This is a genomic window from Acetobacter okinawensis JCM 25146 (assembly GCF_000613865.1).
Lineage (GTDB): Bacteria > Pseudomonadota > Alphaproteobacteria > Acetobacterales > Acetobacteraceae > Acetobacter > Acetobacter okinawensis.
On record NZ_BAJU01000012.1, the window covers coordinates 1 to 57,671 of the forward strand.

General features: G+C 57.6%; 46 protein-coding genes and 14 pseudogenes (1 of these 60 running past the window's edge). 11 read left to right on the forward strand and 49 right to left on the reverse strand.

The window, feature by feature from the left end:
- Positions 1-730 (reverse strand): CCA tRNA nucleotidyltransferase (locus JCM25146_RS21310; RefSeq protein ID WP_148299005.1); only part of this gene is annotated, 730 nt, incomplete at its 3' end.
- A 70-nt stretch (positions 731-800) separates the two neighbouring features.
- Positions 801-1,309: pseudogene (locus tag JCM25146_RS21315) on the reverse strand (DUF1285 domain-containing protein).
- 244 nt (positions 1,310-1,553) lie between these two features.
- On the opposite strand from JCM25146_RS21315, the gene JCM25146_RS07130 reads away from it, so the two are divergent.
- The 6 genes from JCM25146_RS07130 to JCM25146_RS07150 all read left to right on the forward strand — a co-directional run bounded on the left by JCM25146_RS07130 (position 1,554) and on the right by JCM25146_RS07150 (position 9,084).
- Positions 1,554-2,519, forward strand: coding sequence for an AAA family ATPase (locus tag JCM25146_RS07130; protein WP_025826898.1), 966 nt, complete (start codon positions 1,554-1,556; stop codon positions 2,517-2,519).
- Positions 2,520-2,523: 4 nt separating this feature from the next.
- On the forward strand, positions 2,524-3,201 hold the full coding sequence (locus JCM25146_RS23630) for a DUF58 domain-containing protein (RefSeq protein WP_051544110.1): 678 nt from the start codon (positions 2,524-2,526) through the stop codon (positions 3,199-3,201).
- Entirely contained in the window at positions 3,152-3,505 is a 354-nt protein-coding gene (locus JCM25146_RS23635; RefSeq protein WP_051544112.1) for a DUF58 domain-containing protein, read from the forward strand. The genes JCM25146_RS23630 and JCM25146_RS23635 overlap by 50 nt, the downstream gene beginning before the upstream one ends.
- A 10-nt stretch (positions 3,506-3,515) precedes the next feature.
- Complete coding sequence (locus JCM25146_RS07140; RefSeq protein WP_025826899.1) at positions 3,516-6,275, forward strand: DUF4159 domain-containing protein; 2,760 nt, start codon at positions 3,516-3,518, stop codon at positions 6,273-6,275.
- Positions 6,272-8,422, forward strand: a complete 2,151-nt coding sequence (locus tag JCM25146_RS07145; protein WP_025826901.1) for a hypothetical protein — start codon at positions 6,272-6,274, stop codon at positions 8,420-8,422. The genes JCM25146_RS07140 and JCM25146_RS07145 overlap by 4 nt, the downstream gene beginning before the upstream one ends.
- A 68-nt stretch (positions 8,423-8,490) precedes the next feature.
- Positions 8,491-9,084, forward strand: a complete 594-nt coding sequence (locus tag JCM25146_RS07150; protein ID WP_035372173.1) for an ankyrin repeat domain-containing protein — start codon at positions 8,491-8,493, stop codon at positions 9,082-9,084.
- 72 nt (positions 9,085-9,156) lie between these two features.
- Here the strand turns inward: JCM25146_RS07150 and JCM25146_RS07155 are convergent, their stop codons facing one another.
- From JCM25146_RS07155 to JCM25146_RS07165, 3 genes and pseudogenes are all read right to left on the reverse strand, one after another.
- On the reverse strand, positions 9,157-10,260 hold the full coding sequence (locus JCM25146_RS07155; protein ID WP_025826905.1) for a site-specific DNA-methyltransferase: 1,104 nt from the start codon (positions 10,258-10,260) through the stop codon (positions 9,157-9,159).
- Positions 10,257-10,884, reverse strand: a pseudogene (locus JCM25146_RS17940) (ribonuclease HII). Before JCM25146_RS17940 ends, JCM25146_RS07155 begins: the two are co-directional and overlap by 4 nt.
- Positions 10,885-11,009: 125 nt before the next feature.
- Positions 11,010-11,315 (reverse strand): CsbD family protein, encoded by a 306-nt coding sequence (locus JCM25146_RS07165; RefSeq protein ID WP_025826908.1) that lies wholly within the window; start codon positions 11,313-11,315, stop codon positions 11,010-11,012.
- Between the two features lie 112 nt (positions 11,316-11,427).
- Here JCM25146_RS07165 and JCM25146_RS07170 point away from each other — a divergent pair, with 112 nt between their 5' ends.
- The 5 genes and pseudogenes from JCM25146_RS07170 to JCM25146_RS07190 all read left to right on the forward strand — a co-directional run bounded on the left by JCM25146_RS07170 (position 11,428) and on the right by JCM25146_RS07190 (position 22,238).
- Positions 11,428-12,822: an MFS transporter gene (locus JCM25146_RS07170; RefSeq protein WP_025826910.1), complete on the forward strand. Its 1,395-nt coding sequence runs from the start codon at positions 11,428-11,430 to the stop codon at positions 12,820-12,822.
- A gap of 180 nt (positions 12,823-13,002) precedes the next feature.
- Positions 13,003-14,210, forward strand: a pseudogene (locus JCM25146_RS17945) (efflux RND transporter periplasmic adaptor subunit).
- Positions 14,207-17,384 (forward strand): annotated as a pseudogene (locus JCM25146_RS17950) (efflux RND transporter permease subunit). Before JCM25146_RS17945 ends, JCM25146_RS17950 begins: the two co-directional pseudogenes overlap by 4 nt.
- Positions 17,381-20,684 (forward strand): annotated as a pseudogene (locus JCM25146_RS17955) (efflux RND transporter permease subunit). Before JCM25146_RS17950 ends, JCM25146_RS17955 begins: the two co-directional pseudogenes overlap by 4 nt.
- Positions 20,685-22,238 (forward strand): efflux transporter outer membrane subunit, encoded by a 1,554-nt coding sequence (locus JCM25146_RS07190; protein WP_025826912.1) that lies wholly within the window; start codon positions 20,685-20,687, stop codon positions 22,236-22,238.
- A 94-nt stretch (positions 22,239-22,332) separates the two neighbouring features.
- Here the strand turns inward: JCM25146_RS07190 and JCM25146_RS21325 are convergent, their stop codons facing one another.
- The 44 genes and pseudogenes from JCM25146_RS21325 to JCM25146_RS17975 all read right to left on the reverse strand — a co-directional run.
- Positions 22,333-22,509, reverse strand: a complete 177-nt coding sequence (locus JCM25146_RS21325; protein WP_025826914.1) for a DUF1328 domain-containing protein — start codon at positions 22,507-22,509, stop codon at positions 22,333-22,335.
- 55 nt (positions 22,510-22,564) lie between these two features.
- Positions 22,565-22,798, reverse strand: a complete 234-nt coding sequence (locus JCM25146_RS07200; protein ID WP_025826916.1) for a hypothetical protein — start codon at positions 22,796-22,798, stop codon at positions 22,565-22,567.
- An 85-nt stretch (positions 22,799-22,883) separates the two neighbouring features.
- On the reverse strand, positions 22,884-23,702 hold the full coding sequence (locus JCM25146_RS07205; RefSeq protein ID WP_025826918.1) for an ABC transporter ATP-binding protein: 819 nt from the start codon (positions 23,700-23,702) through the stop codon (positions 22,884-22,886).
- Positions 23,690-24,472 (reverse strand): ABC transporter permease, encoded by a 783-nt coding sequence (locus JCM25146_RS07210; RefSeq protein ID WP_408734909.1) that lies wholly within the window; start codon positions 24,470-24,472, stop codon positions 23,690-23,692. The genes JCM25146_RS07205 and JCM25146_RS07210 overlap by 13 nt, the downstream gene beginning before the upstream one ends.
- A pseudogene (locus JCM25146_RS17960) lies at positions 24,451-25,495 on the reverse strand (ABC transporter substrate-binding protein). Before JCM25146_RS17960 ends, JCM25146_RS07210 begins: the two are co-directional and overlap by 22 nt.
- A 185-nt stretch (positions 25,496-25,680) precedes the next feature.
- Complete coding sequence (gene rplQ, locus JCM25146_RS07220) at positions 25,681-26,106, reverse strand: 50S ribosomal protein L17 (RefSeq protein WP_025826922.1); 426 nt, start codon at positions 26,104-26,106, stop codon at positions 25,681-25,683.
- A 31-nt stretch (positions 26,107-26,137) separates the two neighbouring features.
- Positions 26,138-27,157: a DNA-directed RNA polymerase subunit alpha gene (locus JCM25146_RS07225; RefSeq protein WP_025826924.1), complete on the reverse strand. Its 1,020-nt coding sequence runs from the start codon at positions 27,155-27,157 to the stop codon at positions 26,138-26,140.
- 110 nt (positions 27,158-27,267) lie between these two features.
- Positions 27,268-27,660 (reverse strand): 30S ribosomal protein S11, encoded by a 393-nt coding sequence (gene rpsK / locus JCM25146_RS07230; protein ID WP_025826926.1) that lies wholly within the window; start codon positions 27,658-27,660, stop codon positions 27,268-27,270.
- A 63-nt stretch (positions 27,661-27,723) separates the two neighbouring features.
- On the reverse strand, positions 27,724-28,101 hold the full coding sequence (rpsM, locus tag JCM25146_RS07235; protein WP_025826928.1) for a 30S ribosomal protein S13: 378 nt from the start codon (positions 28,099-28,101) through the stop codon (positions 27,724-27,726).
- 121 nt (positions 28,102-28,222) lie between these two features.
- The gene (locus JCM25146_RS07240) at positions 28,223-28,891 is read right to left on the reverse strand and encodes an adenylate kinase (RefSeq protein ID WP_025826930.1); all 669 of its coding nucleotides are present in this window, start codon (positions 28,889-28,891) and stop codon (positions 28,223-28,225) included.
- Entirely contained in the window at positions 28,888-30,240 is a 1,353-nt protein-coding gene (gene secY / locus JCM25146_RS07245) for a preprotein translocase subunit SecY (protein ID WP_025826931.1), read from the reverse strand. The genes JCM25146_RS07240 and secY overlap by 4 nt, the downstream gene beginning before the upstream one ends.
- Positions 30,241-30,379: 139 nt before the next feature.
- Positions 30,380-30,868, reverse strand: a complete 489-nt coding sequence (gene rplO, locus JCM25146_RS07250; RefSeq protein WP_025826933.1) for a 50S ribosomal protein L15 — start codon at positions 30,866-30,868, stop codon at positions 30,380-30,382.
- A gap of 1 nt (position 30,869) precedes the next feature.
- The gene (gene rpmD / locus JCM25146_RS07255; protein WP_025826935.1) at positions 30,870-31,055 is read right to left on the reverse strand and encodes a 50S ribosomal protein L30; all 186 of its coding nucleotides are present in this window, start codon (positions 31,053-31,055) and stop codon (positions 30,870-30,872) included.
- Positions 31,048-31,621, reverse strand: a pseudogene (gene rpsE, locus JCM25146_RS07260) (30S ribosomal protein S5). Before rpsE ends, rpmD begins: the two are co-directional and overlap by 8 nt.
- Positions 31,622-31,636: 15 nt before the next feature.
- Positions 31,637-31,999 (reverse strand): 50S ribosomal protein L18, encoded by a 363-nt coding sequence (gene rplR / locus JCM25146_RS07265; protein WP_025826939.1) that lies wholly within the window; start codon positions 31,997-31,999, stop codon positions 31,637-31,639.
- The gene (rplF, locus tag JCM25146_RS07270) at positions 31,999-32,532 is read right to left on the reverse strand and encodes a 50S ribosomal protein L6 (protein ID WP_025826941.1); all 534 of its coding nucleotides are present in this window, start codon (positions 32,530-32,532) and stop codon (positions 31,999-32,001) included. Before rplF ends, rplR begins: the two co-directional genes overlap by 1 nt.
- A 10-nt stretch (positions 32,533-32,542) precedes the next feature.
- Positions 32,543-32,941, reverse strand: coding sequence for a 30S ribosomal protein S8 (gene rpsH / locus JCM25146_RS07275; protein WP_025826943.1), 399 nt, complete (start codon positions 32,939-32,941; stop codon positions 32,543-32,545).
- Between the two features lie 9 nt (positions 32,942-32,950).
- The gene (gene rpsN, locus JCM25146_RS07280) at positions 32,951-33,256 is read right to left on the reverse strand and encodes a 30S ribosomal protein S14 (protein ID WP_025826945.1); all 306 of its coding nucleotides are present in this window, start codon (positions 33,254-33,256) and stop codon (positions 32,951-32,953) included.
- A 78-nt stretch (positions 33,257-33,334) separates the two neighbouring features.
- A pseudogene (rplE, locus tag JCM25146_RS07285) lies at positions 33,335-33,895 on the reverse strand (50S ribosomal protein L5); the annotation flags it as partial.
- Positions 33,896-33,905: 10 nt separating this feature from the next.
- On the reverse strand, positions 33,906-34,226 hold the full coding sequence (gene rplX, locus JCM25146_RS07290; RefSeq protein WP_025826949.1) for a 50S ribosomal protein L24: 321 nt from the start codon (positions 34,224-34,226) through the stop codon (positions 33,906-33,908).
- Positions 34,226-34,594, reverse strand: a complete 369-nt coding sequence (rplN, locus tag JCM25146_RS07295) for a 50S ribosomal protein L14 (protein ID WP_025826951.1) — start codon at positions 34,592-34,594, stop codon at positions 34,226-34,228. Before rplN ends, rplX begins: the two co-directional genes overlap by 1 nt.
- Positions 34,595-34,611: 17 nt before the next feature.
- Positions 34,612-34,881: a 30S ribosomal protein S17 gene (gene rpsQ, locus JCM25146_RS07300; protein ID WP_025826953.1), complete on the reverse strand. Its 270-nt coding sequence runs from the start codon at positions 34,879-34,881 to the stop codon at positions 34,612-34,614.
- Between the two features lie 13 nt (positions 34,882-34,894).
- Positions 34,895-35,131 (reverse strand): 50S ribosomal protein L29, encoded by a 237-nt coding sequence (gene rpmC, locus JCM25146_RS07305; RefSeq protein WP_025826955.1) that lies wholly within the window; start codon positions 35,129-35,131, stop codon positions 34,895-34,897.
- Position 35,132: 1 nt separating this feature from the next.
- Positions 35,133-35,549, reverse strand: a complete 417-nt coding sequence (gene rplP, locus JCM25146_RS07310) for a 50S ribosomal protein L16 (protein ID WP_025826957.1) — start codon at positions 35,547-35,549, stop codon at positions 35,133-35,135.
- Positions 35,550-35,566: 17 nt separating this feature from the next.
- Positions 35,567-36,244 carry a 30S ribosomal protein S3 gene (gene rpsC / locus JCM25146_RS07315; RefSeq protein ID WP_025826959.1) on the reverse strand — a complete coding sequence of 226 codons (678 nt, stop codon included), beginning with the start codon at positions 36,242-36,244 and terminating at the stop codon, positions 35,567-35,569.
- A 3-nt stretch (positions 36,245-36,247) separates the two neighbouring features.
- Positions 36,248-36,658, reverse strand: a complete 411-nt coding sequence (gene rplV, locus JCM25146_RS07320) for a 50S ribosomal protein L22 (protein ID WP_025826960.1) — start codon at positions 36,656-36,658, stop codon at positions 36,248-36,250.
- An 8-nt stretch (positions 36,659-36,666) separates the two neighbouring features.
- Entirely contained in the window at positions 36,667-36,945 is a 279-nt protein-coding gene (rpsS, locus tag JCM25146_RS07325; RefSeq protein ID WP_012812769.1) for a 30S ribosomal protein S19, read from the reverse strand.
- 13 nt (positions 36,946-36,958) lie between these two features.
- Positions 36,959-37,789, reverse strand: a complete 831-nt coding sequence (rplB, locus tag JCM25146_RS07330) for a 50S ribosomal protein L2 (protein WP_025826966.1) — start codon at positions 37,787-37,789, stop codon at positions 36,959-36,961.
- Between the two features lie 16 nt (positions 37,790-37,805).
- On the reverse strand, positions 37,806-38,141 hold the full coding sequence (locus JCM25146_RS07335; RefSeq protein ID WP_025826968.1) for a 50S ribosomal protein L23: 336 nt from the start codon (positions 38,139-38,141) through the stop codon (positions 37,806-37,808).
- Complete coding sequence (gene rplD / locus JCM25146_RS07340; protein ID WP_025826970.1) at positions 38,138-38,752, reverse strand: 50S ribosomal protein L4; 615 nt, start codon at positions 38,750-38,752, stop codon at positions 38,138-38,140. The genes JCM25146_RS07335 and rplD overlap by 4 nt, the downstream gene beginning before the upstream one ends.
- Before the next feature lie 4 nt (positions 38,753-38,756).
- Positions 38,757-39,440, reverse strand: a complete 684-nt coding sequence (gene rplC / locus JCM25146_RS07345) for a 50S ribosomal protein L3 (protein WP_025826972.1) — start codon at positions 39,438-39,440, stop codon at positions 38,757-38,759.
- Positions 39,441-39,450: 10 nt separating this feature from the next.
- Positions 39,451-39,758 (reverse strand): annotated as a pseudogene (gene rpsJ, locus JCM25146_RS21330) (30S ribosomal protein S10).
- A 105-nt stretch (positions 39,759-39,863) separates the two neighbouring features.
- Entirely contained in the window at positions 39,864-41,054 is a 1,191-nt protein-coding gene (tuf, locus tag JCM25146_RS07350) for an elongation factor Tu (RefSeq protein WP_025826974.1), read from the reverse strand.
- A gap of 90 nt (positions 41,055-41,144) precedes the next feature.
- The gene (rpsG, locus tag JCM25146_RS07355; protein WP_025826976.1) at positions 41,145-41,621 is read right to left on the reverse strand and encodes a 30S ribosomal protein S7; all 477 of its coding nucleotides are present in this window, start codon (positions 41,619-41,621) and stop codon (positions 41,145-41,147) included.
- A 14-nt stretch (positions 41,622-41,635) separates the two neighbouring features.
- Positions 41,636-42,006 (reverse strand): annotated as a pseudogene (rpsL, locus tag JCM25146_RS07360) (30S ribosomal protein S12).
- Between the two features lie 336 nt (positions 42,007-42,342).
- A pseudogene (gene rpoC, locus JCM25146_RS17965) lies at positions 42,343-46,516 on the reverse strand (DNA-directed RNA polymerase subunit beta').
- A gap of 93 nt (positions 46,517-46,609) precedes the next feature.
- Positions 46,610-50,781 (reverse strand): annotated as a pseudogene (rpoB, locus tag JCM25146_RS17970) (DNA-directed RNA polymerase subunit beta).
- 215 nt (positions 50,782-50,996) lie between these two features.
- Positions 50,997-51,371, reverse strand: coding sequence for a 50S ribosomal protein L7/L12 (gene rplL, locus JCM25146_RS07375; RefSeq protein ID WP_025826980.1), 375 nt, complete (start codon positions 51,369-51,371; stop codon positions 50,997-50,999).
- Between the two features lie 99 nt (positions 51,372-51,470).
- Entirely contained in the window at positions 51,471-51,989 is a 519-nt protein-coding gene (rplJ, locus tag JCM25146_RS07380; RefSeq protein WP_025826982.1) for a 50S ribosomal protein L10, read from the reverse strand.
- Positions 51,990-52,273: 284 nt separating this feature from the next.
- Positions 52,274-52,965: pseudogene (gene rplA / locus JCM25146_RS07385) on the reverse strand (50S ribosomal protein L1).
- A 4-nt stretch (positions 52,966-52,969) separates the two neighbouring features.
- Positions 52,970-53,404: a 50S ribosomal protein L11 gene (gene rplK / locus JCM25146_RS07390; RefSeq protein WP_025826986.1), complete on the reverse strand. Its 435-nt coding sequence runs from the start codon at positions 53,402-53,404 to the stop codon at positions 52,970-52,972.
- A gap of 106 nt (positions 53,405-53,510) precedes the next feature.
- Positions 53,511-55,079: an efflux transporter outer membrane subunit gene (locus JCM25146_RS07395; RefSeq protein ID WP_242400988.1), complete on the reverse strand. Its 1,569-nt coding sequence runs from the start codon at positions 55,077-55,079 to the stop codon at positions 53,511-53,513.
- 41 nt (positions 55,080-55,120) lie between these two features.
- Positions 55,121-56,434, reverse strand: coding sequence for an efflux RND transporter periplasmic adaptor subunit (locus JCM25146_RS07400; RefSeq protein WP_025826989.1), 1,314 nt, complete (start codon positions 56,432-56,434; stop codon positions 55,121-55,123).
- Positions 56,431-57,671 (reverse strand): annotated as a pseudogene (locus JCM25146_RS17975) (efflux RND transporter permease subunit) (it continues 1,932 nt past the right edge of the window). The gene JCM25146_RS07400 and the pseudogene JCM25146_RS17975 overlap by 4 nt, the downstream one beginning before the upstream one ends.

Below are 57,671 nucleotides of genomic sequence, written 5' to 3' on the forward strand. Positions count from 1 at the left end.
GGGCGGTGGCAGGGGCATTCCGGCTCAGCCCGGCCAGCCGCAGCAGGGCATTGTCCGGCGCACCTGCGGCCAGCAGTCTTATAAACCTGTCGCAGGTGTAACCTTCGGGCAGAATACGGGCCAGAACACCTGCCTGCTCCATAAGGCGCACAATGGCGGCAACATTCGGCCCTGCCAGAATCCGCCGCAGTTCCATCCACACCCGCTCGACCGACAGGCCATCCAGCAAAGCCACGCCACGGGTTATGGCGTCGAGCGCCTGCGGGTCTGGCTCCCCCTGCCCATAGCGCCCATAAAACCGGAAAAAACGCAGGATACGCAGAGCATCCTCATGAATACGCAGGGCAGGATCGCCCACAAAGCGGACACGCCCTGCCGCCAGATCAGCCTGCCCTGCAAAATAGTCATACAGAACCCCCGCCTGATCGCATGACATGGCGTTGATGGTGAAGTCCCGCCGCATTGCGTCTTCGCGCCAGTCCTGCGTCCAGCGCACAACGGCATGCCTGCCGTCTGTTTTTTCATCACACCGGAGGGTGGTAATCTCGTAGGGCGCGCCATCCAGCACGGCGGTTACGGTGCCATGTTGCAGCCCGGTTGCAACCACATGCACCCCATGCGCGCGCAGGTTCTGCATGACCTGCTCGGGTGGTTCGGGCGTTGCCAGATCAATATCGGCTATCGGGCGCTGCGCCAGCAAGTCACGCACAACGCCGCCCACAAGACGCATGGCAGGCAGTACCGACCACAGCAGCGCAAGCGCAGCCTGCTGGCGCGGTTCAAGCTGGCTGATGAGCGGCTTATCCGCCACAACCGTCCACCACCATACGCGCGATGGGAAAGAAGCTGCCACAGCTCCACACCCCCATGCAGGGCACACCCTGACAGGCCCCCGGCTCTGCCAGAGCTGCCAGCTCGTACCACACAGCGCGCGACAGGCGTGCCTCCAGCGGGTATGCACCCTCCCTGCGCGGATGGTCAGATAAGGGGGGCATCCCTCGGGGCAGGCTTCGGGGGGAATATCCCACACAGTCCGAATCGGATGTTCGGCATCTGCGACCACCAACTCGTCCATATTCGTGCGAAAACTCAGGCGCTGCGTGCGCCCCATGCCGCTCCAGTCCAGCTCCACCGCCAGAAAAGGCACGTCCTCTACCTCAATAAGTCCGCTCTCAAAGGGGGTGCGCAGCAGGTAAGCCCCCTGTGCGTTCCGCGTCAGCAGGGAGCCAAACAGGCAGGACATGGCCTTACGCCTGATCTCTGACCCACGGTAAAGCCATGTGCCATCCCGCCTGATCAAAAAAGGCAGACGCCTGTTTTCCGCTCCCTCAGGGGTATCGGTCCCATGCTTATCGTGGCACGAAAGGCCTTGCACACTGGCTGCCTGTTCACCTTTCACTGACTCACCATCCTGTTAATACGTGTCCTTGTGTTGTGCACAATGATATAGGGAGCTTACCCCGCTTGATGTAAGCCCTGCATGTAATTCAGACTGGATCCATGACCACATCAGACGCACCGTTTCCGGCACAACAGCCCTCCTCCCCCCAGAAGTGCGGGAGGCAGATCGTATCTGTGAACGGCTTGCCGCCGTCCAGCAGGAAATTTCAACCCTCATTTTCGGGCAGGAGCAGATTATCCGCCAGACCCTGACCACCGTTCTGGCTGGTGGCCATGCCCTGCTTGTCGGGGCTCCGGGTCTGGGCAAAACATTGCTGGTCAACACCCTTGGCACCGTACTGGGGCTGAACGCACGGCGCGTTCAGTTCACCCCCGACCTGATGCCCTCCGACATTACTGGCAGCGAGATTCTGGACGAGGATGCCAACGGGCACCGCAGCTTCCGCTTTGTGCACGGCCCCGTGTTCACCCAACTGCTGATGGCGGATGAAATCAACCGGGCCAGCCCACGCACCCAGTCCGCCCTGTTGCAGGCCATGCAGGAACACCACGTAACCGTTGCCGGGGTGGAATATCCGCTGCCCCAACCCTTCCACGTGCTGGCGACCCAGAACCCCATGGAGCAGGAGGGCACCTACCCCCTGCCCGAAGCGCAGCTTGACCGCTTCATGCTCCAGATTGCCCTGACCTTCCCCGATGCCGCGTCCGAACGTGCCATGCTGCTGGCCACAACCGGCGCACAGACGCAGCAGGCCAGGCAGGTCATGGACGCACAGACGCTCATGCTCGCACAGGCGCTGGTCCGCCGCATGCCGGTGGGTGAAAAAGTGGTGGATTCCATTCTCCACCTCGTCCGCTCGGCCCGCCCCCAGAGCACGCCCGACGCCACCTTGCGTGAGCAGATTGCATGGGGCCCCGGCCCACGTGCTGCACAAACGCTCATGCTGGCCAGCCGTGCACGTGCGCTGCTCGATGGCAGGCTCTCCCCCGGACTGGATGACGTCGCCGCACTGGCACGCCCCGTACTGGCCCACCGCATGGCGCTGACCTTTGCCGCACGGGCCGAAGGCGTGACAACGGAAGATATTGTGGCCCGGCTGGTCAAGACGCTGGGCTGACCCCGTGAGCCGCTCCAGACTGTTGCCAAACACCCTGTTGCGCTGGTTTTACGGCGTGGAAAAACCCGCAGCCGGTGGACCACGCACGACAGGGAGCGCCACAACCAGCCCACCAGTGGCCACAGCGGACGTAGCCTGTGCGGCACAGGCTCTGGCCACGCGTATGCCCGACCTGCTGCTCCATGCCAGCCAGATGGCCACAACACTGGCATCCGGCCTGCACCCACAGCGCCGTGCGGGATGGGGGGATACATTCTGGCAGTACCGCCCTGCACAGCCGGGTGAACCCGCCAACCGCATTGACTGGCGGCAGTCCGCCCGCACCACCCGCGCCCATGTGCGCGAAACCGAGGCAGAAGCCGCGCAGACAATCCTGCTCTGGTGTGACCTTTCAGGCTCCATGCAGTGCGCTCTGCCAAGGCCCTGCCCGGCAAGCTTGACCGTGCCATCCTCCTGCTACTGGGCATGGCCGCCCTGCTGCTGCGCAATGGGGAGCGGGTTCAGCTCCTGTCCCCCGCAGATTGTGCCCCTACCCCCGGCACCTTCGGCTCTGGAGCGGCTGGCCCTTGGGCTTTGCGGGCTGGCTACCAGCAGTCCCGCCCAACCTGCTGCCCTGCCCACCCCGGCCCTTCATGCCCCGACACGCCCGCCTGCTGCTTGCCAGCGACCTGCTCTGCCCTGATGCGGCACTGGATGACTGCCTGCGCCAGTTGGCAGCCCATCCCGTCCGCACCCATGTGCTCCACATCAGTGACCCGGCGGAGAACACACTCCCTTATTCCGGCCGCACCGAGTTTTCTGGTCTGGAGGACGAACCCACGCTGGAACTGCCGCATGTGCAGAGCCTGCGGGCCGACTACACAAATCTGGTAACCGCCCGCGCCCGGTGGCTTGAACAGACCATAGGCCGGACTGGCCACACGCTCACCCGCCACCAGACCGATATGGCACCACTCCCCACGCTGCTGGCGCTCCACGCCAGATGAGCCAACGCGTATGATCTTCCAGTTCCCTCTGCTGCTCTCTGCCCTGCTTTGCCTGCCATTGGTGTGGTGGCTGCTCCGCGCAACGCCACCACGCGCGCGCCAGCAGGTTTTTCCCCCCGTTACCGTCCTGTCCCGGCTACACCCGAAGGAGACGGAAGCCGCACGCTCCCCACCATGGCTGCTGTTACTCCGCCTTCTGGTCGCAGGCTTGCTTATTGTGGGGTTTGCACGCCCCTTCATTCCCGGCAGCCATAATGGGGCTGTGGCCAGCGGTTCTGTTCTGCTGGTCATGGATGATGGCATGTGGAGTGCACAAGACTGGACCGAACGCCTGAATGCGGCACAATCCATTGTGGACGATGCCGAGCGTACAAAGTCCAGCCTGCTTGTGCTGACCACCGCCCCTCAGGCGGAAGCTCCGTCCACTGCACCAGAACTTCAGCCCGCCGCTGTTGTGCGGCAGATGCTCAACAGCCTCCACCCCAGCCCCTGGCCTGTAGACCGGGCACGTGCAGCCCGGCAGCTTGAGCACCTGCCCCAAACACCTTTCGCCCGTGTGGTGTATCTGGCAGACGGCATAGCCCAAGGCGATGGGGACAGCTTTGCCAAAGCTCTGCGCGCACATGGCACGGTGCAGGAAATCCGCTTTGCACCACAGAACAGCATGGCGCTGGCCCCCAGCACCCCGGCGGCGGAAGGGGGAGCACTGGCGCGTCTGTTACTTCTGCCCTCCCCCCAGCCACGCCTTGTGCATGTTGCTGCCCGCACAACGGATGGTGGCACACTTGCCGTTGTGCCCGTGCCGCTTGCCGCCAGCGCCACACAGGCGGATGTGCAGATCAACCTGCCCATAGCCGTGCGCAACCGCATAGACACGCTGAATGTTCAGGGCGTGGCAAGTGCCGCCACCACCGTGCTGCTGGACGAAAACACGCGCCTGCGCCCCGTTGGCCTGCTATCCAGCGGCGGGGCAGACACACCGCTGATCGGCTCCATTTTCTACCTCCGCCGCGCACTTGCTCCGCTGTCCGACCTGCATGAGGGAACGCTGGATGCCTTGCTGGCCCGCCCTCTATCCGTACTGATTGCACCAGATGGAACTCTGGCCGGAGCACAAAGCCAGAAAACCGTACAGGACTGGATAAAAAACGGTGGCATGCTCATCCGCTTTGCAGGACCCGCCCTAGCAGGCAGCCAGCGTGATGCGGATACCAGCGCCCCCACGCCACAGGATGCAACGCGGGACCTTTTGCCCGTTCCCCTGCTTGATGGTGCCCGCCAGCTTGGCGGCTCCATGACATGGGGCACCCCACAGCATCTGGCACCGTTTGAGCAGACATCCCCATTCCGCGGCCTGAGCATTCCGGCTGATGTCACAGTCTCCCGTCAGGTGCTGGCCAGTCCTTCGGCAGACCTGGGCGCGCATGTCTGGGCGCGGCTGGCCGATGGCACACCACTTGTCACCCATATGGAACTGGGGCGTGGTGAGGTTGTTCTGTTCCATGTCAGCAGCACGGCAGACTGGTCAAACCTGCCACTGTCGGGCCTGTTTGTTGCCATGCTCCAACGCCTGACCGAACACGCCAACGGGTTGAGCACCCCAGCCGACACAACGCTGCTGGCCCCTGCCATAACGCTGGATGGCGAGGGCATGGCGGGGCCGCCCCCTCCCACCGCGCGTGCCATACAGGGTACGGCACTGGCCGGCACCGTAGTCTCTCCCATCCATCCGCCGGGCCTGTATGGTCCCCCGGACGGGCGCCGGGCCCTTAACGCTGCAGCTGGCATGCAGGGCCTGCAAGCAGCACAGCCAGTGGGTACCCTGACGGATGCATCCGGCCAGAGGCCGGACCTGCCTCTTGGGCGTTACTGCCTGCTGGGGTCTGTTCTTCTTGCTCTGCTGGACGGTGTGCTTGTCGGGCTTATGCGTACGGGCAGGCTTGTTGCTCCACGCAGGGCAGCCACCCTGCTTGCGCTGCTCGGCGCACTGTACGCAACCCCTTCCACCGCCCAAACGCAGGATGCCACGACGCAGGCACATGTGCCCGCAGCCGCATTGGAAACCCGGCTGGGCTATATTGTAAGCGGGCATGAGGATGTAGACGAAGCCTCCCGCGCGGGGTTGCAGGGCCTGTCCGACTTTGTAAACGCCCGCACCTCCGCCGTCATGGGCCACCCCGATGGCGTGCACCCCGGCACGGATGACCTGACTTACTACCCCCTGCTGTACTGGCCTATTACCGCGGACGCCACCACCACACCCGCCATGACAGCAGCGCTCAACACCTTTATGGCCCATGGCGGCATCCTGCTGATAGACACGCAAGGACAGGACGGCACAAACAGCACCGATGCAACCTTTGCCGCCGATGCCCCCGGCACCACAGCAGCCCTGCGCCGGGTTACGGCTGGTCTGGTCATTCCCCCTCTGGTGGTCATGACCGACCACCATCTGCTGGCCCACACTTTTTACCTTCTGCATGACTTTCCCGGCCGATATGCAGGGCAGCCTATATGGGTCGCCAAGGAAGGAGACGCGGAGAATGATGATGTCAGCCCGGTCATTATCGGCTCGGCGGACTGGGCGCATGCATGGGCAGTAGATAACGCAGGCAATACACCTTTTGCCGTTATTCCCGGCGGCAGCGACCAGCGCCTGCAAGCCTACAGGTTTGGGCTGAACACCGTGATCTACGCCCTGACGGGCAGCTACAAGGCAGATCAGGTGCATGTTCCCATGCTGCTCAAACGGCTGGAGGACAAACCATGAGCGCCCTCTTTACCACCATTGGCTTTGCCCCCCTGCTGCCCCTATGGCTGCTGGCCATACTGGGCCTTGGGGCTGTAGCCCTGTGCGGATGGGGGCTGCTTAGCCGGAGCCGTGGCGCTGTCCTGCGCCTGTGTGCAACAGGTGTGGTGCTGCTGTGGCTTGCCGGACCACAGCGTTACCATGAGCAGCGGCGCAGCCTACCGCAGACCGCCCTGCTGGTGGTGGACCAGTCTGCCTCCATGTCTCTTGGCCAGCGCGCAGCAATTGCACGGCAGGCCGCCGATGTACTGGCCCAGAGCAAGGTTGCGGGGCTGGACATACGCACCGTAACCGTGCGCAGCAACGCACATGACGGCACAAACCTGTTTGACGCACTGGAGCAGGCGGCAGCAGACATTCCCCCCGCCCGCTTTGCTGGCGCCATGATGGTAACGGACGGCCAGATTACGGACGTGCCAGCAACAGTGCCCGAGCGCCTGCGCCCCATGCAGGACAATGGCAGCAGAACGCTCCTGCCCCTGCACATCCTGCTGAGTGCACACGGAGAGGAAAAAGACCGCAAGCTGAGCATTCTGCAAGCCCCGCCCTACGCCATAGCAGGCCAGACCGCCAAACTGCGCGTACAGGTTGATGACATGGGGCCGGGCACACAGGCTGGCACCCCCGTGGACCTGAGCATACGGGTGAATGGGGAAGAGACCCGGCACATTTCGCTCCTGAGTGGCACTGCGCAGGACATCACCATCCCCGTCACACAGCCGGGGCCTTTGCTTGTCAGCCTGTCCGCCTCCCCTTTGGAGGGAGAGACATCGCAGTTAAACAACCAGACCGTGGCCCATATTACCGGCATACGGGACAGGTTGAAGGTTCTGCTGATTTCCGGCACCCCCAATCAGGGAGAGCGGGTGTGGCGCAGGCTGCTCAAGGCTGACCCTTCGGTTGACCTGATCCACTTTACCATTCTGCGTCCCCCCGAAAAGGACGACGGCACCCCGCTGTCTGATCTGGCACTCATCGCCTTTCCCGTGCGCGAACTGTTCCAAGAAAAGATCAACCAGTTTGACCTGATTATTCTTGATGGCTTTGAAAACAGGCACATCCTTCCACATAGTTATCTGGAAAACATAGCCAGCTTCGTACGGCAGGGGGGCGGGCTACTGCTGACTGCCGGACCCGAATTTATTGGCCCCGGCTCCTTGCAGGACACGCCCGTGGGTGACGTTCTGCCAGCCCACGTTACTCCGGGGCAGGACAGCGTGCTTGTCAGCCGCTTCCGCCCGACCCTGACCGACACCGGGCGCAGGCACCCGGTTACGGCCTCGCTCCCCGGTGCGCCAAAAGCCGGGGCGGACCTGAACAGCCCTGAGTCCGTTCCCGGCCTGTGGGGGCCATGGTACCGCGCCCTCCATCCTGACAGCACACATGGTGAGGTGCTGATGAACGGCCCCGACAACAGCCCCCTGCTGGTGCTGGACCGGGTGGAAAAAGGGCGGATCGCCCTCCTGCTCTCCGACCAGATATGGCTTTGGTCACGCGGGGAGGATGGAGGCGGCCCTCAGGCCGAGCTGCTCCGCCGTATCTCGCACTGGTTGATGAAGGAACCGGAACTGGAGGAAGAGCAGCTGAGCGCCGGCATAGCCGATGGTACGCTGAGCATAACCCGCCACAGTGTTGGCACGCCTGCCCCGGCCTCTGTCACGCTGACAGCACCATCAGGGCAAAGCAGCACCGTTGCCCTGCATGCTGGCGAGGACGAGGGAACACAGACAGCGCACGTACCCGCAACAGAATCCGGCATCTGGCGCATTAGCGATGGTACCCACACAACCTACGCCGCCCCCGAGCAGGACAACACGCATGAAATGACGGACCTGCGCGCCACGGCAAGCCGAGTGGCCGATATGGCTGACAAAACCGGAGGCGGTGTGTTCTGGCTGGGTGACGCACCATCCAGCATGCATGTCCCTACCCTTCGGCTCGCCAGCTCTGGCGCGCTGCACGGGGCAGACTGGCTGGCTTTTGCCAAGAGGGACGCGCATCTGGTTACCGGCAGAACGCCCATACCACTGCTCCCCGCCCCACTTGCCATGGCGCTTGCACTCATACTGCTGTTTGCCGCCTGGTGGCGTGAAGGCCGAACCCGATAGGCAGGGCCGTCTTTTCCCCTTCCATGGGGTGTGATAGGCTGTAGACTACCTGTATTGATGGACAGACAATGACCCGTTTTCCACGCCTTGTTTCATCCGCTCTGCTCTTCAGCAGCCTTACCCTGCTTGTGGTGGTTCCGGCTTTTGCTGATGAGGCCGAAGATCAGGCCGCCGCATCGGAATCCGCTGAAAAGGCGGAAAGCGCCAAGGCCGCCAAACGCGCAGCCCCACCCACCGCCATTCCCGGTGCGGAAGGTGGGGATGATGAAGCAGGTGAAGGCGGGGGGCACCCCAACAAGGATATTGAGCCCACGGTCGCACTGTTTGAAGCCATAAACCGGGGAAGTGTGTCCTCCGCGCGTGATGCCATCAACCGTGGCGCGGACCTGAACGGGCACAACATTCTGGGCCAAACCCCACTGGACATGTCCATCGACCTGAACCGCAACCCGATTACCTTCCTGCTTTTATCCCTGCGCAATTCCGGCAACACACCGGGTAATGACAGTGTGGGCACAGTCAGCACCTCTGGCCTGCACGTCAGCAGCGGCAGTGCGGATATTGAGGACGACACACAAAGCAAAGCGCATGACCCGCGCTATGACCATACTGGGGGAGCCGCGCAGCCTTCCATCGGCTTTCTGGGTTTTGGCGGCAGCTAAGGCACTTTACGCCAGATACAATAACGGGGGCCACAAGCCCCCGTTCAATCGTCTGCTCTATATTATAATACCTTACTGGCTGGCAGTTGCCGCCAGACTTTCCTGCCGCAGCACATCAAGCGGCAGCAGAACCCCTTCTCGCTCAAAGTGCCAGAACGTCCAGCCATTGCATGAAGGGGCATTGGTCAACATGGCACCCATTTTATGGATTGAACCACGCTTGGCGCCACTGACCAGTGTGCCATCGGCTGCAACAGTTGCCTGAATCCGCTGTTTTTTATCGCTCAGGACCGTACCAGCCACAAGCGCGCCCTGCTCAACCAGACTACCAAAGGGAAGTTTGGGGGCTTCACGCTTGTCCTGCGTTGTCTGTATGGCGTCATCATCAAGCGGCACCTCACGCGCAACGCGGGCCATGGCGGCCTCCACGTAGTCAGGGTGGCGTTCAATGCCCACAAAGTGGCGACGCAAACGGCGGGCCATGGCCGCTGTTGTCCCCGAACCGGAGAACGGGTCCAGCACAACGTCATTCACCGTAGTGGAAGCCAGCAGCACACGGTGGAGCAGGCTCTCTGGCTTTTGGGTGGGGTGGAGCTTCAGCCCATGCTCATTACGCAGCCGCTCATTACCCGTGCACAGCGGCAGGTACCAGTCCGAGCGCATCTGCACATCATCATTCAGCGCCTTCATAGCCTGATAGTTGAAGCGGTAGCGGCTATCCTGACTGCGGGCAGCCCAGATGAGTGTTTCGTGCGCATTGGTAAAACGCCGCCCACGGAAGTTGGGCATCGGGTTGGATTTGCGCCAGACCACATCGTTCAAAATCCAGAACCCCAGATCCTGCAAAATGGCACCAAGACGGAAAATGTTGTGGTACGAGCCAATGACCCAGATTGTGCCGTCCTTGTGCAGCAGGCGGCGGGCCTCGCTCAGCCATTCACGCGTGAAGCGGTCATATTCCTGCAGGTCAGAAAACTTGTCCCAGTCATCATCCACGCCATCGACAACGCTGTCATCCGGGCGACGGAGTTCCCCACGCAGCTGGAGGTTGTATGGCGGGTCAGCAAAAATGCAGTCCACAGAGCCCGAAGGCAGGGTGCGCATGGTCTCCACACATTCGCCACGCAGGATCTGGTCCAGTGGGAGGTCCATGGAAAGTGCTTTTGCGCCGCTCATGCCCGCATCTCCGTTTTCGAATGTTCCATCTGTCGGCGCACTGTGCCGAATGTTTTTCTGTGGTGCGGGGTCACACCAGCGTGCAGCAGGGCCTGACGGTGCACCGCCGTGCCGTAGCCTGCATTTTTTTCCCATCCATAGTCGGGCCAGCGCATATCCAGCCGCGCCATAATGCGGTCACGCACCACCTTGGCCATAATGGAGGCCGCGGCAATGGACAGGCTGATCCCGTCTCCACCAACAATGGCCTGCGCACTGCACCCGAAATCTGGAATTTTGTTACCGTCAACCAGCACATGGTCCGGCCTGACCGGCAGACGCGCCACCGCGCGCTGCATGGCAAGGTGTGACGCATGGTAAATGTTGATACGGTCAATTTCCGCCGTGGAGGCGGCTCCCACGCCAATGGCCACACCGCACATGGGGCAGGCGCTCGGCTATGGACTCACGCACAGCGGGTTTTAATTTTTTGGAATCATCAATAATGGCGGCAAGGTCGGCAGGCACGCCGCAGGCAAACACCACGGCGGCAGCCACAACCGGACCGGCAAGCGGGCCACGGCCCACTTCATCCACTCCGGCGACCAGGCCGCCATGCTGCTGTTCGTGCCTGAAATCCGGCATTGCATCCCTTCCCTGCCGCTTGAAACGACTCGGTTAAAATTACCGAGTCGCAGCAATTGCGACTCCGTAGGGAAGGAGAAGCATTTTTTTACCCGGGTGCGCAAGAGTCCCGGTCAAATGATTTTTCAGGAACGGCTACGACGGGGGAAGAAAAGCCAGCCGAGGAGCACCCCCACAACCGAAACAATTCCCAATGAAAGCAAAGGCTTATCGCGCACAAAGGTGACCGCCTTTTCTACAGCGCTTTCACCTTCCTCATACAGGTCGGCAAAATCTTCCTGCGCATGCCCTGCGAACTGATCGAACTTTCCCTCAAGCTGAAGGCCGATGTCACCCGTCAGACCGCCAGCGGCATCCTTGACATGTCCCTGAACGTCCCTGACTTTGGCTTCAATCTTGTTTTCGATAGTGTCGATTTTATCTTTAGCCATGACGACTTTCTCCTTTTCTGAACCGTTTTGTAACGGTCCGCGCATGAGAGCGACCGGAGATCTGCACGATCGCCTGTTGCATCAGACCGCAAAAACGCGTCTCTGACTAGGCATGCCTTCTCCGACCTCCACACAACTGACCGCACTCATTGTTGGTTCCATGTTTTTTATGGAACAGCTTGATGGCACCATTCTGGCAACCGCCCTGCCAGCCATTGCTCACAGCCTGCACGTGGATACGGTCGCCACATCCGTTGCCTTGACATCCTACATTATCGGACTGGCTATTTTCATTCCCGCATCGGGCGCATTGGCGGACCGCCTGGGCAGCCGTACACTGCTTATGCTGGCAATCTGCATTTTTGTGGGCAGCTCCATTTTCTGCGGCACCGCACACTCCCTGCTCTTCCTTGCCATCATGCGCACAATTCAGGGCATTGGGGGAGCACTCATGGTACCTGTGGGCCGTCTTGCGGTTATCCGCAGCACCCCCACGGACCAGCTTGTCCGCACCATGACGTGGATGATGCTGCCAGCAACCCTTGGCCCGCTGCTGGGGCCTGTGGTGGGGGGGTACATCACCACATGGCTGACATGGCGGTGGAACTTCTACCTCAATATCCCCGTGGGCCTGCTCGGACTGTTCCTGACCTACCGCTTTATCCCCGAAGTGCGCGAGCCAAGCCCTCCGCCATTTGACCTCAAGGGGCTTCTGCTTGCGGGTGGCGGGCTGGCGGTCCTGTCCATTTTTGCCGAACTGTTCAGCCACGGTACGGGCTCGCCCGCACTGGTTGCGGGCTTTCTGGGCGTGGGGCTGGCCCTGCTTGGCGTGTACGCCTACCACGCGGGGCGTACACCCTTCCCCTTGCTGGACCTGCGGCTGATGCGTTTTCAGACCTTCCGCATCTCCGTGTTCGGGGGAGCTGCCTCACGCATTGCTGTGGGCTCCCTGCCTTTTCTGCTCCCCTCCTTTCTCCAGATCGGGGCTGGGCTGAGTGCGGCACAGAGCGGGCTTGTCACATTTGTCGCCCCCCTTGGGGCTATTGCCATGCGCCCCTTTGTACCCGCGCTGCTCAAGCGCTGGGGCTTTCGCACCATTCTTATGGCCAACGGCTCCTCCGCCGCACTGGTTTTTGCCATGATCGCGGCATTCCGCCCCACCTACCCGCTCTGGCTGCTCTCTCTTGTGCTCACACTGGCGGGGGCTGCGCAGTCGCTCCAGTTTTCGGCTTATAACACAGTGGCTTATGCGGATATTCCTGCTGATAGGATGAGTGCGGCCACCAGCCTGTACTCCACCATGCAGCAGATCATGCTCTCCGCCGGTATCTGCATCGCAGCGGGCACACTGACACTTTTAAGCAAGCTGCACCACAACACCCCTGCAAACATGACGGATTTTGCGCTGGGGTTTGTTGTGACCGGGGTTATCTCCCTACTTGCCGTCCCCCTGTGCGCCACACTTTCGCCTTCAGCCGGGGCCAACATGAGCGGGAACCACCGCTAACTGCGCGGATTTAACGCACAGATTACATGAAGAAATGTTATTTTACACACGGCTCCAATGAGGAGGCTTGCACTTGTGCGCAGAGTTCCGCACAGTTGATTCCCACAAAACAGGGTGCCCCTATGCACAGCGTTCCCCTGCATTTTCTGACGCAACTTAGGTTAACGAATAGCGCACCTCATGGACGATAATTCTCCGCCCTCGACCGCCCCTTCCAAACCGCGTTCCTCCAGAAAACGCCTGCTCCTGACAGGGGGCGCACTGGTGGCCGCCTGCATTCTGGGCTTTGCTTTTCTGCGCCCGCATGCAAGCCACAAGACGCGCCATAGCGCAGCTGATGCCAGCCAGAATCAGCCCGTAGCCGTGCAGACAGTCCATGCAGCAACATGCCCGTGGAACTGACTGAACTGGGTACGGTTGTGCCCATAACCAATGTAACCGTGCAAACTCGTGTGGAAGGTTATCTGGCGCAGGTGCTGTTTACGGAAGGGCAGCATGTGCACAAAGGTGACCTGCTCGCCCTGATCGACCCCCGCCCCTATCAGGTACAACTGGAACAGTACGAAGGTCAGCTTGCACAGGCCAAGGCCCAGCTTGAGCAGGCCCGCGTGGACAACGGACGGTACCAGCGCCTGATAAAGCAGGACAGTATTGACGCCAAAACCGCCCGTGACCAGCAGTTTACGGTCCAGCAGCTGGAAGGCACGGTCAAGGCCGATCAGGCACTGGTGGATAACCAGAAGCTGCAACTGATTTATTGCCACATCATTGCCCCTGTGGATGGGCGCATTGGCATCCGCGCCGTCGATCAGGGTAACTATGTAACTGCAGGCCAGTCCGGTGGACTGGCAATATTAACCCAGATGCAGCCGATCTCGGTCATTTTCACACTGCCGCAGGACCAGTTGCCAGAAGTCTTCTCGCAGTTGCAGGCACACAAGGCCCTGTCTGTTTCGGCCTGGAACAGTTCCAACACGCAAAAAATCGCGGACGGCACGGTCAGCGCACTGGATAGCCAGATAGACACAGCCACTGGCACCGTACGCCTGCGCGCCATTTTTCCCAATGAGGACGAACACCTCTTCCCCAACCAGTTTGTCAATGCGCGCCTGCTGGTCAAAACACTGGACCACGTGCTGCTCCTGCCCACAACGGCTGTGCAGACCGGCCCCTCCGGCCTGTTTGTCTATGTTGTAAAGGATGATGACACGGTGAGCGTACAGCCCGTAACCACGGGCATTTCCAACGGTACACTCAGCGTTGTCACCTCCGGGTTAAAGGAAGGGGACCGGGTGGTGACTGACGGCACAGACCATTTGCGGGCTGGCATCAAGGTCAGTATCCCCGCTGCGGCTTCCTCCCACACACCGGACCATGCCGCACCGTGAACCCATCTGCCATTTTCATTCGTAGGCCCGTTGCAACCACGTTGCTGATGCTGGCCATTTTTATGGCCGGGTTGCTGGGCTATCATTTTCTGCCCATTTCCGCCCTGCCGCAGGTTGATTACCCCACCATTACGGTGGAAACATTCTACCCCGGCGCTGGCCCGGATGTTATGGCGACCTCGGTCACGGCACCGCTGGAAACCCAGTTGGGCCAGATGCCCGGTCTGGACCAGATGACATCCCGCTCCTCTGGCGGGGCATCGGTCATTACCTTGCGGTTTGACCTCTCCATGTCCATGGACGTGGCGGAGCAGGAGGTGCAGGCCGCCATCAATCAGGCCAACTCCCTGCTGCCAACCGACCTGCCCGCTCCCCCGGTTTATGCCAAGGTCAACCCGGCGGACACACCCGTGCTGACACTGGGCATTACCTCCGCCACCATCCCCCTGCCGGAGGTGGAAGATTATGTGGATACAAGGCTTGCCCAAAAAATCAGCCAGATCTCGGGCGTAGGGCTTGTCACGCTCTCAGGCGGGAACCGCAAGGCCTACCGGGTGCGGGTCAATGTTCCCAAGCTGACGTCCTACGGTATTGACCTTGATACGCTGCGCACCACAATTGGCAATGTCAACGTCAACTCCCCCACGGGTACGTTTGACGGTGCGCAACGCTCGGCCACACTGCGGGTGGATGGCCAGATTACCAGCCCCGAAATGCTGCTTAATCAGGTTATCGCCTACCAGAGCAGCGGACCCGTGCGCATACGTGACGTGGCCAGCGTGGTGATCGGCCCGGAAAACACCCAGCTTGCCGCATGGTCCAACCAGACCCCGGCCCTGATCATGAACGTGCAGCGCCAGCCCGGTGCCAATGTTATTGCCGTGGTGGACAATGTTAAGGCCACCCTGCCCACCTGCGCCAGACCCTGCCGCCGGGAATTGACATTGTCCCCCTGACTGATCGCACAACAACCATACGCTCCTCCGTGGCGGATGTGCAGTTCGAGCTGTTCCTTGCACTTGTGCTGGTTGTGGCTGTTATTTTTGTATTCCTGCGCAATATCCCTGCCACCATTATTCCCAGCCTGTCCGTGCCACTCTCCATTATCGGCACGCTGGCCATCATGTATCTGCTGGACTTCTCGCTCGACAATCTGTCGCTCATGGCCCTGACCATCGCCACCGGCTTTGTGGTGGACGATGCCATTGTGATGATCGAGAATATTTCGCGCTATGTGGAAGCGGGCGAGGACCGCATGAGCGCCGCACTCAAAGGTGCAGGGGAAATTGGCTTTACCATTATCTCCCTGACCATATCGCTCATTGCGGTGCTGATCCCGCTTTTGTTCATGAGTGATGTGGTGGGCCGCCTGTTCCATGAATTTGCACTGACGCTGGCATCCACCATTATCCTGTCTGCCGTAGTGTCCCTGACACTCGTACCCATGATGTGTGCGCGTATTCTCTCCGAACGCCCGCATGACGCAGGGGCTGCGGCAACACCGTTCCTGCGCTGGTCTGCCCGGATGGAAACCGCAACCGAACGACTGATTGCCGCCTACGACCGCATGCTTGACGTGGTGCTGCAATGGCGCAAGCTTACTCTGGGCGTCGCTGTTGGCACACTGGTGCTCACCGGTGTTCTGGGCTGGTATATTCCCAAGGGGTTTTTCCCCGTGCAGGATACGGGGGTTATTCAGGGTATTTCTGTTGCCGCGCAGTCGATCTCGTTCGAGAGCATGAAGGTGCATCAGCAGGAACTGGCCAGCGTTATTCTCAAGGACCCGGATGTGGCCTCTCTCTCCTCCTTTGTCGGGGTGGACGGGCAGAATGCAACGCTCAACCAGGGCCGCTTCCTTATCAACCTCAAGGAGCATGACAGCCGCTCCTCCTCCGCTACCGAAATTGCCGCACGGCTGGAGCAGGAGACCGCGCAGGTTACTGGCATAAAGCTCTACCTCCAGCCTGTGCAGGACCTCTCGCTCGACACCACGGTCTCTGCAACGCAATACCAGTTTTTGCTGGAAAACCCGGATTATAACGCCTTCAAGGTCTGGGTTCCCAAGCTGATCGAGCGCTTGCAGCGTGAGCCCGCTCTGGCCGATGTGACATCGGACCTTCAGGCCGAGGGGCTGGTCGCACGCGTAACACTCGACCGCGCCACAGGGGCACGCTACTCAGTCACCCCCCAGACGGTAGATAACGTGCTGTATGACAGCTTTGGCCAGCGCCAGATTTCCACCATCTATACGCAGTCCAACCAGTACCGCGTTATTCTGGAGGCTGATCCGCGCTTTCAGTCCAACCTGTCTTCGCTCAACCAGCTTTACCTGCCCGGCATCAGCGGTAATGCGGGGGAGAGCACGTCCGGCCCCACACGTTCGCCCACCTCCGGGCTGGTGCCACTGCCTGCCGTGACCAAAGTCACACAGGAGACAGCCCCCCTGCTGTTGACCCATTTTGGCCAGTTCCCGGCCACGACCATTTCCTTCAACCTTGCGCCCGGCTATGCTTGGGAGATGCCACGGCCGCCATCCGCCGTGCGGAGCAGGACATTCACCTCCCCTCCGCTTTCCAGACCTCGTTTCAGGGCACAGCCGCAGCATTCGAGGGCTCGCTCAGCAATGAGCTGTTTCTGGTCGCAGCGGCCATTATTGCCGTCTATATTGTGCTGGGCATCCTGTATGAGAGCTTCATCCACCCTGTGACCATTCTCTCCACCTTGCCATCAGCCGCCATTGGCGCGCTACTGACCCTGATGGTGGCAGGTGTTAATCTGGACATCATGGGCATTATCGGCATTGTGCTGCTGATTGGCATTGTCAAGAAAAACGCCATCATGATGATCGACTTCGCACTGGAGGCGGAGCGCGAACATGGGATGGACAGCCTGCGCTCCATCCGCACAGCGGCCACATTGCGCTTTCGCCCCATTCTCATGACCACTCTTGCCGCCATGCTGGGGGCTGTACCCATGGTGCTCTCACACGGAACAGGCTCTGAACTGCGCTACCCGCTGGGGCTGGCCATTATTGGCGGGCTTGCCCTCTCCCAGTTGCTGACGCTGTTTACAACCCCGGTCATTTACCTGACGCTGGATACATGGGCGCAAAAATGGAGCAGATTGCGCCATGCCAGCACAGGCTCGCCCCCTAACGGGCAAGCCGTGCCGTGAACATCAGCCGGATTTTTATTGACCGGCCTGTCGCCACCATTCTGCTGAGTGTAGCCCTGTTCCTTGGGGGACTTCTGGGTTACCGCGGCCTGCCGGTAGCCGACCTGCCCAATGTGGATTTTCCGGTCATTCAGGTTCAGGCCCGGCAGGCCGGTGGCTCCCCGGAGGAAATTGCAAGCGCTGTTGCCGCCCCGCTGGAGCGGCATCTGGCCAGATTGCCGATGTTACAGAAATGACATCCCAGTCAACCGAGAACAGCACGCGCATTACGCTCCAGTTTGCCCTCTCGCGCGATATTAACGGCGCTGCGCGCGATGTGGAGGCCGCCCTGCAAGCCGCCCACGCGGACATGCCCTCCTCCTTGCGGCAGAACCCCAGCTACCGCAAAGCCAACCCCAATGGCGCGCCCATCCTTATCCTGACCCTGACGTCAGACACCCACACCCGCCCCCAACTCTATGACTACGCAACCAATGTGCTGGTACAGCACCTGTCCGCCATACAGGGTGTGGGTCAGGTCGAAATCAGCGGGAGTGCGCTGCCTGCCATCCGGGCGGAAATAAACCCGCTCCCCCTTTTCAAATACGGGATCGGGTTTGAGGACGTGCGCGCAGCCCTTGCCTCCGCCAATGCCCACACACCCAAAGGCATTATTGACCAGAATGGCACGCGTTACACATTGGACACGAACGATCAGGTGCGCACCGCGCAGGACTACCGCGACCTGATTATTGCATGGCGCAAAAACCGCCCCGTACGGCTGGCTGATGTGGCGCAGGTACAAGATAGCGTGGAAGACCTGCGCAATGCGGGGTACTACAATGGTCAGGCCTCCGTCATTGCCGTTGTGTTCCCCCAGGCTGGGGCCAACGTGATTCACACGGTAGACCAGATCAATGCCGAAATGCCCATGCTCAAGTCCGCACTCCCCGGCGGGGTGGCACTGCATGTAGGGCTGGACAGGTCACTGACCATCCGCGCAGCCCTGACAGATACGCAGCTGACATTGCTGATCTCGGTCGTGCTGGTGGTGCTGGTGGTGCTGCTCTTCCTGCACTCATGGCGCATGACGCTCATACCCGCCGTGGTAGTGCCCACCTCCATTGTGGCGACTTTTGGCGTCATGCGCCTGCTTGGCTTTTCGCTCGACAACATGTCACTCATGGCGCTTACGGTTTCCACCGGCTTTGTGGTGGATGACGCCATTGTGGTCATGGAAAATATTGCCCGCTACATTGAGCAGGGCCTCACCCCACGGGATGCGGCCATAAAAGGCAGTAGTGAGGTCGCCTTTACGGTTATTTCCATCTCCATTTCCCTGATTGCCGTCTTTTTACCCATTCTGCTTATGGGCGGGCTTGCGGGCCGTCTGTTCCATGAGTTTGCCATGACGGTCTCCATCACCATTCTTATCTCCATGGTGCTCTCCCTGACGCTTACACCCATGATGGCGGCCTACCTGCTGGCCCCCCATGGCACGAGCCAGCACACCGCAAGCTCCAGCGGCTGATGCGCCACGCCATTGCTGCCATAACCCTTTTTCTGGACCGCATGCAGTCAGGCTACGCCCGCTCGCTTGACATTGCCCTGCGTTACCACAAGACCGTGCTGCTCAGCCTGCCCTGCACACTGGCCCTTATAGCCGCCCTGTTCATGCTCATGCCCAAGGGGTTTTTTCCGGTAGAAGACACCGGCATGCTTATGGGGCACCTTCAGGGGGACCAGTCAGTCTCCTTTGGGGCATTGGCCAAAAAACTGACCAATGTGCAGAATATTCTCATGCACGACCGGGACGTGGAGAGTGTGTCTTCCTTTATCGGTGGCCGTGGCTCCTCCAACGAGGCAGGGCTGTTCTTGCAGCTCAAGGACAAATCCCTACGCAATGACACACCAACTGATCTGATCGCCCGCGTTAACCGCAAGCTGCGCAATCTGGTCGGGGCCAGTTTTTTTCTTATGCAGCCCGGTGCCATCCGTGCTGGCGCCCGACAGAGCAATGCCGCCTACCAGTACACGCTGGAGGGAGAAAACTCCTCCGAGCTATACGAATGGACAGACCGCCTGCTTGCAGAGCTGCGCCGCCACCCTGAGCTGACCTCCCTCTCCTCCGATGTTCAGCTTGGTGGTTCTGCCATCAGCACCGAAATCGACCGCGATACCTCCGCCCGTGTCAGCATCACCCCTCAGCTTCTCTCCAACACGCTCTACGATGCATTTGGCCAGCGCGCTGCCTCCGTGATCTATAACCGGCTGAACCAGTACCGCGTGATCATGGAAGCCGACCCCAAAAACTGGTCAGACCCCCAAAGCCTGATGCAGGTATGGGTCAGTGTGGCCGGTGGCTCTGCTGGTGGGGGCACCAAGTCAAACACTGTTCGAGTCCGCGACACGTCCAGCACGGGTGCCACCAGCAGCACGGCAACCACCCAGAGTTCGCTGTCTTTTAAAAACCAGATTGCCAATGCTCTGGCCGGGGGAGCCGGGGCCTCCAACGGTTCGGCTGTCAGCACCGCATCCGAGGCCATGGTCCCGCTGACCCTGATTACCCGTCTGGTGCCTAGCCGCACACCGCTGTCAGTCAACCATCAGGGGCTGGCAGTTGCGGCAACGCTCTCGTTCAATCTGGCCAAGGGTGTATCTCTGGGAACGGCCACGCAGATCATCAATACGGCACAGGTCACCCTGCATATGCCCAACACCATTCACGGCAGCTTTGCGGGTAATGCCGCCCAGTTCCAAAAAGCTGTCAATGATGAACCGCTGCTTATTCTGGCAGCTCTTGTGGCGGTCTATATTACGCTGGGTGTGCTGTACGAAAGCTACGTACACCCGCTGACCATTCTCTCCACCCTGCCCTCGGCCGGGGTGGGCGCACTGCTGGCCCTGCAACTGGCAGGGGAGGAGTTTTCCCTCATTGCCCTGATCGGGGTGATCCTGCTGATTGGCATTGTTAAAAAAAATGCCATCATGCTGGTCGATTTTGCCATTATGGCCGAGCGCGAACAGGGCATGAGCCCCCATGACGCCATTCGCACCGCCTGCCTGCTCCGCTTCCGCCCGATTATGATGACATCGGTCGCAGCCGCCCTTGGTGCCGCCCCCCTTATGGTCGCCAACGGTTATGGTGCGGAGTTACGGCACCCGCTGGGCATTGCCATTGTTGGCGGGCTTATCGTCAGTCAGGCGCTTACGCTTTATACAACTCCTGTTATTTATCTGATGTTCGATAGATGGCAGGCACGTGCTGGTTCCTTTATTCGCTCGTTTCCGTTTTTCCGCAGTTTCAGGCAGGATAGCTGAATGCCTTCTTCCCGCTCTTCCCGTTCCCGTAACCTGTCCTTGCTGCTGGCCCCTGTTATTCTGACAGGCTGTATGGTCGGGCCTAACTACAAGGCACCAACTCCCATTATTTCGCCTGGCTTCAAGGAACTGCGCCCGGCCGTTGGGTGGCAATACACAGCTCCAGGCATGGCCAGCCTGCCCAAAGGCACATGGTGGACACTCTACAACGACCCCGTGCTGAACAGCCTTGAGGCACAGGTGGATATCAACAACCAGAACATCATTCAGTACGAGGCACGCTACCGTAACGCCCGCGCCACCATTAATGCCGTAAGGGCGCAACTCTACCCCACACTCAGCGGAGCACTCTCGTTCAACCGCCAGAGTTCTGGCCGTGGGTCGCGCTCGAGTGGCACCATTATCAACTACGGGAGCGATGGCAGCTCAAGCACATCCTCCACGCCCTCCAACACGACCGAAAACACCTATGCCATGGGGCCTACCGCGTCGTGGGATCTGGATTTGTGGGGCAAGATCCGCCGCCAGATACAGGCACAGGTGACCGAGGCTCAGGCCTCTGCCGCAGATCTGGCCAATGCCCGCCTGTCCTATCAGGCGCAGTTGGCCACGGCCTACTTCAACCTAAGGTATCAGGACAGTCTATACGACCTGTTGAACAAAAACGTGGCGTTTTATGAGCGGTCCTACCAGATTACCAAAAACCAGTATGATGCCGGCACAGCAGACCCGACCACCCTGCTACAGGCCCGCACACAACTCGAACAGACCCGCGCGCAAACCACCGCGACCGGCATAGCCCGCGCGCAGTATGAGCATGCGATTGCCGTTCTTGTCGGCAAGGCTCCTGCGGACCTGTCCATCCCGCATGGAACTCTGCCACGCGCCATTCCGGCCATTCCGGTTATGGTGCCAGCCACCCTGCTCCAACGCCGCCCGGACATTGCGGCAGCAGAGCGCCGGATGGAAGAATACAACGCACAGATCGGTGCGGCCATGGCCGCCTTTTACCCTGACGTAAAGCTCACAGCGAGCTACTCCTATAGTGGGGACCCTGTTGGCGCTCTTGTGCAGGTCGCAAACCGGATATGGAGCCTTGGTGCGTCAGCCACGGAAACATTGTTCGAAGGGGGAGCCCGTACCGCTGCGGTCCGTGAGGCAGATACCAACTATGATGCCTACGTAGCCACCTACCGCCAGACCGTTCTGACCGCTCTGCAAGGCGTGGAAGACCAACTCTCCAACCTGCGTATTCTGGCCGATCAGGCAGAGCAGCAGCACGTTGCGCTGGAGGCCGCAAACAAGGCGGTTACAGTCGCATTCAACCAGTATATGGCTGGCACCCAGATTTACACGACCGTTATTACCGCCGAGGTCACTGCCCTGTCCAACGCCGAGACGGCTCTGCAAATCCAGCAGAGCCGCATTCTGGATTCCGTCAGTCTGGTTCAGGCACTTGGCGGTGGGTGGGATGCATCCGAACTGCCCAGCAAAGGGTCCATGCAAACGGACAACCCGTTCCTGCCCTCTTTTATACAGAAGAACAAAAACTGACCCCATTCTGCCAAGTCTGGGTAGTGCCCAACAAAAAACCTCCGGAGCCATTGCCCCGGAGGTTTTTTTATACCCGACAAATAAGAGTGTGCAGTTACTTAAGAACGGCACGGCCCGCCAGAAGGGCCACGACCAGAAACACCACAAACAGCATAATGGCTATAAAGAACAGGATTTTAGCCATTCCGGCTGAAGCAGAGGCAATGCCGCCAAAACCAAACAGCCCTGCAACAAGTGAAACAACCAGAAAAAACAGCGCCAGTCTCAGCATATCGCACTCCCTTATATTTTCACTCCGGTCAAAGCTCGAACTGCTTTAAACCAGTTTACTTTCTGCGACGCAGAAAAATTCCGAACACCAACCCTAGAAAACCTGCCGCAGCCACAGCGAACAGGGGCTGGTCAATAACAACATCACGCAATGCTTCGGCTGCGGCACTCCGCTTGCCGGGATTCAAGGCGTCATAACTGGGCAACTTGCCAAACAGGCCATCCGCACCATCGCTCAGATTGCCAATGCCGTCCTCAAGACCGTAATCCGCCTTGCTCTCATCACTCATATGAGGATGTCCTCCATACTGGATTAAGGGATAACGTGCGTTGCCCCCATAAAGATGCCTATGTGAACGATTTTTACGCGCAAGACTAGATTTCAGCCGAGCGCCAGTAGGCTTCCCCGCCCGGATCTGGCTCCCCTGCAATCATGGCGCGCAGGCGGGCAGCATATGTGCGAAAAGCGGGTGTGTCCGGATTACGCTCTGGCATGTCCAGTATAATTTCCCCCGTAATGCCCGCAGGTGGGCCACCTGCCAACACCACAACACGGGTCGCCAGCCGGAGAGCCTCTTCAATGTCATGCGTAACAAAGAGGACGGTTTTATGCGTCTGCTGCCATATCCGCTGCAACTCCTCCTGCAGGCTTGTACGGGTAATGGGGTCCAGAGCCCCAAAGGGTTCGTCCATAAGCAGCAGGTCTGGGGCAACTGTCAGCGCACGAGCAACGCCTACACGCTGCCGCTGACCACCAGACAGACGGCGGGGCAGCCTGTCTGCCGCGTCCTCCAGCCCGACAAGACGCAGGGCTTCCTGCGCTCGTGCTTTTTTTTCACTCTTGTTCAGGTGCAGGCCTTCCAGCCCGAACATGACATTGCCCAGCACTGAGCGCCAGGGCAGCAGCCGCGCATCCTGAAAAACCATGGCCCGACTACGCCGTGTAGCATGCGCCTTGCCCGAGGCAGGTGCACAGGCAGCTCCACCTGTCTGCCCCTCTGTTGGGTGCATCAGCCCCATAAGCACCCTAAGCAGGGTCGATTTACCCACCCCTGACGGCCCCAGCAGGGCAACAAACTCCCCACGGGCCAAAGTCAGGCTGACGTGGCGCAGAACAAAGTGTTCCCCCCCATCATGCGACAGACCCACATCCTGTAAGGAAGCAACCACATCTGCCTGACTTATGGCTGCCATCTGAGAACCCATTTGCGCACAAATCCAAAAAGAAAATCGGTAATGGCATACAGCATGGCCATGGTCAGCATGTACACTACCACCACGTCTGTTGCCAAAAGGCTGGAGGCCTGCATCATGCGCGCTCCTATACCCGGCACGCCAAACAGCTCTGCCGCCACAACGGACATCCACCCCTGCCCCAGACCAGTGCGCAGGCCGGCCATAATACCCGGAGCCGATGCAGGCAGCACAATCTTGAACAGCCGCCCCACAAAACTACCATGCCCAAAGGCCGAAGCCAGTTCATACAGTTCAGGGTCCACGCTTTTTACAGCGCTATGGGCGGCATAAAAATTGATCCAGAAGACTGATATGGCAATAACAAAGGTTGCCCCGGCGGTGCTCAGTCCAAACCACAAAATGGCAAAAGGAACCCACGCCAGACCAGGCACCGGCCGCAAAAGACGGACAATCCCTTCCAGCAGACCATCAAGCAGGTCCAGCATACCGCATAGGATGCCAAGCCCTGCCCCCAGCACCGAACCTATAAACAGGCCCAGCAGATAATGGTGCAGACTGTCCAGAATGGCCTGCTGCCAAAAACCGCCACGCACCTCATCCAGCCATGCCGGACCCAGTGCCGACGGCGCTGGCACCATGCCAGAAGGCAGCAGCCCAGACTGGACTGCTGCCTCCCACAAACCAAAGAACAGAACAAGCCCTGCCAGCCCAAGCCCCAGGCGGACAGACCCAGACAGTTTTCTACTCACTGCTGAGCCTGCTGCCACAGACCCGTGTCAAACAGATCCCCAACGGTTCAGCCTTGCGTAACAGGCCCTGAGACACTTCAAATTCCTGCAATTGCTTAACACTTTCGACAATACGCGCCGGATCGCTGACAAAACGGGAGGCCGACTGTTCCAACGCTGTTTTCATAACATCGTCATTCAGCATACCACCACCCAGCGCTTTTTGCACAAATGGCACAGCATCATCAGGGTGCTGTGCCAGCAGTGTTGTCGCACGGACGAACAGCGTTGTCAGCGTGGCAGCCCATGCCTTGTGCTCGGGCGCATCCGGTTTGACAATTGCCAGCACGGAACCGGGCTGGTCTGGCATCATATCATGCCCGGACGCCAGAATACGTGCGTCTGGCAGACGGGTTCTAACAACCGTCAGGGCAGGTTCACGCAGGACTGCGCCGTCCACAGCACCTGCGAGAAATGCCTGCTGTGCTGCATCAATATCAACCCCCACAATGGAGGCAACAGTGTTGACCTGCTCAAACCCAAGCTGCTTTTGCAGCCAGTAGCGCAGTAGCGTATCCGGCACCGACCCCGCAGGTTGTGCTGCCAGACGCGGAAGCCGCTTCTGATCCTGCTTGAAGCGGGCAAAAATCGCCTTGACCGCATCGGGCGTTGGCCCTGATGCCGAACCGGGCTTAATTCCATCAGCCAGAGCACCACGGGCAATAACGGACAGTTCCTCAATAGAGGCGGTGGCGACAACCTTTACGTCCACGCCATGTGCACGTGCCTGCAACAATGGCAGCACGCCCGCCACATAACCATCAATCCGGCCCGAAACCAGAGCCTGAATAGCCTGTGGACCAGATGTAAAGCGCACAAGCTGCACATCTAGCCCTGCCTGTTTGGCCCAGCCCTCTCCATCGATGACAAAGAGTGCGGATGAGCCAGAACGGGAATATACCCAATACGAATACTCTCCGCCGCCTGAGACGGACTGGCAATCCAGCCAAATGCCACGGCAGTGAGCGTTAACATTTTTAACAACGCACGTTTCATGACCATATCGCTTTCACTCAAATAAAATATCAAACAAGATAGTGGATATATTCACCACTTTGTCAATCACGCACCACAGCGTAGGAAATGTTTTTATCCCGCGCCATTCATCCCACTAATAGACCTGCGCAACATAAAAAAAGCTGGCTCCAGAGGGCCAGCTTTTTCCATTTCGGCTTATAAAGCGAAAATTAAGCAGCAAGATCCTGCTTATCTTCCACTTCCGGGCGCGGACCACTGTCCTGCCCTTTTGCGCTCACGTCGCGGTCGATCAGTTCGATCACTGCCATCTGAGCCGCATCGCCGTAGCGTACGCCAGCGCGCAGAACGCGGGTGTAACCACCGTTGCGTGCCTTGTAGCGTTCAGCCACAGCAGCAAACAGCTTTTTGACAATCACATCGTCACGCAGCACGGCAAAAGCCTGCCGACGTGCGTGCAGATCGCCACGCTTGCCAAGGGTGATCAGCTTTTCAACAAACGGGCGCAGTTCCTTCGCTTTGGGAAGCGTGGTGGTGATCTGCTCATGCTTGATAAGAGCCACGGCCATGTTGCGAAACATGGCTGCACGGTGAGAAGAGGTAACGCCGAGCTTTCTGCCGGCAATCCGGTGACGCATGGTTCAGTTCCTAGTATCGAGAAAAGTCAGATCAAAACGGCTCATCAAGCCGCTTTGCCAACTCTTCAATATTTTCCGGCGGCCATGCCGGGACATTCATACCCAAGGACAGCCCCATGGAGGTCAGGACTTCCTTAATTTCGTTCAGGGATTTACGGCCAAAGTTCGGTGTGCGCAGCATTTCCTGCTCACTCTTCTGAACCAGATCCCCGATGTAGATGATATTGTCGTTCTTCAGGCAGTTAGCGCTACGAACAGACAATTCAAGCTCATCCACCTTGCGCAGCAAATTACGGTTGAACGGCAGATCATCCTCAGGCTCTTCAGCCTGCACAGGACGCGGCTCATCAAAGTTGATGAACAGCTGCAGCTGATCCTGCAGAATGCGCGCAGCAAGTGCCACTGCATCTTCAGGGGTTACCGCACCGTTTGTTTCAACCGTCAGCAGCAGCTTGTCATAGTCGGTGACCTGACCAACGCGGGTCGGTTCCACCTTGTAAGACACACGCTTGACGGGCGAATAGATTGCATCAACCGGGATCAGGCCGATCGGCGCATCTTCCGGACGGTTAGCCGCCGCAGGAACATAGCCTTTTCCGGTGTTGACAATAAATTCCATGCCCAGCTTAACGCCGTCATCAAGCGTGCAGATGACCAGGTCCGGGTTCATGATTTCAATATCATGACCGGTCTGGATCTGGCTTGCGCGCACTTCGCCCGGGCCGGTGGCCGTCAGCACCATACGCTTCGGCCCTTCACCGTGCATGCGCAACGCCAGCTGCTTGATGTTCAGGACGATGTCAGTGACATCTTCCCGCACACCGGCAACAGACGAAAACTCGTGCAGAACGCCGTCAATCTGAACCGCCGTGACCGCAGCACCTTGAAGTGAGGACAGCAGAACCCGACGCAGCGCGTTACCGAGCGTCATACCAAAACCGCGTTCCAGCGGCTCAGCCACTACGGTTGCGATACGAGCGGGCTCCACTCCGGATTCAACTTCAAGCTTTTCGGGCTTGATCAGAGATTGCCAGTTTTTCTGAAGGACCAATGGACCGGCCTTTCAATAGGAAAAACCACTGCTTTCACAGCGATTTCTCTGAAGTGGACACAACAAATGGAAAGATGGCTTGCTCGCAGGCCACCTCTCCGCTCGTAAGCTCAGACGCGGCGACGCTTGCGCGGGCGGCAACCGTTGTGCGGGACAGGTGTCATATCACGGATAGAAGTAATCGTGAAACCAACAGCCTGCAGGGCACGCAGTGCGCTTTCACGCCCCGACCCAGGACCGGAAACTTCGATTTCCAGCGTTTCCATGCCGTGTTCGCGGGCCTTGCGACCTGCGTCTTCAGCCGCAACCTGCGCCGCATACGGCGTGGATTTCCGCGAGCCCTTAAAGCCCTGCGCACCAGCAGACGACCAGGAAATAGCATTCCCCTGGGCATCAGAGATGGTGATCATGGTGTTGTTGAACGTGGAGAGCACATGCGCCACGCCCGAAATAATGTTCTTACGCTCTTTTTTACGAACACGCGGTGTTGCGGCTTTCGCCATGTCTTTTCTACCTCAGTCCCTATCCAGCCTGCGCGTGCAGGCTGGCCGCCTTAGCGAATTGGATTAACGCGTTGCTTTCTTCTTACCGGCAATCGCCACTGCCTTACCCTTACGGGTACGGGCGTTGGTGTGCGTCCGCTGACCACGAACCGGCAGACCACGACGATGGCGCAGGCCGCGGTAGCAACCAAGGTCCATCAGGCGCTTAATGTTCATCGCAATTTCACGACGCAGGTCGCCTTCAACGCGATAATTGCCATCAATCAGCTCACGGAGCTTCATGATTTCATCGTCGCTGAGTTCGTTAACCCGCTTTGCTTCCGGAATTTCCAAGGACTTGCAGATTTCTGCCGCCTTAGTCGCGCCAATTCCATAAATATACTGAAGCCCGATAACAACCCGCTTGTTCGTCGGGACATTCACGCCGGCAATACGTGCCACGCCTTATACTCCTGTTCGCCCGCTTTTACAGCGAACGGCTCATAGCCCTGCTTTGACTGGGCGGATTTCACTTGGTGGCCGCGAAATATACCGACCACCGTTACAAGTCAACGAAAACTGATCACTTCTTCGTGATCGCGCCGCTATCTTCAAGCGCTGCTTCAATTTCTGCCGTCACTTCAGCAGTCGAAAGCATGCCGTTTACCTTACGCAAACGACCCGATTTTTCATAAAACGGCAGAATCGGCGCGGTAAGATTGCGGTACTCCTTCAGGCGCTCAACAACTGTCTCGCGCTTGTCGTCTGCCCGACGTTTGAACTCGTGACTCCCGCAGGCATCGCACACCCCTTCCTTTGCAGGCGGGTTGGACGCTTCGTTATAAGTCTGCCCACAGTTGGCGCAGGTGAAACGTCCGGAAATGCGATCGGCAAGAATCTCTTCATCCACGTCCAGAAAAAGCACAACATCAATGCTCTTTCCATCAACCGACAACATGGTATCCAATTCCTCGGCCTGCGCCAGAGTGCGTGGAAAACCATCCAGAATGAAGCCATTCTGGCAGTCCGGCTGGGCAATGCGGTCCTTGAGCATGGCAATAATCAGCGCATCCGGCACGAGCTTGCCCGCAACCATCAGCGCCTTAGCCTGATTACCAATCTCGGAGCCACGCGCCACTTCCGCACGCAGCATATCCCCGGTGGAAATCTGGACCAGCCCATGCCGCTCTTCCAGCAGCTTGGACTGTGTTCCTTTTCCCGCTCCCGGTGGGCCCAGAAAAATAATGTTCATCGTCTGATGATCCTCTGCTTCCTGCCGCCACGGGACTTGCGCATAAGGCCCTGATACTGGTGCGCCACAAGATGAGATTGCACCTGTGTCACTGTATCAATCGTAACCGAGACAATAATAATCAGGCTGGTCCCGCCAAAGTAGAACGGCACATTGTAACGGCTGATCAAAATCTGCGGCAGCAAGCACACCGCAACCATATAGGCCGCGCCAATGGTCGTCAGACGCGTCAGGATCTTATCGAAATACGATGCGGTAGAGGCGCCAGGCCGCACACCAGGGATAAACCCACCCTGCTTACGCAGGTTGTCTGCAGTCTCCGCCGGGTTAAAGGTCACTGCCGCATAGAAATACGAGAAGAAGACGATCATCAAGGCGTAGAAGAGCAGATACAGTGGCTGCCCCTGCCCCAACTCCTCACCCAGAAATGACAACCACCCCGGTAGGGATTTACCATTCATAAACCCGGCAAGTGTTACGGGTATCAACAGAACCGATGATGCAAAAATTGGCGGAATAACACCCGCAGTATTCACCTTGAGCGGCATATGCGTGGTGTCTCCACCAAACATGCGCTGCCCCATCTGCCGTTTAGGATACTGGATGACAACCCGACGCTGGGCCTGCTCCATAAACACGATGAACATGATGGTCAGGCCAGCCAGCACAAGGAACAGCAGCACAAAGAACGAAGACAGTGCGCCCGTGTACCCCAACTGGAAAAGGCTTACCAAAGCATGCGGTAAATTGGCGACAATCCCGGCGAAGATGATGAGCGAAATCCCATTACCCACCCCGCGTGACGTAATCTGCTCACCAAGCCACATCAGGAACATGGTGCCACCCACCAGCGCCGTAACGCAGGTCACCAGAAAAAGCGGTCCGGGGTTCACCACAGCAGCGCCGCTTTGAACATTCTCAAGCCCGATTGCGATCCCGTAAGCCTGAAAAACAGCGATCAGGACCGTAAGGTAGCGGGTGTACTGGTTAAGCTTTTTACGCCCCTGCTCACCTTCCTTCTTGAGTGCTTCAAGAGAAGGCACCGCCGTAGACATCAACTGCACAATAATTGACGCAGAGATATAGGGCATGATGTTCAATGCGAACACGGTCATACGCCCGAGAGCGCCCCCCGAGAACATATTGAACATGCCAAGAATGCCGCCCTGATGCTGCGCCAGAAGCTGCCCCATAACCGTAGCATCTACACCGGGCACGGGAATATACGTTCCCAAACGGTAAACAATCAGCGCGCCCAGCGTAAACCAGATCCGCTTCTTGAGTTCCGTCGCCTTGGCAAAGGAGCCTACGTTAAAATTGGCAGCCAGTTGTTCGGCCGCGGAAGCCATGCATCCGTCCTTTCACACAAACAGCGCCGCCACGTAACGTGGAGACGCTGGCATGATTGCCTGAAAAATATCAGGCAGCTGTTCTGATCCGGGCAAGGAAGAGAGAACAGGGTCTCCCACTGCTCTCTCCCCCGCGCAATCAGGAGGCGCTAGCTTCCACAGGCGCCGCTGCCAGCAGCTTTACGCTGCCACCAGCTTTTTCAATGGCAACCTTGGCAGAAGCAGAGACACCGGACACTTCAAAAGAAACGCTTTTGGTCAGTTCGCCTTCAGCAAGAATGCGAACGCCTGCGTACTTACCAGTCCCGACCAGACCAGCTTTCTTCAGCGCTTCTTCGGTAATGGTCACGCCGTTTTCCAGCTTACCATCAACCAACGCCTGCTCTACTGCACCCAGATTAACGGGAGCATAGACCTTGCGGAAGATGTTTTTAAAGCCCCGCTTCGGCAGACGACGATAGATCGGGAGCTGACCACCCTCAAACCCGTTGAGGGATACACCCTCACGTGCTTTCTGGCCTTTCACACCCTTACCAGACGTCTTGCCTTTGCCGGAACCAATACCGCGCCCAAGCCGCTTTTTACGGTAGCGAGCGCCTTCGTTATCACGAAGTTCGTTAAGTCTCATTTCAGTCCTCCACCTTCACCAGGTGGGCCACCTTGCGGACCATACCGCGCGTGGAAGGGGTATCTTCCAGAACCTTTTCGCGCCCGATCTTGTTCAGACCAAGCCCGATCAGGGTTTCCTGCTGACCCGGCTTACGTCCGTTTCCGGACGCAACCTGAATCACCTTGAAAGTTTTTTTCTCAGACATCTGCAGCCTCCGCACCAGCAGCCTGGTCGCGCTTGCCAAAGATTTCCGCCACTTTTTTGCCACGACGGTTTGCCACGGCACGTGGCTGGCACAACGCGTCAGGGCATCGAATGTTGCCTTGACCATGTTATGCGGGTTCCGGGTTCCCAAAGACTTGGCCACAACGTCGTTAATGCCAAGCTTTCAAACACCGCACGCATAGGACCACCAGCGATGATCCCTGTCCCGGCTTCCGCCGAGCGCAGCACAACCTTACCAGCACCAAAGTGACCAGCAACGTCATGATGAAGCGTACGCCCTTCTTTCATGGGAACGCGAATCATCCCACGCTTTGCACGCTCAGTTGCCTTGCGGATAGCTTCGGGAACTTCACGCGCCTTACCAGCACCGTAGCCCACGCGACCTTTCTGGTCACCAACCACAACCAGAGCAGCAAACGCAAAACGCCGACCACCCTTAACAACCTTTGCAACGCGATTGATGGTTACCAGCTTATCAACCAGCTCATCGCCTTCGCGTTCGCGCTCACGGCCGCCTCGACCGCCTTCTCTTGGTTCACGAGCCATTGCGTGATCCTTTCCTCAGAAGGAGAGACCGCCCTCACGGGCCGCCTCCGCCAGGGCCTTGACGCGCCCGTGATAAAGATAAGATCCCCGATCGAACACGACCTGAGACACACCAGCAGCAACAGCACGCTGGGCAACCAGCTTGCCAACTGCACAGGCGCTATCCTGCGTGGCACCATTTTTCAGGGCGTCACGCAGTTCTTTATCCAGCGTTGATGCCGCAGCAAGGGTCACGCCCTGCGCATCATCAATCACCTGAGCATAGATGTTCTTACCAGACCGGAAAACCGACAAACGAGGACGGCCACCAGCCTTGCGGCGGAGCTGAAAACGGAGGCGCGCACGCCGCCGGTTCCGCAATTCCTGCTGAGTGCTCATTATTTCTTCTTGCCTTCCTTACGGCGGATGGTTTCCGTATCGTAACGCACACCCTTACCTTTATAAGGTTCAGGCTTACGATAGCTACGGATATCCAGAGCCACCTGGCCAACACGCTGCTTATCAATCCCCTCCACCACAATCGCTGTAGGACGTGGGGTAGAAATTTTGATGCCAGCCGGAATTGGATAGATCACATCGTGAGAGAAGCCGAGGTTCATAACAAGGTTAGAACCCTGCACTGCAGCACGATAACCCGTCCCAGTAATTTCCAGGGTTTTGGAAAACCCGTCAGAAACACCTTTGACCGCACAAGCGATGAGTGCGCGTGTTGTTCCCCACATCATGCGGGCCTGAGATTCGGTACCATTCGGCTGCACAACAACCGAATTGTCCTTCACTTCAGCCGTAACATGACTGGAGATCGGCAGAGAAAGCTCACCCAGCTTGCCCTTAGCCTTAAAAACACCGTCCGCGATGGAAACTGTGACCCCTGCCGGAACTTCGACGGGATACTTGCCTACTCGTGACATTTATCCCTCCTCAGAAGACGCGGCAAAGGACTTCACCACCAACATTGGCGGCGCGGGCCTCTACATCGGACAGAACACCACGCGGTGTGGACAGGATGGAAACACCCAGACCAGCACAAACACGCGGCAATTCTTTAATTTTGGAATAAACGCGACGACCAGGGCGCGAAACGCGCTGGATTTCACGAATAACCGGTTCACCCTCCGCGTACTTCAGCTCGATGTGCAGCTGGGCAATACCCTTACGCACTTCTTCACGCTTGTAACCACGGATGTAACCTTCGCGCTGCAGAGCTTCAAGCACATTCACACGCAGGTTGGATGCCGGAGCAACGCAAGAGTTGTGACGCGCACGCTGAGCGTTGCGAATACGGGTGAGCATATCACCCAAAGGATCTGAAAGCGACATCTCGAGCCCTTACCAGCTAGCTTTTACCACTCCCGGAATCTGCCCATCGGAGGCCAGATCACGGAAAGCGATACGACACAGCTCAAACTTGCGGTAGTTACCGCGAGAACGACCTGTCAGCTTGCAACGCAGACGCACGCGTACACGGGAACCGTTACGCGGCAGTTCTGCCAGCTTGAGAGACGCATCAAACCGATCTTCCACGGGCAAAGACCGGTCCATTACAATATTCTTGAGAGCGGTACGCTTCTCATTATCCCGTGCCGCCATGCGCTTGCGTTTCGCATTACGCAGGATGGCAGATGTTTTAGCCATACAACATTACCTCCGGAACCCTTCGAAAACCTTCGACGGTTTTCCAAGATCACACAATAAAGCAGCCTGTATCATCAAGAAGGGAAGATCAAATGCCTTCAGCAAAGCTTTAGCTTCAGCATCCGTTTTCGCGCTGGTCACGAACACAACGTCCATACCGCGGACTTCGTCCACTTTGTCGTATTCGATTTCAGGGAAAACGATCTGCTCTTTCAGACCAAGGGCAAAATTGCCGCGGCCATCAAAGCCTTTTGTCGCAGGGAGACCACGGAAGTCGCGGATGCGCGGCATCGCAATCGTCACAAGACGATCGAGAAATTCGTACATCCGAGCCCGACGCAGCGTAACCTTACAGCCAATCGGGAGACCTTCACGGATTTTAAAGCCCGCGATTGCCTTCTTGGCTACCGTCTTAACCGGCTTCTGACCCGCAATAAGGGTCATTTCCGCAACGGCTGCATCCAACTTCTTCTGGTCACCAGCGGCTTCGCCAACGCCCATATTCAGGACGATTTTTTCAAGCCGCGGCACCTGCATTTCGTTGGTATAACCAAACTGCTCACGCAGCTTGGCACGAAGTTCACTCTCATAGCGCTGGTGAAGGCGCGGGAGGGAACGCCCTTCCTGATTCGCACTCATACCTGGCCTCTCAACCTTCAATCACTTCGCCAGTCGCCTTGGCAACGCGAACTTTTTTGCCGTTTTCCAGCACCCGGAAACCAACGCGTGTCGGCTTTTTGGAGGCAGGATCAACCAGCTTCAGGTTGGAGAGGTGGACAGCTGCCTCACGGGCAATAATCCCACCTTCTTCACCCATGCGACGTGCACGCTGGTGACGTTTGGCAATTGCAACACCACGCACAACAGCGCGATCTTCTGAAGGACGGACCTCCAGAACTTCACCCTGCACGCCCTTGGAAGAGCCGGTGATGACGACAACCGTATCGCCTTTTTTAATACGGGCAGCCATTACAGCACCTCCGGCGCCAGAGAGATGATCTTCATGAACTTCTTCGCACGCAGTTCACGCACAACCGGGCCAAAGATACGGGTACCGATCGGCTCCTGCTGCTTATTGATCAGCACGGCAGCGTTACGGTCGAACCGGATGGCGCTGCCATCGGGACGACGAACCGGGTAAGAGGTACGCACGATAACGGCCTGGTGAACATCGCCCTTCTTCACCTTCCCACGGGGGATGGCTTCCTTGACGGAAACGACGATCACGTCGCCGACCGAGGCAGACTTCCGCTTGGAACCGCCCAGCACCTTAATGCACTGCACCTGACGTGCACCGGAATTGTCGGCCACATCGAGGTTGGTCTCGGGATGGATCATAACCTAAAATCCTTACGTTAGGCCGACGCAGTTGCTTCCACGCCCACGGCTTCACCGTTGCGGGAAATCACGGTCCACGTCTTACGCCGTGAAATAGGCGCACATTCAACAATCCGCACGGAATCACCCGTCTTGCAGATGTTTTCTTCATCATGCGCCGCGTATTTCTTGGAGCGACGAATGAACTTTTTATATACTGGATGCATGACGCGACGATCGACAAGAACCGTAACGGTCTTGTCCATCTTGTCGCTCGTCACACGCCCGGTCAGGACGCGCCTCGGCATCGGCTACCTCTCCTCAGGCATTGGCAGCAGATGTTTTTGCACCTGCTACATTCTTTGCATTCTGCGCAGCAATTGTCTTGATGCGCGCAATTTCACGACGGACCGCACGAACACGGCTCTGCGCTTCTGTCTGCCCGGTGGCCTGCTGAAAACGCAAGTTGAGCTGTTCACGCTTAAGTTCAACCAGACGAGCTTCAAGCTCGTCTGACGTTTTAGCGCGCAAATCAGCTGGCTTTACTGCCTTTACCATCTCACGCATCTCCAATTCGGGTCACAAACTTGGTCTTGATCGGCAGCTTTGCAGCTCCCAGAGCCAGCGCTTCACGCGCCAGTTCAGGAGGAACGCCTTCAATCTCAAACAAGATGCGACCTGGCTTCACACGGGCCACCCAGAATTCAGGCGATCCCTTACCGGAGCCCATACGCACTTCTGCGGGCTTTGTCGAGACCGGAATATCCGGAAAAATACGAATCCACACACGACCCGCACGTTTCATGGCGCGGGTAATGGCACGACGGGATGCCTCAATCTGGCGTGCCGTAATACGTTCCGGCTGCAGAGCCTTGAGGCCAAACGTACCAAAGTTAAGTGTGGTACCGCTTTTTGCAAGGCCGTGAATACGGCCTTTATGGGCTTTACGGAATTTTGTCCGCTTAGGGGAAAGCATTGTTTTTTATCCTCTCCTCAGCGCTGAGGAGCCTGTTCGGCCGCCCGGCGATCCTGTGCCAACGGATCATGAGCAAGAATTTCGCCCTTGAAGATCCATACCTTCACACCGCAAGTGCCATAGGTGGTCTTCGCCGTTGCCGTGCCATAATCAATGTCAGCGCGCAGGGTGTGCAGGGGCACACGACCTTCACGATACCATTCAATACGCGCGATTTCAGCGCCACCCAGACGACCAGAGCAATTGATTCGGATACCCTGGGCACCCAGACGCATTGCAGACTGCACGGAGCGCTTCATGGCGCGACGGAAGGCCACGCGGCGTTCAAGCTGCTGGGCAATGTTTTCGGCCACCAGAGTCGCGTCGATTTCCGGCTTGCGGATTTCCACGATATTCAGCGCAACTTCGGTACCGGCCATACGGGTCAGTTCCTTGCGCAGAGCATCAATATCCTGCCCCTTTTTGCCGATAACAACACCAGGACGTGCTGCGTAAATCGTCACGCGGGGTTTTTTGGCCGGACGTTCGATGACAACGCGGGAAACACCCGCGCCTGCCAGCTTACGGCGCAGGAATGCACGAAGCTTGAGGTCTTCGTGCAGCAGACGGGAATAATCCGCGTCTGCATACCAGCGGCTGTCCCATGTGCGGTTGATGCCGAGCCGCAGCCCGATTGGATTGACTTTATGCCCCATATCTCAGGCCGCCTTCTGCTCGGAAGAAGCCGCGTCAGACACAATTGCCCGTTCGGCTACAACAATCTTCAGGTGACTGAAAAACTTTTCGACGCGTGCGGAACGACCGCGGCCACGTGCATGAAAACGACGCATGACAATGGACTTACCCACTTCGGCCGTTTTCACCACCAGCTGATCAACATCAAGCTGGTGGTTGTTTTCAGCGTTTGCGATCGCGCTTTCCAGCGTTTTCTTAACCTGCTGAGCGATACGGCGCTTGGAAAATGTCAGCGTCGCAATTGCCTGAGATGCAGGTTTATTACGGATCAGGCCTGCCACAAGGTTCAGCTTGCGGGGGCTAACCCGAATGTTACGCGTGATAGCTTGCGCTTCTGTTTCCGCGAGCGTGCGCGGATGCTTCGGCTTGCTCATCTTTGCTCTTAGCCCCGCTTAGACTTCTTGTCAGCACCATGCCCGTGAAATGTACGGGTGGGAGAAAATTCGCCAAACTTATGGCCAACCATGTTCTCCGTCACCTGCACAGGCAGGAACTTCTGACCGTTATAAACACCGAACGTCAGACCAACGAACTGCGGAAGAATCGTTGAACGACGCGACCAGATCTTGATCACTTCATTCCGACCCGATGCGCGGGATACTTCAGCCTTATTCAGCAGATACCCGTCGACGAACGGACCTTTCCAGACGGAACGTGCCATCTTCTATTGCCCCTTACTTGCCGGTCTTCCGGCGACGGATAATCAGACCGTCCGTCCGCTTGTTGACCCGAGTTTTGTAACCTTTGGTAGGCTTGCCCCATGGCGTAACTGGATGACGACCACCAGATGTGCGGCCTTCACCACCACCGTGCGGGTGGTCAACCGGGTTCATCACCACGCCGCGGTTATGCGGACGGCGACCCAGCCAACGGGAACGACCAGCCTTACCCATGTGCTGGTTCATGTTGTCCGGATTGGACACGGCACCAACGGTTGCCATGCATTCACCGCGCACAACACGCAATTCACCAGACTGCAGCTTGATCTGGGCGTAGCCCGAATCCTTACCAACCAGCTGTGCATACGTCCCTGCGGAACGGGCCAGCTTGCCGCCAGCGCCCTGCTTCAGCTCGATGTTGTGGATGATCGTGCCCACCGGAATAGCAGACAGCGGCATGGCATTGCCCGGCTTAATATCCACGCGCGCACCGGCGATGACATTGTCACCAACCTTCAGGCGCTGCGGAGCCAGAATGTATGCCAGTTCACCGTCTTCGTACTTCACCAGCGCAATAAATGCCGTGCGGTTGGGATCGTATTCAAGACGTTCCACAGTACCCAGCACGTCGAACTTACGACGCTTGAAGTCCACATAACGATAGGACTGCTTGTGACCGCCGCCACGGAAACGAGACGTGATACGGCCGTTATTGTTACGACCGCCCGACTTGTTCTTACCTTCCGTGAGCTGCTTGACCGGCTTGCCTTTCCACAGGTCAGCACGATCAATCAGAACCGTACCACGCAGGCTCGGCGTGACAGGATTAAAGTGCTTCAGTGCCATTAGTTTCTACCCTTGGTCACGCCAGCTTCGCGGTCAGGTCAATGGACTGACCTTCTGCAAGCTGAACGAACGCCTTTTTAACGTCAGAACGCTGACCCACACGCCCTTTAAAGCGCTTGGTTTTACCTTTCTGGACAAGGGTGTTGACACCAACAACCTTGACCCCGAACAGCGTTTCCACCGCAACCTTGATTTCAGGCTTGCTAGCCGTCATTGCGACCTTGAAAACAACCTGATTTTTTTCAGAAAGCGCAGTCGCCTTCTCGGTGATGACAGGCGTCCGTACGATATCGTACAGAGCTTCCCGAGAAAGACGCTCGGCTTTCTTGCGAATAGCAAGAATATTCGTCATGCCAGGCGTTCCTTCAGTCCTTCAAGGCCTGCCTGCGTGATGGCAAGCACCTCGTGGTTCAGAATGTCATAAACATTCGCGCCAATGGTCGGCAGAATGTCAATCTTCGGCAGATTGCGAGCTGCGCGTACGAAGTTTTCGTCCACAGAAGCATCAACAATCAGAGCGGAGCCCCAGCCGAGACCCTGCAGCTTTTTCGCCAGTTCGCTGGTCTTGGTCACGCCAGAAGCCGTGTCCAGAACAACCAGTTTACCTTCAGCCGCTTTCTGCGACAGAGCGGAGATCAGGCCGAGACGACGTACCTTTTTAGGCAGGTCATAGCCATGATCGCGCACAACAGGACCATGCACAACGCCACCAGTTCTGTACTGGGGAGCACGCAGGGAGCCCTGACGAGCACTACCGGTGCCTTTCTGGCGATACGGCTTTTTGGTCGTGCCGGACACTTCGCCCATGCCCTTGACCTTGTGCGTGCCAGCGCGGCGCTTTGCCAGCTGCCAGTGCACAACGCGTGCCATTACGTCCGCCCGGGGAGCTGCACCGAAAAGTTCTTCCGGAAGCGTAGCTGAACCAGCCGTGCCGTTATCAAGTGTCTTGATTTCGATTTCCATGATCTCAGGCCTCCGCCTTCACAAGTGCTGCCGGATAAGGCGCATCGCTGTGGCGGGCTTTCTTGATCGCATCACGAATGAGAACGACACCATTCTTTGCTCCCGGAACGGAGCCACGAATCATGATCAGATTCTTTTCCGGATCGACCGCTGCGATTTCCAGATTCAAGGTGGTCACGCGTTCATCGCCCAGATGACCAGCCATTTTTTTGTTCTTGAAGGTTTTGCCGGGGTCCTGGCGGTTACCGGTCGAACCATGCGAACGGTGCGAAATGGACACACCATGCGAGGCTTCAAGACCAGCAAAATTCCAGCGCTTCATGGCGCCAGCAAACCCCTTACCCTTGCTTGTCCCCGTCACGTCAACCTTCTGGCCAACAACGAAATGGGAAGCAGAAAGAGCAGCACCAACTTCCAGCGTGGCATCATCAGCCACACGGAATTCGCGCACTGTTTTCTTGGGTTCGACCTTCACGCGGGCAAAATGGCCACGGTTGGGTTTTGTTACGTTTTTCACCTTGGCATTGCCCATACCCAGCTGGACAGCTACATAGCCATCACGCTCCTGAGTACGAACGTCTACCACCTGCAGTTCATCAACATGCAGGACGGTGACAGGCACATGTGTGCCGTCTTCCTTGAACAGTCGGGACATGCCCAACTTTTTTGCGATCAATCCGGTGCGCATCGTCTGGACCTTAAAGTTTGATCTCGACATCCACGCCAGCGGCGAGGTCGAGCTTCATGAGAGCGTCCACGGTCTGCGGAGTGGGCTCAACAATATCGAGCAAACGACGATGAGTCCGAATTTCGAACTGCTCGCGGCTCTTCTTGTCAACGTGAGGAGAACGGTTAACCGTAAACCGTTCGATATGCGTCGCAGCGGGATAGGACCCCGAACCCGCGCACCCGTACGCTTCGCCGTATTCACGATCTCTTTCGTGCTGTTATCAAGCACCCGATGATCGTACGCTTTCAGGCGAATGCGGATGTTCTGGTTGTCCATCTGTTTCTTAGTCCAACACTTTACTTGTCCGGGTTATCCCGGCCGCCAAGTAAGACCCCAGCCGAATAATCGGCCGGGGCCACTCAGTCTCTAATCCCTTATCGATTACTCGATAATGGAAGCAACAACGCCTGCACCAACAGTGCGGCCACCTTCACGGATAGCGAAGCGGAGACCTTCGTCCATGGCGATCGGAGCAATCAGCTCGACTTCCATAGCGCAGTTGTCGCCGGGCATAACCATTTCCGTGCCTTCGGGCAGGTGCACAACACCCGTCACGTCAGTCGTACGGAAGTAGAACTGCGGACGATAGTTGGTGAAGAACGGCGTATGACGGCCACCTTCTTCCTTCGTCAGGATGTAGGCTTCTGCCTTGAACTTCTTATGCGGCGTGATGGAGCCGGGCTTGGCCAGAACCTGACCGCGCTCAACGTCTTCACGCTTCGTGCCACGTACCAGCGCACCGATGTTGTCGCCTGCTTCGCCGCGATCAAGCAGCTTGCGGAACATTTCAACACCCGTAACAGTGGTCTTGATGGTGTCTTTCAGGCCGACGATTTCAACTTCGTCACCCACGTTGACAACACCACGTTCCACACGACCGGTCACAACGGTGCCACGACCAGAGATGGAGAACACGTCCTCGATCGGCATCAGGAACGGACGATCAACCGGACGTTCGGGCTGCGGGATGTACGCATCAACTGCGTCCATCAGATCGCGCACGCGGTTTTCGCCAACTTCCGGATCACCATCTTCCAGAGTAACCAGAGCAGAGCCCTTGATTACAGGAATGTCGTCACCGGGGAACTGGTAGGAAGACAGAAGTTCACGAACTTCCATTTCAACCAGTTCAAGCAGCTCCGGATCGTCAACCTGGTCAACCTTGTTCAGGAAGACAACCAGAGCCGGCACACCAACCTGACGAGCAAGAAGGATGTGTTCACGGGTCTGCGGCATCGGACCGTCAGCAGCGGACACCACGAGGATGGCACCATCCATCTGCGCCGCACCGGTGATCATGTTCTTCACATAGTCAGCGTGTCCGGGGCAGTCGACGTGTGCGTAGTGACGGTTTGCGGTTTCATATTCCACGTGAGCGGTGGAAATGGTGATGCCGCGAGCGCGTTCTTCAGGGGCTGCGTCAATCATGTCGTATGCCTTGAACACAGCGCCGCCAGTCTTTGCCAGCGTCTTTGTGATGGCAGCCGTCAGAGACGTCTTACCATGGTCAACGTGACCAATGGTGCCGATGTTGCAGTGCGGTTTATTCCGCTCAAATTTAGCCTTAGCCATTGTTTACTCCATGCCCCAAAAAATGTCCGGGATGCAGTTGTTATAAGTGCCCCAATCCCTCGACAAGAGGGAAAGCGGAACTTTCACGGATTACCAGCGATAATGACTGAATGCCTTGTTGGCTTCAGCCATACGATGCGTGTCTTCACGCTTCTTCACAGCCGCACCACGATTGTTCACGGCATCCAGAAGTTCGTTGGACAGACGATCCTGCATGGTGTTTTCACCACGCTTGCGCGCAGCGTCGATGACCCAGCGAATAGCCAGAGCCTGACGACGGTCAGAACGCACTTCAACCGGAACCTGATAGGTTGCACCACCAACACGGCGGGAACGGACCTCTACAGCCGGCTTGACGTTATCCAGAGCGTTATGGAACAGCGCGATCGGATCGGACGCAGCACCATTGCGACGGGCCATGGTGTCAATCGCACCATAGACAATCTTTTCAGCTGTGGACTTCTTACCGTCGAACATCAGCGCGTTCATAAAACGCGTAATGACGACATCTCCGAACTTCGGATCGGGAAGGATCTCGCGCTTAACAGCACGATGACGGCGACTCATACCTTAACTTCCTCTTATTTCGGACGCTTGGCGCCATACAGCGAACGACGCTGACGCCGCTTGGCGATACCCTGCGTATCGAGAACACCGCGAAGGATGTGGTAACGAACACCCGGCAAATCTTTCACTCGACCGCCGCGGATAAGCACAACACTATGTTCCTGAAGGTTGTGACCTTCACCAGGAATATAGCTAACCACCTCATAGCCATTCGTCAGACGCACCTTGGCAACTTTACGCAGTGCGGAGTTAGGCTTTTTTGGTGTCGTCGTATAAACGCGGGTGCAAACGCCGCGCTTCTGGGGGCATCCCTGCAGAGCGGGCACTTTGTTCCGCTTGACTGCAGCTTACGCCCCTTGGCAATGAGCTGGTTGATGGTCGGCATGCGCCTTTCCCGATCCTTACACAGTTCGGTCGGCCAGCCGCATTTTCTGCGGCTGCCGACTTTCATTAAAAAGATCCCATCAGGTAACAACCCGAATGGGGCTATATTGGCATCCGGTTCCGCTTCCCCCCGGAAGCCAACCGCATGCTAAAACTCATACAGAGAACCTGAGTGCCTTACTCATCCACAAAGATAAGCAAAGCTGAGGGCTGCTAACTACAGCCCCCCCTAGCAGAAGTCAAGCTTTACCCCGCGATTCTCTACCCTGCTCCCGATAAACATACAAAAAAGGCCGGAGCATTTGCCCCGGCCTTTCCTTTTGTTTGGCAGCAGAGTTTATTCCGCAGCCGTACGGCTTACGCGCTGCTTGTCCTGCTCGGCCGCAATGGCCCGCAGACGCTTCATGACGCTGCCCGTTCCTGCGGGGATCAAACGTCCCACAATTACGTTTTCCTTCAGGCCCATAAGCTTGTCGACCTTACCGGCTGTTGCCGCCTCGGTCAGAACGCGCGTGGTTTCCTGGAAGGACGCAGCAGAGATGAACGACTGCGTCTGCAGGGAGGCCTTGGTAATCCCCTGCAACACAGGCATGGCCAACGCAGGCCGTTCATTCGCATTGAGGCACTTTGTGTTCTCAACATCGAACTCAAGCCGGTCAACCGTCTCGCCAATCAGGTAGGTCGTGTCACCCGGCTCCAGAATTTCGACTTTCTGGAGCATCTGACGAACGATCACCTCAATGTGCTTATCGTTGATCTTCACGCCCTGCAGACGATAGACATCCTGAATTTCATTGATCAGGTAGTCCGAGAGAGCCTCAACACCCATGACCTTCAGAATGTCGTGCGGAACGCGGGGACCATCGACCAGCGGATCACCTTTTTCCACAAAGTCACCTTCCTGAACGGAGATGTGCTTGCCTTTGGGAATCAGATATTCCTGCTCATGGCCGGACTCATCGTTTTTAACGACAATCCGACGTTTGGACTTGTAGTCCTTGCCGAATTCAACGCGCCCTTCCATTTCCGCAATAATAGCGTGGTCTTTGGGACGGCGTGCCTCAAACAGTTCCGCAACGCGTGGCAGACCACCGGTAATGTCACGCGTCTTGGAGCCTTCACGCGGCAGGCGGGCCAACACGTCACCTGCGTTCACTTCTGCACCATTTTCAATGGACAGCAGTGTTTCAGGCGACAGGAAGTAACGCGCTTCAGCCCCGTTATCCAGCTTGATCACCTCGCCATTAGCATCCTTAAGCTGCAACCGCGGACGCAGATCAACGCCCTTACCTGCCTGCTTGTAGTCAACCACGACTTTGGATGTCAGACCGGTCACTTCGTCCATACGCTCGACAAGCGTGATGGAGTCAATGAGGTCCAGATATTCGACCTTACCGGCTTTTTCGGTAATGATCGGCAGGGTGTAGGGGTCCCACTCAGCCAGCTTCTGACCGCGTGATACCGATGCACCTTCGGTGGTGAGCAGACGCGCACCATAAGGAACACGGTAGCGGAACTTTTCCGCACCCTTTTCGTCCGTCAGCAGGATTTCGCAGTTACGGGCCATGACAATTGGCACGTTCTGGCTGTTCTGCACCACGTTGCGGTTGCGGATGACAACTTTGCCATCACGCGACGCTTCGATCATGGACTGTTCTGCACCGCGCTGTGCCGCACCACCGATATGGAAGGTACGCATGGTCAGCTGGGTGCCAGGCTCACCAATGGACTGAGCTGCGATAACACCAACGGCTTCACCAATGTTAACAGGTGTGCCGCGTGCCAGATCACGCCCATAACAACGGCCGCAAACACCGACGCGGCTATCGCAGGTAAGCACGGAGCGGATGTGAACAACTTCAACACCGGACGCTTCAATACGTTCAGCATCAGCTTCATCAACCAGCCGGTTCCGCTCAGCGATCACAGCACCAGTAGTGGGGTCAACCACATCGGACGCCAGCGAACGACCAAGAATACGCTCGGACAGAGACGCAACAACTTCGCCCCCATCCATGACTGCGCGCACCGTCAGCCCACGTTCACTACCGCAGTCTTCTTCGATAATGATGCTGTCCTGCGCAACGTCCACCAGACGACGGGTCAGGTAACCGGAGTTTGCAGTTTTGAGCGCCGTATCTGCCAGCCCCTTACGTGCACCGTGGGTGGACGTAAAGTAGTCAAGGACCGAAAGCCCTTCCTTAAAGTTGGCAATAATCGGCTGTTCAATAATCTCGCCCGATGGCTTGGCCATAAGACCACGCATCCCGGCAAGCTGCTTCATCTGAGCCGGCGACCCACGAGCCCCGGAGTGCTCATCATCCACACCGAGTTGATGGGTTTACCCACTTCCTGACGGGAGATTTCCTTGGTCATGGCAGCCTGCACTTCATCCGTGCAACGCGACCATGCGTCAACCACTTTGTTGTAGCGTTCGCCAGCTGTAATCAGACCGTCCTGATACTGCTGTTCGAATTCCTTGACCTCGGTTGCCGTGCGATCAACCAGTTCCTTCTTTTCTGCCGGGATGATCATGTCATCCTTACCGAAGGAAATACCAGCTCTGGCGGCATGACGGAAACCCAGAGCCATCAGACGGTCACAGAAGATAACCGCTTCTTTCTGACCGCAGTGACGGTACACCGTGTCGATCACGTCAGACACAGCTTTTTTCGTCAGCTGGCGGTTAATCAGCGAGAACGGAACAGTTTCATGCTGGGGCAGGATCTGAGCAATCAGAACGCGTCCCGGTGTGGTCACTGCTGTTTCGTAAACACGTTTGCCATCAGCGCCGACCTTCTCAAAACGTGCACGGATCTTGTCGTGCAGTTTAAGAGCGCCAGCGTTCAGCGCATACTCAACTTCCCCGATGGAAGAGAAAGATGTGGCACCAGCTTTGACCAGTTCACCCGTCGTAGCGTCATATTCGTTACGATCGGGGGTAACTTTGAACTCAGGCGTTTCAAGGCTCAGGTAGTAAAGCCCCAGAACGATATCCTGAGAAGGCACGATGATCGGCTTGCCGTTTGCCGGGCTGAGAATGTTGTTGGTGGACATCATCAGCACGCGGGCTTCAAGCTGGGCTTCCAGCTGAGCGGCACGTGCACGGCCATCTGGTCGCCGTCAAAGTCAGCGTTAAAAGCTGTGCAGACCAGCGGGTGCAGCTGAATGGCCTTGCCTTCCACCAGCACAGGTTCAAACGCCTGAATGCCAAGGCGGTGAAGTGTTGGCGCACGGTTCAGCAGCACGGGGTGTTCGCGAATAACTTCTTCGAGAATATCCCAGACTTCCGGACGCTCTTTTTCCACCATACGCTTTGCAGCTTTGATGGTGGTGGCGTGCCCGTATTTTTCCAGTTTTGCGTAGATAAAGGGCTTGAAGAGTTCAAGCGCCATCTTCTTCGGCAGGCCGCACTGATGGAGCTTGAGTTCAGGCCCCACCACGATGACCGAACGACCGGAATAGTCAACGCGCTTACCCAGCAGGTTCTGACGGAAGCGCCCCTGCTTGCCCTTAAGCATGTCGGACAGAGATTTGAGCGGACGCTTGTTAGCACCTGTAATGGCACGACCACGACGACCGTTGTCAAACAGAGCGTCAACAGCTTCCTGCAACATGCGCTTTTCGTTACGCACAATAATATCGGGCGCGCGCAGTTCCATCAGCCGCTTGAGACGGTTGTTACGGTTGATAACCCGACGATACAGGTCGTTCAGGTCGGATGTCGCAAAGCGACCACCATCAAGCGGCACAAGCGGGCGCAGTTCCGGCGGAATGACCGGTACCAGATCCAGAATCATCCATTCCGGACGCGCGCCACTTTCGGAGAACGCTTCAACCAGTTTCAGACGCTTGACAAGCTTCTTGCGCTTGGCCTCGGACGTGGTTTCCTTGAGCGCCTGACGCAGTTCAACTTTTTCAGCATCGCACTCAATGCGTTCAAGAACCTTCTTGATCGCTTCAGCACCGATACCGACTTCAATCCCTTCCTCGCCATAATCGTCCATGGCGTCGAGATACTGTTCTTCGCTCAGGAGAGAATACTGCTTGAGGGGCGACGTGCCGGGTTCGAGAACCAGATAGTTCTCAAAATACAGAACTTTTTCAAGATCCTTGAGCGTCAGGTCGACCATAAGGCCGATGCGGCTTGGCAGGGACTTCAGGAACCAAATGTGCGCAACCGGACTTGCAAGCTGGATGTGACCCATGCGCTCACGCCGGACTTTGGCCAGCGTAACTTCAACGCCACATTTTTCGCAGATAATACCGCGGAATTTCATCCGCTTGTATTTGCCGCACAGGCATTCGTAATCCTTGATCGGGCCAAAGATCCGAGCGCAGAACAGGCCATCACGTTCAGGCTTGAACGTACGGTAGTTAATGGTCTCGGGCTTCTTGATTTCACCGAAAGACCAGGAGCGGATCTGCTCGGGAGATGCGAGCTGGATCTTGATCTGGTCAAAGGTCATTGCCTGGCCAGTCTGGCCAAGAATTTTCATGAGTTCATTCATGTGCAGAAGCCCCCAAAGGGAAATGGAGCGCTGGAGCAATAGCTCCAGCCTCCTTCTTGAAATAAGTACGGATTGTGGCGGGGAAAGTCACCGTTAGCCTGCCCCCTGCTCCAGCTCCACATTGAGACCAAGGGACTTGAGCTCCTTGATCAACACGTTGAAGCTTTCCGGAATACCGGCTTCAAAGTCATCCTGTTCACGTACGATCGCTTCATAAACCTTTGTTCGGCCGGAAACGTCATCCGACTTGACAGTCAGCATTTCCTGCAAGGTGTAGCTGCGCCATAAGCTTCAAGCGCCCACACTTCCATTTCCCCAAAGCGCTGACCACCGAACTGCGCCTTACCACCCAGCGGCTGCTGCGTGACAAGCGAGTATGGACCAATGGAACGCGCATGGATCTTGTCATCAACAAGGTGATGCAGCTTGAGCATGTAGATGTAACCAACGGTCGTCTTACGTTCGAACTGCTCGCCCGTACGCCCGTCAATCAACTGCGACTGACCCGATTTATTCACACCAGCCTTTTCCAGCATGGCTTCAATATCGGGGATGGAAGCACCATCAAACACCGGAGTGGCAATGGGCACGCCCTTGCGCAGGTTGTTGGCCAGTTCCACAAGTTCGTCGTTGTTCATGTCTGCAATGGCGTCGTCATAGACTTTCTCGCCATAGACATCTTTCAGACGATCCAGCAGGTCCTGCCGTTTTTCACCTGTACGCTGATAGTCATCCACCAGGTCACCAATGCCACGACCGATGTTGGCACAGGCCCAGCCCAGATGCGTTTCCAGAATCTGCCCGACGTTCATGCGCGATGGCACGCCAAGCGGGTTCAGCACCAGATCAACCGGGGTACCATCCTCAAGGAACGGCATGTCTTCAACAGGCACCACGCGGGAGACAACACCCTTGTTCCCGTGACGGCCAGCCATTTTATCACCCGGCTGAAGTTTGCGCTTAACGGCCACAAACACCTTGACCATCTTCATGACACCAGGTGGCAGTTCATCACCGCGCTGGAGCTTTTCCACCTTGCTTTCAAAGCGTGCCTGAATGCGGGCGATAGCCGCATCAAACTCACGCCGCAGGGTTTCCAGCTCAGCCATGACGCTGTCAGAAGCCACAACAATGTGGCGCCATGTCGCACGCGGCTGCTCGTCCAGAACTTCCTGTGTGATGACCGTACCGGAACGAATACCTTTGTAACCGGCACCTGCGGTCTGATCGAGCAGCTTTTCACGCAGACGGCTGTAGAAAGAGCGTTCCTGAATGGCGCGCTCGTCATCCCGGTCCTTGGCCAGACGTTCGATTTCTGCCCGTTCAATGGCCATCGCACGTTCATCTTTATCTACCCCACGGCGGGAGAAGACACGAACGTCAACAATGGTACCCGTTGTGCCGGGCGGCAGGCGCAGGGATGTGTCACGCACATCGGATGCTTTTTCACCAAAGATGGCGCGCAGGAGTTTTTCTTCCGGCGTCATCGGACTTTCGCCCTTTGGTGTGACCTTACCGATCAGGATATCGCCAGGATTAACTTCAGCCCCGACATAAACAATACCGGCTTCATCGAGGTTGCGCAGCGCTTCCTCACCGACATTGGGGATGTCACGGGTGATTTCTTCCTGACCCAGTTTGGTGTCACGGGCCATGACTTCGAATTCCTCGATATGGATCGAGGTAAACACGTCATCCTTGGCAATCCGTTCGGAAATAAGGATGGAGTCTTCGAAGTTGTAACCATTCCAGGGCATGAACGCGACCAGCACGTTACGCCCCAGAGCCAGTTCACCCAGCTCGGTGGAGGGACCATCCGCAATAATGTCACCCACGCTGACCTGATCCCCCACATGCACCAGCGGACGCTGGTTGATGCAGGTGGACTGGTTGGAGCGGGAGTATTTGCGCAGACGGTAGATATCAACACCCTGCGTGGCACCGCTTGCGTCCGTTGAGCGCACAACAATACGGGCACCGTCGATCTGATCCACAATACCGTTACGTTTAGCGACAATGGTTGCACCGGAATCGCGGGCAACAGCGGCTTCCATGCCTGTACCCACCAACGGAGCGTCGGAACGCACCAGCGGCACAGCCTGACGCTGCATGTTCGAGCCCATGAGTGCGCGGTTCGCGTCATCGTTCTCAAGGAACGGAATAAGCGCTGCTGCAACAGAAACGAGCTGCTTGGGAGACACGTCACAGGCAGTCACTTCGGTCGGGGGAACAAGACGGAAGTCCCCGTTACGGCGGACGGAAATCAGGTCGCTTGTCAGCGCCCCTTGATCGTTCACCTTGGCGTCAGCCTGAGCAACAACCAGCTTTTCCTCTTCCATAGCGGAGAGGTATTTCCAGCCGTCCTGCAACACACCGTCCTTGACCAGACGGTAGGGTGTTTCAATAAAGCCGTATTTATTGACCTTGGCGTATGTGGCCAAAGAGTTGATCAGACCGATGTTCGGTCCTTCGGGCGTTTCAATCGGGCAGATACGGCCGTAGTGGGTCGGATGCACGTCACGGACTTCAAAGCCCGCACGCTCACGGGTCAGACCGCCCGGACCAAGCGCTGAAAGACGACGCTTGTGCGTGACTTCGGACAGCGGGTTGGTCTGGTCCATGAACTGGCTGAGCTGTGAGGAGCCAAAGAACTCACGCACGGCAGCAGCAGCAGGCTTGGCGTTGATCAGGTCATGCGGCATGACCGTATCAATATCCACCGACCCCATGCGCTCACGGATGGCACGTTCCATACGCAGCAGACCGATGCGGTACTGGTTTTCCATCAGTTCGCCCACAGAGCGAACACGACGGTTACCCAGATTATCAATATCATCGATCTGGCCGCGACCATCCTTCAGGTCACACAGAACCTTGATGGTGCGCAAAATATCGTCCTTGCGCAGCACGCGCACGGTATCTGGCACATCAATGTCCAGCCGCATGTTCATCTTTACGCGACCGACAGCGGACAGGTCATAGCGGTCTGCATCAAAGAACAGACCCTGCAGCATTGCTTCTGCTGTTTCAGCCGTTGGCGGCTCGCCGGGACGCATAACACGGTAAATGTCGATCAGCGCTTCGTCACGACCACTGTTTTTGTCAACAGTCAGCGTATTGCGTATCCACGGGCCTTTGGCGGAATCAATCGCCAGAACCGGCAGCTCGTTAATACCAGCTTCTTCCAGCGCAACCAGACGGGCTTCGGTGATTTCCTCACCAGCTTCACCGTAGATTTCGCCAGTGTTCATGTTGACCATGTCATGCGCAATAAAGCGACCGATCAGATCGACTTCACCCACCAGCACTTCACGGGTTTTTTCGGCAATCTTGCGAACAAGACGGGCCGTCAGTTTGGTTTCCGCATCTGCCACGACTTCACCGGTTTCGGCGTCCACCAGAGGTGCCAGCAGCTTGAGGCCACGGAACGAATCAGCATCGAACGGACGTGCCCAGCCTTTGGCGGACTTGGTGAAAGTCACCGTATCGTAGAAGTAGCCGAGGATTTCATTGGCATCCATGCCCTGAATATCCAGCGCATCCACATCCCCACCTTCTGCCAGCTTGGCTTTACGTGCGGCGGATGATGCAGCCCCTTCCAACGCATACAGCAGCGTGGTGACAGGCAGCTTACGCTTACGGTCAATGCGGACGTACAGCAGGTCCTTGGCATCGAATTCGAAATCGAGCCATGAACCACGATACGGAATCACGCGCGCAGCAAACAGGTATTTACCCGAAGAATGCGTCTTACCCTTATCGTGGTCAAAGAACACACCGGGGGAACGGTGCATCTGGCTGACGATCACGCGTTCGGTGCCGTTGACAATAAAGGTACCGTTATCGGTCATGAGCGGCATATCGCCCATGTAAACCGGCTGCTCCTTGATGTCGCGGATGGAGCGGGAGCCTGTGTCCTCGTCCACATCCCATACGATCAGGCGCAGAATAACCTTGAGAGGTGCAGAGAATGTGAGGCCACGCTGGATGCATTCCTCAACATCATATTTCGGGTCTTCGAATTCGTAGCTGACGAACTCCAGACGACCGCGACCTGCGAAGTCATTGATTGGGAATACAGAACGGAAAACCTCCTGCAAACCCGTGGGCACACGCGCATCAGGCGACACATTGGCCTGAAGAAACGTCTCATAAGACGCACGCTGCACATCTATCAGGTTCGGCATCGGGGCGATTTCGGGAATCCGCCCGAAACTTTTGCGAATCCGCTTCCGTCCTGTGAACGATTTGGTAATTGCGTTCATCGTCGCTCCTGCCCCGCCCTTATCTCGGACCATCAGGCTCGTGGTCTGCCGCGAGCCTGATGGTCCGACCTACTTTCGGCCAAAACCCAGACCGGATTTACCCGGCCACCTGCCCCAGATCAACCTGAAACAGGCAAACGGGCGGAGGCATACACCCCCACCCGAGAACCTCAATTCCCTTCACCCAAACCTTAACGGAGAGGGTCAAGGCAATCTTACTTAACTTCGACGGTCGCGCCGTTGTCTTCAAGAAGCTTCTTGATTTTAGCAGCTTCGTCCTTGCTGACGCCTTCCTTGACGGGCTTGGGAGCGCCTTCAACCAGGTCCTTAGCTTCTTTCAGACCCAGACCCGTGATGCCACGGATTTCCTTAATCACGTTGATCTTCTTTTCGCCAGCGGCGGCCAGAATAACCGTGAATTCGGTCTGCTCTTCAGCAGCCGGAGCAGCAGCGCCCGGAGCAGCAGCAGCAACTGCAACAGGAGCAGCAGCGGAAACGCCCCATTTTTCTTCGAGCAGCTTGGAAAGTTCAGCAGCTTCAAGAACGGTCAGAGCGGACAGTTCGTCAACAAGCTTAGCAAGATCAGCCATAGTCAGACTTCCTAATATAAACACTGGTTAGCAAAACGCAACCTCTACACAGAGGCCGCGCGTATTTCTTGTACACATCCCCAATATGGGAATGCGTGGTCAGGCAGCTTCACCCGTTTTGGCATAGGCCCCAAAAACACGAGCAAGCTGGCCAGCCGGCGCCTGAACAACACTGGCAATGCGCGTAGCGGGCGTGGAGATAAGACCCACGAGCTGTGCGCGCAGCGTGTCGAGCGACGGCAGCTCGGCCAGAGCCTTGATCCCAGCTGCATCAAGCACCTGAGAACCAAGAGAACCGCCAAGCAGCTCAAGCTTGTCATTGGTTTTGGCGAACTCAACGATCACCTTCGCCACTGATACAGGTTCGTCCGCCCACGCAAGCGCGGTCGGCCCCGTCAGCAGCGGCGCGATGCCGCTGAACTGGGTCCCATCCAGGGCGAGAGTTGCCAGCCGGTTTTTAGCAACCTTGTAGTTTGCACCCGCTGCCCGCACCTTGCGTCGCAGATCCGTCACATCAGCTACGGTTAACCCTTTATTACGGGTCACCACAACCATGGACGTTTCGGCGAACACGGCGGCCAGAGAGGCAACAAGGGCCTTCTTTTCCGTACGGTCCAAATCCCGTCTCCGTCTTGTTCCATCAGATATAAACCTGACAGAACGGGTTGCCCTTTAGGTTCTGCAACAAACAGAACCCGCTCGCCTGTCCTTGATAAACGGAATATCTGGCACTGCCGAAAAACTCTCAGCCTGCAACCAGCATCCCCGTCTTACCACGCGCCAGCCCCAGAGGAGCCGATTAAGACCAAAGCCGCGTGTGGTCTCGGACAGGTATAGAAAGCGGTAAACCGCTCCCTTATGCACCGGACCAGCCATAAAGACCAGTCCGGCAACATTCTTGCTCAGCCTGCGAAGGCGGAGACGTCCAGCTGTACACCCGGCCCCATTGTGGAGGTCAGGGCAGCTTTCTTCAGGTAGGTCCCTTTGGCGCCTGCGGGGCGGGCCTTCTGCACGGCATCAACGAATGCACGCACGTTTTCGGCCAGCTTGTCCGCACCAAAGGATACCTTGCCGACGCCAGCATGGATAATGCCGGTTTTTTCAGCACGGTATTCAACCTGCCCGGACTTGGCTGCCAGAACGGCACCCTTAACGTCCATGGTTACTGTGCCCAGCTTGGGGTTAGGCATCAGACCACGCGGGCCGAGGATCTTACCCAGACGACCCACCAGAGCCATCATATCGGGTGTTGCAATGCAGCGGTCGAAAGCGATTTCGCCAGCCTGCACCTGCTCCATCAGATCTTCTGCGCCGACAACATCTGCACCGGCTGCCTTGGCTTCTTCAGCCTTGGGGCCACGTGCAAACACGCCAACGCGCAGGGTCTTGCCCGTGCCGTTGGGCAGGGAGACAAAACCACGGACCATCTGGTCAGCATGACGGGGGTCGATGCCCAGGTTCAGAGCAATTTCAACCGTTTCGTCAAACTTTGCGGTTGCGTTGTCTTTGACGAGGGAAATGGCTTCGTCCAGAGCATAGGCCTGCCCTGCAACCACCTTGCGCGAGCCGCCGTAAGACGCTTGTTCTGTGCCATGACCTTAGCCCTCCACCACGTCAATACCCATGGAACGGGCAGACCCGACCAGCATACGCACGGCGCCATCAATATCGTTTGCGTTCATGTCCTGCTGCTTCTGGGCAGCAATTTCACGCAGCTGATCCATGGTCACCTTACCGACGGAAGCGCCCTTACCAACCGTCTGGCTGCCTTTGGAAATCTTGGCGGCCTTGAGCAGGAAGTAGGTGTTCGGCGGGGTTTTGGTGATGAAGCTGAATGTACGGTCTGCATAAGCCGTGATCACCACAGGAATCGGCATGCCAGGTTCAAGGCCCTGGGTCTTGGCATTAAATGCCTTGCAGAATTCCATGATATTCAGACCGCGCTGACCCAGAGCCGGACCAACCGGCGGTGAAGGGTTGGCTTTACCAGCGGGAATCTGAAGCTTGATGTAGCCAACAACTTTTTTGGCCATATCCGGGACTCCTCAAAAATGTACCCGGACCGCGGTTCTTAACGATTCCTGCCATACACATCCGTGCTGGCAGGTACCTCCCGCGTTCCGATCAGGAAAGGCGCGCTTACCTGTGCGCCGCACTGCTGTCAAGGGGCGCACTCACTTTTGTGCTCCCGCTCAGGTCCATGCTGGCAGGGTCACGCACGGTTGTAATACCGCCCGCAGCCGGAGCCTGCCGCAGGTTGCTGTATTGCAGCGGCTTGAACGGCATAAGTACGCTCTCGCCTTGCGGAAGCTGCTCACGCGACCATCCGCCACCCAGCGCGCGAATCAGCTCCACCCGTGCGTTTATGGCCCGTGTGGAGGCCTGCACCATGCCAATGCGTGCGTTCAGCGCCGCAACCTGCGCCACCACAACGTCCAGATAGTTGGTGAGCCCACCCGTATAGAGCGCCATGGTCATGCCCTGTGTGCGTACTGCCGCATCTACCGCGCTGGACTGCTGCTCCACCTGCACCTTGAGCCTGTTGACGCGCGTCAGCCCATCCTCCACCTCCTTGAATGCGTCCAGAACCGTGCTGCGGTACATGTCCTCTTTCTCACGGTACTGCGACCAGCTCCGTTGCAGGTCTGCGCGCCGCAACCCGCCCTGAAAAAGTGGCATGACAGCCTGCGCCCCAAACTGGTACATGGAGTTGGAAAGAGAGGCGAGGTCGAAGCCCCTGTCCATAAACCCGGTCATGGCATTGAACGTGACATGCGGATAAAAAGCCGCACGGGAGACCCCGATCGCGCGGTTAGCCTGCGCCATACGCCGCTCTGCCGCAGCAATGTCCGGCCGTCTTTCCAGCAATGTGGATGGCAGAGCAACGGGCAAGGCCCCTTGAGCAAAATTCAGCCCCTGTACCGGCGCAATATGAAACGTCGCGGGCGCCTGGTTCACCAGCGCTGCAATGGCATGCTCCATGACATCACGCTGGGTACAAATGTCCGTCTCCTGCGCCTGCGTGGTGTAAAGCTGCGCCTCCGCACGTGAGACATCCATACCCGGAGCAATGGCCCCGGCCAGACGCATATTGGTAATCTGCACGGCAGTTTTGTAGTAGCGGATGGAATCACGGTAGACCGCATCCTGCGCATCCAGCCCACGCAGAATAATGTAATCGCTCGCCAGTTCGGCCTGCAGGCTCAGACGTGCTGCGGCATAGTCGGCAGCACGCTCCTGCACATTCTGTTTGGCCATACGGGTTTTGTTACGTATGGCAGACCAGAAATCCGGCTCCCACGTGGCAGTCCCCGAATACTGCTCGGACGACATGTACATGGGACCAGTAGCACCCGCTCCACGCCACAGGCGATGAGCCGAACCTTTGTATTTTTCGCCCCCCGCCATACCGCCAACCTGTGGATAAAGCTGCGACTTGGCTTCCATGGCCAGATCACGCGCCTGAAGGAAGGCTTCGGCCTGCGCCTGAAGGTCAGGGTTAAGCCGCATGGCCTGCTCCTCCAGACCATTGAGCACCGGGTCCCCCAGAATAGTCCACCATGTGGGGCTGATCTGTGTATCCCCTCCCCCGGCTGGCTGCATAACACCACCGCCACTCCAGTTATCCGGGTACACAAAAGTTGCAGGTTTGTAGCGTGGCGCCATGTCGCACCCTGCCAGCACGGACAGAACGCATGACCCCATCATCAACCGCGAAGCAAAATGTTTGACGCGCCACCCATGATCACTCATGGCCGCCCCCCGGCTTCAGGCATTGGCCGGTTGTCTTCCGGCATGGCGCGCGTATCATTCTTGCTGCCACTAGCTGTAGAGGCTGGCGGAGTTGGCGGCACATTGTAGCCCGGTGTCCCTTTGACAATCCGGACCAGTTGCCCATCCAACAACCCGGCTGAAGGGTTATTGATAACCCGGTCGGTCTTTTTGACCCCGCGTTGCACTTCCACCGTGGTACCAAGATCGCGCCCGAGCGCTACATTGACCAGATGCACGTGGTTGCTGTCATCCACCAGCGCCACCTGCGTACCTTCCTGACGGAAGACAATCGCCCCTTCTGGCAAAATAAGCTGATCGGGGTCGGCTGGGGCGCGGAATGTGGCGGTCGCATAGGAGTTGGGCCACAGCTCCCCGCTCTTGTTGTCCAGCACCAGCTCGGTTGTGACCGTACGAGTATTGGGGTTGAACGCACTGGCGGTGGCCAGAAAGCGCGCCTTGAATGTCCGCTCAGGGTATTGCGGCACAATCAACTCCGCCTGCAGGCGGGGGGAGATAATATCCGCATAATCCTGTGGCACCGCTACAAACACACGCATGGCATGCACATCGGCCACGCTGAACAGTTCCGTGGCATTCCCGCGTGAATCCACATCACCCCGCCCGGCATTGACGTAGTCCCCCACGTCAGCCATGCGCGATGTGACAATCCCATCGAATGGAGCCACGATCTTTTTAAAACCCTCAAGGGCTGCATAACGTTCCACATCATGCAACGCGGCCTCGACCTGCGCCTTCTCCGCCTCGGCATTGGCGGCCTGCACATCCACTTCCTGCTGGGACACAGCCTGCGTGCCCTGCAGCGCCTTCCAGCGCCGCGCCGTAATCTGGGCCAGTTTGTAGCGGGCCTGAGCCACGTTGTAGTTGGCCTGCGCGGCGGCATATTGCGCATCCAGCCCCGGGGTATCAATTTCGGCCAGCACATCCCCTGCTTTTACGCGCGCGCCAAAGTCCTTGTACCACATTTTCACGTAGCCAGAGACCTGAGCGTATATGGGAGCCTGATACCACGCAGCAATATTGGCAGGCAGCGTGAGCTGCCGCTCCTCTGGTCCCTTCTGGGGGTAGATGACCTGCACCACAGGCACCGCGTCATGCGCCGTTTCACGCGCAAGCTGCACATAGGCCGAATGCCGCTGCACAAGCCCCATAATAATCAGGAACCCTGCCACGCCTGCGACAATGGCAAACCCCATTTTTCTTTTACGCGCAGCTGCCGCAGCTTTTGCCCTGGCGTCCACGCCACCCGTCTTGTCGTGTTCCGGGGTCATACGCCAGCTTCCTCTTCTTTTGTCTTCGGCACGTCTTTTTTGTTGTGCAGCATTGCGAACACGCAGGGAACAAACAGCAAGGTCGCAACCGTTGCCACCAGAAGCCCCCCCATGACCGCCTTGCCCAGCGGTGCGTTTTGCGAATTACTCAGCGACATGGGCAGCATGCCAATAATCATGGCGGATGCTGTCATCATAACAGGGCGGATACGCTCAAACCCAGCCTCCAGTGCGGCCAGAATGGCATCCCCATGCTCATCCAGCCGCTCGCGCGCAAACGCGACAACCAGAATGGCGTTGGCCGTGGCCGTACCCATGCACATGATCGCCCCGGTCAGTGCGGGAACGGACAATGTGGTGTGGGTCAAAAACAGGCTCCAGGAAATACCCGCCAGCGCACCGGGCAGTGCGGTAATGATGATGAACGGGTCCAGCCAGGACTGAAAGTTGACCACAATCAGCAGGTAAACAAGCAGGATAGACATGGCCAGCCCAGCAAGTAGCTGCACATAGGCACTGTTCATGGTCACCGCCTGCCCGCGCACCATAAGCGATGCGCCACGCGGCAGATCGGGGCGCATTTCGTCCACGATCCGCTCCACCTCGCGTGAGACCGTGCCCAGATCAATCCCCTCGTTTGAAGCATAGATGTCAAACACGGGCATGATGTTGTAGTGCGCAACCTCGGCAGGTGTGCCGACCTGTTCGATCTGGCTCAGCCCCCCCAGAATCTGCGGGGTCTGCCCGCTGGGGTTACCATCCCCCTTATCAATCGGTGTGATCTCCAGATCATTCATGGTCTGGAGGAACGATGCGGGGGTCTGGATGTCGATCAGATGCGACACCCCGGTTTTTGTATCCAGCCAGTAAACCTGCCCGACCTGCGAACTACCGGAGAGGGAGACCAGCACGTTATCGGCCACATCTGCCTCGCGGATACCCGTGCCGAGAGCGTACATCCTGCGTGCATTCACGCGCAGGGTTGGCGTGGTCATGGGTTCCTGCACCGAAATATCGGTCAGGCCCGTTACGTGCCGCAGTCTCTCGGCAATACGGTTGGCAAAGCGGAAGTTGGCAGGCAGGTCACGCCCGACAACCTGCACATCAATCGGGGATGGCAAGCCGAAATTAAGGATCTTGGCGGTCAGATCCCCCGGCAGGAAGGAGAACTGGGTACCGGGGAATTTCTCGTTCAGGTTCTGGCGTAGCAGGTGGCGGTATTGTGCAACAGGTGCGG

What these genes read in the sequence shown, in the direction of transcription:
- rplF (WP_025826941.1), bottom strand. Translation starts at nt 32,532, where the DNA reads ATGTCACGAGTAGGCAAGTATCCCGTCGAAGTTCCGGCAGGGGTCACA.
- rplV (WP_025826960.1), bottom strand. Translation starts at nt 36,658, where the DNA reads ATGAGCAAGCCGAAGCATCCGCGCACGCTCGCGGAAACAGAAGCGCAA.
- rplK (WP_025826986.1), bottom strand. Translation starts at nt 53,404, where the DNA reads ATGGCCAAAAAAGTTGTTGGCTACATCAAGCTTCAGATTCCCGCTGGT.
- JCM25146_RS23635 (WP_051544112.1), top strand. Translation starts at nt 3,152, where the DNA reads ATGCCCCGACACGCCCGCCTGCTGCTTGCCAGCGACCTGCTCTGCCCT.
- rpmC (WP_025826955.1), bottom strand. Translation starts at nt 35,131, where the DNA reads ATGGTAAAGGCAGTAAAGCCAGCTGATTTGCGCGCTAAAACGTCAGAC.
- JCM25146_RS07400 (WP_025826989.1), bottom strand. Translation starts at nt 56,434, where the DNA reads ATGACCCCGGAACACGACAAGACGGGTGGCGTGGACGCCAGGGCAAAA.
- JCM25146_RS07240 (WP_025826930.1), bottom strand. Translation starts at nt 28,891, where the DNA reads ATGAACATTATTTTTCTGGGCCCACCGGGAGCGGGAAAAGGAACACAG.
- rpsG (WP_025826976.1), bottom strand. Translation starts at nt 41,621, where the DNA reads ATGAGTCGCCGTCATCGTGCTGTTAAGCGCGAGATCCTTCCCGATCCG.
- rplN (WP_025826951.1), bottom strand. Translation starts at nt 34,594, where the DNA reads ATGATCCATCCCGAGACCAACCTCGATGTGGCCGACAATTCCGGTGCA.
- JCM25146_RS21325 (WP_025826914.1), bottom strand. Translation starts at nt 22,509, where the DNA reads ATGCTGAGACTGGCGCTGTTTTTTCTGGTTGTTTCACTTGTTGCAGGG.
- JCM25146_RS07170 (WP_025826910.1), top strand. Translation starts at nt 11,428, where the DNA reads ATGCCTTCTCCGACCTCCACACAACTGACCGCACTCATTGTTGGTTCC.
- JCM25146_RS07205 (WP_025826918.1), bottom strand. Translation starts at nt 23,702, where the DNA reads ATGGCAGCCATAAGTCAGGCAGATGTGGTTGCTTCCTTACAGGATGTG.
- tuf (WP_025826974.1), bottom strand. Translation starts at nt 41,054, where the DNA reads ATGGCTAAGGCTAAATTTGAGCGGAATAAACCGCACTGCAACATCGGC.
- rplL (WP_025826980.1), bottom strand. Translation starts at nt 51,371, where the DNA reads ATGGCTGATCTTGCTAAGCTTGTTGACGAACTGTCCGCTCTGACCGTT.
- JCM25146_RS07165 (WP_025826908.1), bottom strand. Translation starts at nt 11,315, where the DNA reads ATGGCTAAAGATAAAATCGACACTATCGAAAACAAGATTGAAGCCAAA.
- JCM25146_RS07150 (WP_035372173.1), top strand. Translation starts at nt 8,491, where the DNA reads ATGACCCGTTTTCCACGCCTTGTTTCATCCGCTCTGCTCTTCAGCAGC.
- rpsN (WP_025826945.1), bottom strand. Translation starts at nt 33,256, where the DNA reads ATGGCTAAAACATCTGCCATCCTGCGTAATGCGAAACGCAAGCGCATG.
- rplQ (WP_025826922.1), bottom strand. Translation starts at nt 26,106, where the DNA reads ATGCGTCACCGGATTGCCGGCAGAAAGCTCGGCGTTACCTCTTCTCAC.
- JCM25146_RS07335 (WP_025826968.1), bottom strand. Translation starts at nt 38,141, where the DNA reads ATGACGAATATTCTTGCTATTCGCAAGAAAGCCGAGCGTCTTTCTCGG.
- rplC (WP_025826972.1), bottom strand. Translation starts at nt 39,440, where the DNA reads ATGCGCACCGGATTGATCGCAAAAAAGTTGGGCATGTCCCGACTGTTC.
- JCM25146_RS07145 (WP_025826901.1), top strand. Translation starts at nt 6,272, where the DNA reads ATGAGCGCCCTCTTTACCACCATTGGCTTTGCCCCCCTGCTGCCCCTA.
- rpsQ (WP_025826953.1), bottom strand. Translation starts at nt 34,881, where the DNA reads ATGCCGAGGCGCGTCCTGACCGGGCGTGTGACGAGCGACAAGATGGAC.
- JCM25146_RS07155 (WP_025826905.1), bottom strand. Translation starts at nt 10,260, where the DNA reads ATGAGCGGCGCAAAAGCACTTTCCATGGACCTCCCACTGGACCAGATC.
- JCM25146_RS07140 (WP_025826899.1), top strand. Translation starts at nt 3,516, where the DNA reads ATGATCTTCCAGTTCCCTCTGCTGCTCTCTGCCCTGCTTTGCCTGCCA.
- secY (WP_025826931.1), bottom strand. Translation starts at nt 30,240, where the DNA reads ATGGCTTCCGCGGCCGAACAACTGGCTGCCAATTTTAACGTAGGCTCC.
- rpsC (WP_025826959.1), bottom strand. Translation starts at nt 36,244, where the DNA reads ATGGGGCATAAAGTCAATCCAATCGGGCTGCGGCTCGGCATCAACCGC.
- rpsS (WP_012812769.1), bottom strand. Translation starts at nt 36,945, where the DNA reads ATGGCACGTTCCGTCTGGAAAGGTCCGTTCGTCGACGGGTATCTGCTG.
- rplB (WP_025826966.1), bottom strand. Translation starts at nt 37,789, where the DNA reads ATGGCACTGAAGCACTTTAATCCTGTCACGCCGAGCCTGCGTGGTACG.
- JCM25146_RS07200 (WP_025826916.1), bottom strand. Translation starts at nt 22,798, where the DNA reads ATGAGTGATGAGAGCAAGGCGGATTACGGTCTTGAGGACGGCATTGGC.
- rplP (WP_025826957.1), bottom strand. Translation starts at nt 35,549, where the DNA reads ATGCTTTCCCCTAAGCGGACAAAATTCCGTAAAGCCCATAAAGGCCGT.
- JCM25146_RS07190 (WP_025826912.1), top strand. Translation starts at nt 20,685, where the DNA reads ATGCCTTCTTCCCGCTCTTCCCGTTCCCGTAACCTGTCCTTGCTGCTG.
- rpmD (WP_025826935.1), bottom strand. Translation starts at nt 31,055, where the DNA reads ATGTCTGAGAAAAAAACTTTCAAGGTGATTCAGGTTGCGTCCGGAAAC.
- rplO (WP_025826933.1), bottom strand. Translation starts at nt 30,868, where the DNA reads ATGAGACTTAACGAACTTCGTGATAACGAAGGCGCTCGCTACCGTAAA.
- rpsH (WP_025826943.1), bottom strand. Translation starts at nt 32,941, where the DNA reads ATGTCGCTTTCAGATCCTTTGGGTGATATGCTCACCCGTATTCGCAAC.
- rplR (WP_025826939.1), bottom strand. Translation starts at nt 31,999, where the DNA reads ATGAGCACTCAGCAGGAATTGCGGAACCGGCGGCGTGCGCGCCTCCGT.
- rplD (WP_025826970.1), bottom strand. Translation starts at nt 38,752, where the DNA reads ATGGAAATCGAAATCAAGACACTTGATAACGGCACGGCTGGTTCAGCT.
- JCM25146_RS07395 (WP_242400988.1), bottom strand. Translation starts at nt 55,079, where the DNA reads ATGATGGGGTCATGCGTTCTGTCCGTGCTGGCAGGGTGCGACATGGCG.
- rplX (WP_025826949.1), bottom strand. Translation starts at nt 34,226, where the DNA reads ATGGCTGCCCGTATTAAAAAAGGCGATACGGTTGTCGTCATCACCGGC.
- rpsK (WP_025826926.1), bottom strand. Translation starts at nt 27,660, where the DNA reads ATGGCGAAAGCCGCAACACCGCGTGTTCGTAAAAAAGAGCGTAAGAAC.